General features: G+C 68.9%; 47 protein-coding genes, 1 pseudogene and 1 riboswitch (1 of these 49 running past the window's edge). Of the genes and pseudogenes, 30 read left to right on the forward strand and 18 right to left on the reverse strand.

Annotated elements, in window-relative coordinates; translation table 11 throughout:
* Positions 1-196 precede the first annotated feature (196 nt).
* The 10 genes from ACIBB8_RS23920 to ACIBB8_RS23965 all read left to right on the forward strand — a co-directional run bounded on the left by ACIBB8_RS23920 (position 197) and on the right by ACIBB8_RS23965 (position 10,107).
* Complete coding sequence (locus ACIBB8_RS23920) at positions 197-805, forward strand: CDP-alcohol phosphatidyltransferase family protein (RefSeq protein WP_398955244.1); 609 nt, start codon at positions 197-199, stop codon at positions 803-805.
* Between the two features lie 114 nt (positions 806-919).
* Positions 920-3,415: a sugar phosphate nucleotidyltransferase gene (locus ACIBB8_RS23925; protein WP_398955246.1), complete on the forward strand. Its 2,496-nt coding sequence runs from the start codon at positions 920-922 to the stop codon at positions 3,413-3,415.
* A 98-nt stretch (positions 3,416-3,513) separates the two neighbouring features.
* Positions 3,514-4,434, forward strand: a complete 921-nt coding sequence (locus tag ACIBB8_RS23930; RefSeq protein ID WP_398955247.1) for a DUF881 domain-containing protein — start codon at positions 3,514-3,516, stop codon at positions 4,432-4,434.
* Complete coding sequence (locus ACIBB8_RS23935; protein ID WP_023543062.1) at positions 4,431-4,763, forward strand: small basic family protein; 333 nt, start codon at positions 4,431-4,433, stop codon at positions 4,761-4,763. The genes ACIBB8_RS23930 and ACIBB8_RS23935 overlap by 4 nt, the downstream gene beginning before the upstream one ends.
* 5 nt (positions 4,764-4,768) lie before the next feature.
* On the forward strand, positions 4,769-5,557 hold the full coding sequence (locus ACIBB8_RS23940) for a DUF881 domain-containing protein (protein ID WP_398955249.1): 789 nt from the start codon (positions 4,769-4,771) through the stop codon (positions 5,555-5,557).
* Between the two features lie 190 nt (positions 5,558-5,747).
* Positions 5,748-6,521 (forward strand): FHA domain-containing protein, encoded by a 774-nt coding sequence (locus ACIBB8_RS23945; protein ID WP_398955251.1) that lies wholly within the window; start codon positions 5,748-5,750, stop codon positions 6,519-6,521.
* A gap of 17 nt (positions 6,522-6,538) precedes the next feature.
* Positions 6,539-7,282 (forward strand): MerR family transcriptional regulator, encoded by a 744-nt coding sequence (locus tag ACIBB8_RS23950; RefSeq protein ID WP_398955253.1) that lies wholly within the window; start codon positions 6,539-6,541, stop codon positions 7,280-7,282.
* A 53-nt stretch (positions 7,283-7,335) separates the two neighbouring features.
* Positions 7,336-7,809: a bifunctional nuclease family protein gene (locus ACIBB8_RS23955; RefSeq protein ID WP_037690563.1), complete on the forward strand. Its 474-nt coding sequence runs from the start codon at positions 7,336-7,338 to the stop codon at positions 7,807-7,809.
* A gap of 168 nt (positions 7,810-7,977) precedes the next feature.
* Positions 7,978-8,595, forward strand: a complete 618-nt coding sequence (locus ACIBB8_RS23960; RefSeq protein ID WP_398955255.1) for a MerR family transcriptional regulator — start codon at positions 7,978-7,980, stop codon at positions 8,593-8,595.
* Between the two features lie 57 nt (positions 8,596-8,652).
* Positions 8,653-10,107 carry a DNA polymerase IV gene (locus ACIBB8_RS23965; protein WP_398955256.1) on the forward strand — a complete coding sequence of 485 codons (1,455 nt, stop codon included), beginning with the start codon at positions 8,653-8,655 and terminating at the stop codon, positions 10,105-10,107.
* On the opposite strand, the gene ACIBB8_RS23970 is transcribed toward ACIBB8_RS23965, so the two are convergent.
* The gene (locus tag ACIBB8_RS23970; protein WP_366134138.1) at positions 10,032-10,412 is read right to left on the reverse strand and encodes a PRC-barrel domain-containing protein; all 381 of its coding nucleotides are present in this window, start codon (positions 10,410-10,412) and stop codon (positions 10,032-10,034) included. The two genes, ACIBB8_RS23965 and ACIBB8_RS23970, sit on opposite strands and share 76 nt — an antisense overlap.
* Before the next feature lie 101 nt (positions 10,413-10,513).
* Positions 10,514-10,611, forward strand: a riboswitch (glycine riboswitch).
* A 194-nt stretch (positions 10,612-10,805) separates the two neighbouring features.
* Here ACIBB8_RS23970 and gcvP point away from each other — a divergent pair.
* A complete protein-coding gene (gcvP, locus tag ACIBB8_RS23975) occupies positions 10,806-13,691 on the forward strand; it encodes an aminomethyl-transferring glycine dehydrogenase (RefSeq protein ID WP_398955258.1) in 2,886 nt (961 codons plus the stop codon).
* An 86-nt stretch (positions 13,692-13,777) separates the two neighbouring features.
* Here gcvP and ACIBB8_RS23980 read toward each other — a convergent pair whose 3' ends face one another.
* Positions 13,778-13,984 carry a DUF5999 family protein gene (locus tag ACIBB8_RS23980; protein ID WP_398955260.1) on the reverse strand — a complete coding sequence of 69 codons (207 nt, stop codon included), beginning with the start codon at positions 13,982-13,984 and terminating at the stop codon, positions 13,778-13,780.
* Between the two features lie 342 nt (positions 13,985-14,326).
* Positions 14,327-14,920 (reverse strand): hypothetical protein, encoded by a 594-nt coding sequence (locus ACIBB8_RS23985; RefSeq protein WP_398955262.1) that lies wholly within the window; start codon positions 14,918-14,920, stop codon positions 14,327-14,329.
* Between the two features lie 481 nt (positions 14,921-15,401).
* Here ACIBB8_RS23985 and ACIBB8_RS23990 point away from each other — a divergent pair, with 481 nt between their 5' ends.
* Both ACIBB8_RS23990 and ACIBB8_RS23995 read left to right on the forward strand, forming a co-directional pair.
* A complete protein-coding gene (locus ACIBB8_RS23990; protein WP_398955264.1) occupies positions 15,402-16,907 on the forward strand; it encodes a glutamate-cysteine ligase family protein in 1,506 nt (501 codons plus the stop codon).
* Positions 16,908-17,232: 325 nt separating this feature from the next.
* Positions 17,233-18,012, forward strand: coding sequence for a CPBP family intramembrane glutamic endopeptidase (locus ACIBB8_RS23995; protein ID WP_398955266.1), 780 nt, complete (start codon positions 17,233-17,235; stop codon positions 18,010-18,012).
* Between the two features lie 60 nt (positions 18,013-18,072).
* On the opposite strand, the gene ACIBB8_RS24000 is transcribed toward ACIBB8_RS23995, so the two are convergent.
* Both ACIBB8_RS24000 and ACIBB8_RS24005 read right to left on the reverse strand, forming a co-directional pair.
* On the reverse strand, positions 18,073-18,894 hold the full coding sequence (locus ACIBB8_RS24000) for a PhzF family phenazine biosynthesis protein (protein WP_398955268.1): 822 nt from the start codon (positions 18,892-18,894) through the stop codon (positions 18,073-18,075).
* A gap of 86 nt (positions 18,895-18,980) precedes the next feature.
* Positions 18,981-19,802 (reverse strand): class I SAM-dependent methyltransferase, encoded by an 822-nt coding sequence (locus ACIBB8_RS24005; RefSeq protein ID WP_398955270.1) that lies wholly within the window; start codon positions 19,800-19,802, stop codon positions 18,981-18,983.
* Positions 19,803-19,935: 133 nt separating this feature from the next.
* Here ACIBB8_RS24005 and ACIBB8_RS24010 point away from each other — a divergent pair, with 133 nt between their 5' ends.
* The gene (locus ACIBB8_RS24010; protein WP_398955272.1) at positions 19,936-20,571 is read left to right on the forward strand and encodes a PadR family transcriptional regulator; all 636 of its coding nucleotides are present in this window, start codon (positions 19,936-19,938) and stop codon (positions 20,569-20,571) included.
* Positions 20,572-20,639: 68 nt separating this feature from the next.
* Here ACIBB8_RS24010 and ACIBB8_RS24015 read toward each other — a convergent pair whose 3' ends face one another.
* On the reverse strand, positions 20,640-21,071 hold the full coding sequence (locus ACIBB8_RS24015) for an SRPBCC family protein (protein ID WP_398955274.1): 432 nt from the start codon (positions 21,069-21,071) through the stop codon (positions 20,640-20,642).
* 508 nt (positions 21,072-21,579) lie between these two features.
* Between ACIBB8_RS24015 and ACIBB8_RS24020 the strand changes: the two genes are divergently transcribed.
* Positions 21,580-22,131, forward strand: coding sequence for a Clp protease N-terminal domain-containing protein (locus ACIBB8_RS24020; protein WP_398955276.1), 552 nt, complete (start codon positions 21,580-21,582; stop codon positions 22,129-22,131).
* Positions 22,132-22,216: 85 nt separating this feature from the next.
* On the opposite strand, the gene ACIBB8_RS24025 is transcribed toward ACIBB8_RS24020, so the two are convergent.
* Positions 22,217-22,477, reverse strand: coding sequence for a hypothetical protein (locus ACIBB8_RS24025; RefSeq protein ID WP_398955279.1), 261 nt, complete (start codon positions 22,475-22,477; stop codon positions 22,217-22,219).
* A gap of 74 nt (positions 22,478-22,551) precedes the next feature.
* On the opposite strand from ACIBB8_RS24025, the gene ACIBB8_RS24030 reads away from it, so the two are divergent.
* Both ACIBB8_RS24030 and ACIBB8_RS24035 read left to right on the forward strand, forming a co-directional pair.
* Positions 22,552-23,562 carry an EamA family transporter gene (locus ACIBB8_RS24030; RefSeq protein ID WP_398955281.1) on the forward strand — a complete coding sequence of 337 codons (1,011 nt, stop codon included), beginning with the start codon at positions 22,552-22,554 and terminating at the stop codon, positions 23,560-23,562.
* Between the two features lie 158 nt (positions 23,563-23,720).
* Positions 23,721-24,677 (forward strand): DMT family transporter, encoded by a 957-nt coding sequence (locus tag ACIBB8_RS24035; RefSeq protein WP_398955283.1) that lies wholly within the window; start codon positions 23,721-23,723, stop codon positions 24,675-24,677.
* Between the two features lie 41 nt (positions 24,678-24,718).
* Here ACIBB8_RS24035 and ACIBB8_RS24040 read toward each other — a convergent pair whose 3' ends face one another.
* The gene (locus ACIBB8_RS24040; protein WP_398955285.1) at positions 24,719-25,414 is read right to left on the reverse strand and encodes a pyridoxamine 5'-phosphate oxidase family protein; all 696 of its coding nucleotides are present in this window, start codon (positions 25,412-25,414) and stop codon (positions 24,719-24,721) included.
* Between the two features lie 35 nt (positions 25,415-25,449).
* Between ACIBB8_RS24040 and ACIBB8_RS24045 the strand changes: the two genes are divergently transcribed.
* Complete coding sequence (locus ACIBB8_RS24045; RefSeq protein WP_398955287.1) at positions 25,450-26,781, forward strand: aminotransferase class I/II-fold pyridoxal phosphate-dependent enzyme; 1,332 nt, start codon at positions 25,450-25,452, stop codon at positions 26,779-26,781.
* 94 nt (positions 26,782-26,875) lie between these two features.
* On the opposite strand, the gene ACIBB8_RS24050 is transcribed toward ACIBB8_RS24045, so the two are convergent.
* Entirely contained in the window at positions 26,876-27,832 is a 957-nt protein-coding gene (locus ACIBB8_RS24050) for a DMT family transporter (RefSeq protein WP_398955289.1), read from the reverse strand.
* A gap of 74 nt (positions 27,833-27,906) precedes the next feature.
* Here ACIBB8_RS24050 and ACIBB8_RS24055 point away from each other — a divergent pair, with 74 nt between their 5' ends.
* A complete protein-coding gene (locus ACIBB8_RS24055) occupies positions 27,907-28,836 on the forward strand; it encodes a LysR family transcriptional regulator (RefSeq protein WP_398955291.1) in 930 nt (309 codons plus the stop codon).
* 24 nt (positions 28,837-28,860) lie between these two features.
* On the opposite strand, the gene ACIBB8_RS24060 is transcribed toward ACIBB8_RS24055, so the two are convergent.
* Positions 28,861-29,331 carry a pyridoxamine 5'-phosphate oxidase family protein gene (locus tag ACIBB8_RS24060; RefSeq protein WP_398955293.1) on the reverse strand — a complete coding sequence of 157 codons (471 nt, stop codon included), beginning with the start codon at positions 29,329-29,331 and terminating at the stop codon, positions 28,861-28,863.
* Positions 29,332-29,474: 143 nt separating this feature from the next.
* Between ACIBB8_RS24060 and ACIBB8_RS24065 the strand changes: the two genes are divergently transcribed.
* Positions 29,475-30,122, forward strand: a complete 648-nt coding sequence (locus ACIBB8_RS24065) for a cysteine hydrolase (RefSeq protein ID WP_398955295.1) — start codon at positions 29,475-29,477, stop codon at positions 30,120-30,122.
* Position 30,123: 1 nt separating this feature from the next.
* Here the strand turns inward: ACIBB8_RS24065 and ACIBB8_RS24070 are convergent, their stop codons facing one another.
* Positions 30,124-30,570: a Rieske (2Fe-2S) protein gene (locus ACIBB8_RS24070; protein ID WP_398955297.1), complete on the reverse strand. Its 447-nt coding sequence runs from the start codon at positions 30,568-30,570 to the stop codon at positions 30,124-30,126.
* A gap of 65 nt (positions 30,571-30,635) precedes the next feature.
* Complete coding sequence (locus tag ACIBB8_RS24075) at positions 30,636-32,792, reverse strand: prolyl oligopeptidase family serine peptidase (protein WP_398955299.1); 2,157 nt, start codon at positions 32,790-32,792, stop codon at positions 30,636-30,638.
* Between the two features lie 823 nt (positions 32,793-33,615).
* Here ACIBB8_RS24075 and ACIBB8_RS24080 point away from each other — a divergent pair.
* Both ACIBB8_RS24080 and ACIBB8_RS24085 read left to right on the forward strand, forming a co-directional pair.
* The gene (locus tag ACIBB8_RS24080) at positions 33,616-35,046 is read left to right on the forward strand and encodes an amino acid permease (RefSeq protein ID WP_398955301.1); all 1,431 of its coding nucleotides are present in this window, start codon (positions 33,616-33,618) and stop codon (positions 35,044-35,046) included.
* Between the two features lie 627 nt (positions 35,047-35,673).
* Positions 35,674-37,314: a cytochrome bc complex cytochrome b subunit gene (locus ACIBB8_RS24085; RefSeq protein WP_398955303.1), complete on the forward strand. Its 1,641-nt coding sequence runs from the start codon at positions 35,674-35,676 to the stop codon at positions 37,312-37,314.
* A 56-nt stretch (positions 37,315-37,370) separates the two neighbouring features.
* Here the strand turns inward: ACIBB8_RS24085 and ACIBB8_RS24090 are convergent, their stop codons facing one another.
* From ACIBB8_RS24090 to ACIBB8_RS24100, 3 genes are all read right to left on the reverse strand, one after another.
* Entirely contained in the window at positions 37,371-37,760 is a 390-nt protein-coding gene (locus ACIBB8_RS24090) for a cytochrome c oxidase subunit 4 (protein WP_398955305.1), read from the reverse strand.
* Positions 37,757-39,391: a cytochrome c oxidase subunit I gene (gene ctaD, locus ACIBB8_RS24095; RefSeq protein WP_398955415.1), complete on the reverse strand. Its 1,635-nt coding sequence runs from the start codon at positions 39,389-39,391 to the stop codon at positions 37,757-37,759. Before ctaD ends, ACIBB8_RS24090 begins: the two co-directional genes overlap by 4 nt.
* A gap of 484 nt (positions 39,392-39,875) precedes the next feature.
* Positions 39,876-44,561 (reverse strand): multicopper oxidase domain-containing protein, encoded by a 4,686-nt coding sequence (locus ACIBB8_RS24100; protein WP_398955307.1) that lies wholly within the window; start codon positions 44,559-44,561, stop codon positions 39,876-39,878.
* A gap of 451 nt (positions 44,562-45,012) precedes the next feature.
* Between ACIBB8_RS24100 and ACIBB8_RS24105 the strand changes: the two genes are divergently transcribed.
* Entirely contained in the window at positions 45,013-45,678 is a 666-nt protein-coding gene (locus ACIBB8_RS24105; protein WP_398955309.1) for a response regulator transcription factor, read from the forward strand.
* A complete protein-coding gene (locus tag ACIBB8_RS24110) occupies positions 45,668-46,759 on the forward strand; it encodes a sensor histidine kinase (RefSeq protein ID WP_398955311.1) in 1,092 nt (363 codons plus the stop codon). Before ACIBB8_RS24105 ends, ACIBB8_RS24110 begins: the two co-directional genes overlap by 11 nt.
* 609 nt (positions 46,760-47,368) lie before the next feature.
* Here ACIBB8_RS24110 and ACIBB8_RS24115 read toward each other — a convergent pair.
* Both ACIBB8_RS24115 and ACIBB8_RS24120 read right to left on the reverse strand, forming a co-directional pair.
* The gene (locus ACIBB8_RS24115) at positions 47,369-47,791 is read right to left on the reverse strand and encodes a hypothetical protein (protein ID WP_398955313.1); all 423 of its coding nucleotides are present in this window, start codon (positions 47,789-47,791) and stop codon (positions 47,369-47,371) included.
* A gap of 356 nt (positions 47,792-48,147) precedes the next feature.
* Positions 48,148-48,738 carry a TetR/AcrR family transcriptional regulator gene (locus tag ACIBB8_RS24120; protein ID WP_398955315.1) on the reverse strand — a complete coding sequence of 197 codons (591 nt, stop codon included), beginning with the start codon at positions 48,736-48,738 and terminating at the stop codon, positions 48,148-48,150.
* Between the two features lie 56 nt (positions 48,739-48,794).
* Here ACIBB8_RS24120 and ACIBB8_RS24125 point away from each other — a divergent pair.
* Both ACIBB8_RS24125 and ACIBB8_RS24130 read left to right on the forward strand, forming a co-directional pair.
* Positions 48,795-49,031: pseudogene (locus ACIBB8_RS24125) on the forward strand (chlorophyllase); the annotation flags it as partial.
* Positions 49,032-49,080: 49 nt separating this feature from the next.
* Entirely contained in the window at positions 49,081-50,025 is a 945-nt protein-coding gene (locus tag ACIBB8_RS24130; RefSeq protein WP_398955317.1) for an NAD-dependent epimerase/dehydratase family protein, read from the forward strand.
* Positions 50,026-50,272: 247 nt separating this feature from the next.
* On the opposite strand, the gene ACIBB8_RS24135 is transcribed toward ACIBB8_RS24130, so the two are convergent.
* Positions 50,273-51,790, reverse strand: a complete 1,518-nt coding sequence (locus tag ACIBB8_RS24135) for a GMC family oxidoreductase (RefSeq protein ID WP_398955319.1) — start codon at positions 51,788-51,790, stop codon at positions 50,273-50,275.
* A 411-nt stretch (positions 51,791-52,201) separates the two neighbouring features.
* Between ACIBB8_RS24135 and ACIBB8_RS24140 the strand changes: the two genes are divergently transcribed.
* From ACIBB8_RS24140 to ACIBB8_RS24155, 4 genes are all read left to right on the forward strand, one after another.
* Positions 52,202-52,774 carry a (2Fe-2S)-binding protein gene (locus tag ACIBB8_RS24140; protein WP_398955321.1) on the forward strand — a complete coding sequence of 191 codons (573 nt, stop codon included), beginning with the start codon at positions 52,202-52,204 and terminating at the stop codon, positions 52,772-52,774.
* The gene (locus ACIBB8_RS24145) at positions 52,738-53,733 is read left to right on the forward strand and encodes an FAD binding domain-containing protein (protein ID WP_398955323.1); all 996 of its coding nucleotides are present in this window, start codon (positions 52,738-52,740) and stop codon (positions 53,731-53,733) included. Before ACIBB8_RS24140 ends, ACIBB8_RS24145 begins: the two co-directional genes overlap by 37 nt.
* Positions 53,730-55,970: a xanthine dehydrogenase family protein molybdopterin-binding subunit gene (locus tag ACIBB8_RS24150; protein ID WP_398955325.1), complete on the forward strand. Its 2,241-nt coding sequence runs from the start codon at positions 53,730-53,732 to the stop codon at positions 55,968-55,970. The genes ACIBB8_RS24145 and ACIBB8_RS24150 overlap by 4 nt, the downstream gene beginning before the upstream one ends.
* Before the next feature lie 142 nt (positions 55,971-56,112).
* Positions 56,113-56,813 carry the 5' portion of a HipA family kinase gene (locus tag ACIBB8_RS24155; RefSeq protein ID WP_398955328.1) on the forward strand. It continues 199 nt past the right edge of the window, so the window shows 701 of its 900 coding nt (coding positions 1-701); its start codon is at positions 56,113-56,115; its stop codon lies beyond the right edge, outside the window.

A 56,813-nucleotide genomic window follows, 5' to 3' on the forward strand; every position in this document is an offset into this window, starting at 1 on the left:
AGCGCCGATGGTACTGCAGGGGGGACCCTGTGGGAGAGTAGGACGCCGCCGAACAATTATTCCGGGAAAGCCCCGCACCTCTGGTGCGGGGCTTTTCTGCGTTCACGGGCCCCTTTTGTCACCCCCGTGCAAGTGCTGGCGAAGGCTGCGGGTAGGGTCAGGGGGCATCATTGGCACGTTCACAGGAGGCCCCCGGGTGGAGGTCCAGGAGACTCGGGTTCAGACGGACCGGGTCCTCACCATCCCCAACATCCTCAGCATGGCGCGCCTAGTCGGGGTACCGCTCTTCCTGTGGCTGATTCTTCGCCCGGAGTTCGGTGGGCCCAAGAGCGATGGATGGGCGCTCCTCGTGCTGATGCTCAGCGGCATCAGCGACTACCTCGACGGAAAACTCGCCCGCCGATGGAACCAGATCAGCAGCCTCGGGCGGCTCCTGGACCCGGCCGCTGATCGCCTCTACATCCTTTCGACCCTCGTCGGACTGACCTGGCGGGAGATCCTTCCGCTCTGGCTCACGGCGGCACTCCTTGCCCGTGAACTGATGCTTCTCGTGATGGTCGGAATCCTGCGACGCCACGGCTATCCACCACCCCAGGTGAACTTCCTGGGGAAGGCGGCTACGTTCAACCTGATGTACGCCTTCCCCTTGTTGCTGCTCAGCGACGCAAGTGGTTGGCTTGGATCGCTGGCCGCCATTTTCGGATGGGCGTTCGCAGGATGGGGTACAACGCTCTATTGGTGGGCAGGAATCCTCTACGTGGTTCAGGTCCGCCGACTCGTCAAGGCGGATGCAGCAGCCGATTGAGCTCGTTTGATGCGGTGCCGCGCAGTGTGGCCGGTCCGCGGCTGAACTCTGAGATGTTGTTCTGACGGGCGAAGTCGGCCAAACCGTCGTCTCTTCAAGGAGGACGTTGCCGACATGAAGGCCGTCGTGATGGCTGGTGGTGAAGGCACACGCCTTCGCCCCATGACTTCCAGCATGCCCAAGCCGCTCCTGCCCGTCGCCAATCGGCCGATCATGGAGCATGTGCTGCGGCTGCTGAAACGGCATGGGCTCAATGAGACGGTCGTGACCGTCCAGTTTCTCGCTTCCCTCGTCAAGAACTACTTCGGCGACGGCGAAGAGCTCGGGATGGAGCTCAGCTATGCCAACGAGGAGAAACCTCTCGGGACAGCCGGCAGCGTAAAGAACGCCGAGGAAGCGCTCAAGGACGACACCTTCCTCGTTATTTCCGGCGACGCGCTCACGGACTTCGACCTGACCGACCTCATCGCCTTTCACAAGGAAAAGGGCGGGCTGGTCACGGTGTGTCTGACCCGAGTTCCGAATCCACTGGAATTCGGAATCACGATTGTCGACGAGGCGGGCCAGGTCGAGCGATTCCTGGAGAAACCCACCTGGGGCCAGGTCTTCTCGGACACCGTCAACACGGGCATCTATGTCATGGAACCCGAGGTCTTCGACTACGTCCAGGCCGACGTCTCGGTGGACTGGTCCGGTGATGTCTTCCCGCAGCTCATGAAGGAAGGCAAGCCCATCTACGGCTATGTCGCCGAGGGCTACTGGGAGGACGTGGGCACGCACGAGAGCTATGTGAAGGCTCAGGCCGACGTCCTGGAGCGCAAGGTCGACGTCGAGATCGACGGCTTCGAGATCTCGCCCGGTGTATGGGTTGCGGAAGGCGCCGACGTCCATCCTGACGCGGTGCTCCGCGGACCCGTCTACATCGGGGACTACGCGAAGATCGAGGCCGGTGTCGAGATCCGCGAGCACACCGTCGTCGGTTCGAACGTCGTCGTCAAGACCGGGGCGTTCCTGCACAGGGCCGTGATCCACGACAACGTCTACATCGGCCAGCACTGCAATCTGCGCGGCTGCGTGATCGGTAAGAACACCGACATCATGCGGGCTGCCCGCATCGAGGACGGTGCGGTCATCGGGGACGAGTGCCTGGTCGGTGAGGAATCGATCATTCAGGGCAATGTCCGGGTCTACCCGTTCAAGACCATCGAGGCCGGCGCCTTCGTCAACACTTCGGTGATCTGGGAGTCACGGGGGCAGGCACATCTCTTCGGTGCCCGGGGTGTCTCAGGAATCCTGAACGTGGAGATCACGCCGGAGCTCGCCGTCCGGCTCGCCGGTGCGTACGCCACCACCCTCAAGAAAGGTTCGACCGTCACCACCGCCCGTGACCACTCCCGGGGCGCCCGTGCGCTGAAGAGGGCCGTGATCTCGGCGTTGCAGGCCAGCGCCATCGACGTACGGGACCTGGAGAACGTGCCGCTTCCGGTCGCGCGTCAGCAGACCGCTAGGGGCAGCGCGGGCGGGATCATGATCCGTACCTCGCCCGGGGTGCCGGACTCGGTGGACATCATGTTCATCGACGAGCGGGGCGCAGACCTTTCCCAGGCGGGGCAGCGGAAGCTGGACCGGGTCTACGCCCGCCAGGAGTACCGCCGGGCCTTCCCGGGGGAGATCGGGGATCTGCACTTTCCGTCCAGCGTCTTCGACTCCTACACCGGGGCACTGCTGCGCAATGTGGACACCACCGGGATCTCCGCCGCCGGTCTCAAGGTGGTCGTCGACGCGTCCAACGGCAGTGCCGGGCTTGTTCTGCCGAGTCTGCTCGGGCGGCTCGGCGTGGACGCGCTGACCATCAATCCCGGGCTCGACGAATCGCGGCCCACGGAGTCCGCCGACGCCCGACGCTCCGGGCTCGTGCGGCTCGGGGAGATTGTCTCCTCGGCACGGGCCGCGTTCGGCGTGCGCTTCGACCCGGTCGGGGAGCGGCTCTCCCTGGTCGACGAGCGGGGCCGGATCGTTGAGGACGATCGGGCCCTTCTGGTCCTGCTCGACCTGGTGGCCGCCGAGCGGCGCAGCGGCCGGGTGGCCTTGCCGGTGACCACGACGAGGGTCGCCGAGCAGGTCGCCGCGTACCACGGAACACAGGTGGAATGGACGACGACGTCGCCAGACGACCTGACGCGCGTGGGACGCGAGGAAGGCACCATTTTCGGAGGAGACGGGCGGGGCGGTTTCGTCGTCCCCGAATTCAGCAGCGTCTTCGACGGTTCGGCAGCCTTCGTACGGCTTCTCGGGCTCGTCGCGCGGACCCAGCTCACGCTCAGCCAGATCGATGCCCGGATTCCCCTCGCGCACGTGTTGCGCCGCGATCTGGCCACTCCTTGGGCCGTCAAGGGACTGGTCATGCGTCGGGTGGTGGAAGCCGCTGGGGACCGTGACGTCGACACCACCGACGGGGTGCGGGTCGTCGAGGCGGACGGGCGCTGGGTGATGGTGCTTCCCGACCCGGCCGAAGCCGTCACCCATCTGTGGGCGGAAGGCCCCGACGACGCCTCGGCGCAGGCGCTGCTCGACGAATGGTCGACGATCGTGGACAGCGCAGGTCAGTGACCTGCCGCCGGCGTGCCGGGAGGTGTCGCGCAGACGCCTCCCGGCGCACGGGTGGGGCCATTCGGCGGTACTAGCTGCGGCGTGCGACGATGTGCGGCATGTCGCAGCAGCCCCCCGATCGGAGTACCCCCTCGCCGCCCGCGCGCCCTGACGCGTCCATGTCGCTGCTGACCAATGTGATGGACCACAGCCTGGACGACGGCTACGCCGAGGCCACGGCCAAGCGCAAGGCCGACGGGAGTGCGGCCATGCCCCGCACACTGAAGGCGAAACTGGGCCTCGCGGCGGGCCTTGTGCTGGCTGCTCTCGTCGTCACCCTGGGCGCCGCGGAGGCGCGTGTATCGGCGCCGGTCCTCGCCAAGGAGCGCGAGGAGCTCATCGAACGCATCGACATGGAGACGTCGGCGGCGGACAAGCTGGAGTCCCAGGTCGACAAAGCCCGCGACGACGTGGGCGAGCGGCAACGTAAAGCGTTGGAAAAGCATGGCGGGGACCAGGGCCAGCTCGTGGCGCTGCTCTCCGGGGCAACCGCCGTCAAGGGACCCGGTGTGAAACTTGTCGTCGACGATGCCAAGGGCACCGACCAGGGCGGCGGCGGACCGCGTGAGACCACTGGTTTCACCGACACGGGGCGGGTGCGCGACCGGGATATGCAACGAGTCGTCAACGGCCTCTGGCAGTCGGGTGCGGAGGCCATCGCCATCAACGGGCAGCGGCTGACGGCCCTGTCGGCGATCCGCGCCGCGGGCGACGCCATACTGGTCGACAACAAACCGCTCGTGCCGCCGTACACGGTGCTTGCGGTGGGGGACGGGAAGCGGCTCAGCACCGCTTTCGAGGACAGTGCCGACGGCCAGTACCTGAGGGCGCTGAAGGACACCTTCGACATCCGGACCACCATGTCCGTCCAGGACGAGGTGCGCCTCCCGGCTGCGCCCAGCCTCATCGTACGAACAGCAGAGCCGAAGGCCGCAGACACCGGTAGTGGTGCGGCAGACACAGGGAAGGGCACATCGTGATCGCCGTACTGGGCCTCGTCGTGGGAGTCGTGGTCGGACTGTTGGTCCGGCCCGAGGTGCCGGCGGTGGTCGAGCCCTATCTCCCGATCGCTGTCGTGGCTGCTCTCGATGCGGTCTTCGGTGGTCTACGGGCCATGCTCGACGGCATCTTCGTCGACAAGGTCTTCGTGGTGTCGTTCCTCTCGAACGTCGTCGTGGCCGCACTGATCGTGTTCCTGGGCGACAAGCTGGGTGTCGGAGCGCAGCTCTCCACCGGTGTGGTCGTCGTCTTCGGTATCCGCATCTTCTCCAACGCCGCGGCGATCCGCCGGCACGTCTTCCGGGCCTGAGGCCGATGAGCAACGAAGAGCTTCCCCGTGACCAGGAGCGCACCGGCGAGCAGCAGGCCGACATGCCCGAGCAGCTCACCGGGCGCCAGCGGTTGATTGCCGGGCTGTGGCCGCCCCGGGTCACTCGTGCGCAACTCGTCGTGGCGCTGTTGCTGTTCGTCCTGGGGCTGGGTCTGGCGATCCAGGTCCGGTCGAACAGTGACAACAGCGCACTGCGCGGCGCCCGCCAGGAGGATCTGGTCCGCATTCTCGATGAACTCGATGACCGTACGCAGCGTCTTGAGGATGAGAAGCAGCGTCTGGACGATCAGCGTACGGAGCTGGAGAACAGCTCGGACCAGGCCGAGGAGGCCCGTAAGCAGACCGTGGAGAAGGAACGGCAACTCGGTATCCTCGCGGGCACCGTGGCGGCACACGGGCCCGGGATCACGCTCACGATCAACGATCCGGGCAACGCGGTGCAGGCGGACATGCTGCTCGACGCCCTCCAGGAGCTGCGTGCGGCCGGAGCGGAGGCGATCGAGGTCAACGGGGTGAGGGTGGTGGCCAATACGTACTTCTCCGGCGACGGTGGCGCGGTCAAGGTCGACGACCGGTCCATCTCCGCGCCGTACGTCTTCAAAGTGATCGGCAAACCGCAGGATCTGGAGCCGGCGCTGAACATCCCCGGTGGTGTTGTGCAGACGCTGGAGAAGGAGCAGGCGACCGTGCACGTGGCACAGGCGAACGACATCGTCGTGGACGCCTTGCGACCTGCGGAGCAGCCTGACTACGCTCGGTCGTCAACCCGGTGAGGGCGCCGGACACGGGGCTCGGAGGACACGGGCAAGAGGTTGCGGGGGGTCGCCGCATCGTAATGGTGGCGCGTGGTGGAAACTGTCGAGTGGATACGGACGTTGTGAAGATGTCCGGGTCGGCAGGTGTGTTCATTCAGGGTTCGTCCTGCCCCACGGGCGGGTCTGTTTCGGTCAAGGGGAATCGCCCGTGAAGTTGTTTGCGAAGTTGTTCGGCAAGAGCGCCCGCGATGACGCGGCCCGCCATCGCGCACCGCGCCATGGCCAGGCCGAGGATCAGGGCACGGATCGCCCGCTCTTCCGTGACGAGGTGTCGGGTCCGGACGGTGACATTTCGGGTGGAACCGGCGCGTCGTCTGTTGACCCTGCCGGTCCGGGCCGCATAGGTTTCGGGGATCCAACAACCTCAAGTACGGGTGGAGGGTTTGGGCCCATGCCGGTCTGTACGAGGTGCGGCCATCGCAATGCCGAGGCCAGTCGTTTCTGTTCCAACTGTGGTGCGCCGCTTCGGGGAGGCGCGTCTGCGGAGCGTCTTTCGGAGACGACATCGACCATCTCCATCTCCGGTCTTGAGGCTTACGAGGCGGAGGCGACGGGCCAGACGTCCTTGCCCTCCCTCTCACCGGAGGCCCAGGCCGCCGTTGACGCTCTGCCGCTCGGCTCGGCGCTCCTGGTGGTGCGCCGCGGTCCGAACTCGGGCAGCCGCTTCCTGCTGGACAGCGAGCTGACCACGGCCGGCCGGCACCCCCAGAGCGACATCTTCCTCGATGACGTGACGGTCTCCCGCCGTCACGTGGAGTTCCGCCGGAGCCCCGACGGCAGCTTCACGGTCGAGGATGTCGGCAGCCTCAACGGCACGTACGTCAATCGTGAGCGCATCGACTCCGTCGCGCTGTCCAACGGCGACGAAGTGCAGATCGGGAAGTACCGGCTGGTCTTCTACGCAAGCCAGCGGGGCATCTGACCCGTCAGGGAAGGTCCATGCTGAGAACACCGACGGGCGGTGCCGGGCACGGCACCGCCACCGCCGACAACCGGGCCATGAGCATCGGCGCGGTGCTCCTGCAGCTGCGGGACGAATTTCCCGAAGTCACCATCTCCAAGATTCGCTTCTTGGAGGCCGAGGGGCTCGTCGAGCCGCAGCGGACCCCCTCCGGCTACCGCAAATTCCGCCCCGAGGACGTCGAGCGGCTGGCACAGGTGCTGCGGATGCAGCGGGACCACTATCTTCCGCTCAAGGTCATTCGCGAGCACCTGGACGCCTTGGCCCGCGGCGAGCAGGTGTCCCTGCCGGCCGCGGGCGCTCCACGGGACCTGAGCGACGGTTCCTGGGACGGCGAGTCCTGGCGGGCCACCGCGGCCCGGATCGGGCGTGCGGAGCTCCTGGCCGCCGCTGAGGTCACCGAGAGCGAGCTTGAGGAGTGGGAGTCGTACGGGCTCATCGCTCCGACGGCGGAGGGTGGCTACGACGCCGAGACGGTGACCGTTGCCAAACTTGTGGCGGATCTGGGTCGATTCGGTCTGGAACCGCGTCATCTGCGGGCGATGCGTGGGGCTGCGGAACGCGAGGCCGGCCTGATCGAGCAGGTGGTCGCACCTCTGCGCCGGCACCGGAATCCGCAGACCAGAGCCCATGCGGAGGCCAAGGCCAAGGAGCTCGCGGAACTCTCTGTGCGGCTTCATTCGGCCCTTGTGCAGACCGCTCTGCGGATCCGGCTCCACTGATCACGGGGGAGCCCGACTACCCAAACCTGCCGAGCACGTCCTAGGGTTGCTGTGTGAACGAGCTCGACGTTGTGGGTGTCCGGGTGGAAATGCCCTCCAACCAACCGATCGTGCTCCTGCGTGAAGTGGGAGGCGACCGGTACCTCCCCATTTGGATCGGTCCTGGTGAGGCGACCGCGATCGCCTTTGCCCAGCAGGGCATGGCTCCGGCCAGGCCGCTGACCCATGATCTCTTCAAGGATGTGCTCGAGGCCCTGGGCCAGGAGCTCACCGAGGTCCGCATCACGGACCTCAGGGAAGGGGTCTTCTACGCGGAGCTGGTCTTCGCCGGCGGGGTCGAGGTGAGCGCGCGGCCGTCCGACGCCATAGCGCTCGCGCTGCGCACCGGCACGCCGATCTATGGCAGTGACGGGGTACTCGACGACGCGGGCATCTCCATCCCCGACGAGCAGGAGGACGAGGTCGAGAAGTTCCGGGAGTTCCTCGACCAGATCTCGCCGGAGGACTTCGGTACCAACAGCCAGTGACCGTCCAGCAGGGTCCCCGTCAACACATTCGACAAGCCGTTCCCGGGAACGGGACACGGCAAACCACCCTCCGGGTGATTATCACTCGGCGTGCCGAGTGTGGCGATCGTTGACGCACCCCAAGCGACTGCCTACCTTCGAGATGGCAGGTCAAGGACGGAGGTCGGCGTGAGAAGCAGCGGCGACGGTACGGCAGCGGGTGGGCCGTACCGGCAGCACGGAAGTACAGCCGACCGCACCATCAGGCAACCGGCTCAACCGGCGGCGATGGCGGGGGACGGGGCGGCACCGGTCGGCGACATTGGCTATCGCGGGCCGACGGCGTGCGCGGCGGCAGGGATCACCTATCGGCAGCTCGACTACTGGGCACGCACCGGGCTCGTCGAGCCGAGCGTGCGGCCTGCCTACGGATCGGGCACACAGCGCCTCTACAGCTTCAGGGACGTCGTCCTGCTGAAGATCGTGAAGCGCTTTCTCGACACGGGCGTCGCCCTGCAGAACATCCGCACCACGGTCCAGCATCTGCGGGCCCGGGGGTTCCAGGATCTTGAGCGGATGACGCTCATGAGCGACGGCGCGACCGTCTACGAGTGCTCCTCGCCCGACGAGGTCGTGGATCTGCTCCAGGGGGGCCAGGGGGTCTTCGGCATCGCCGTCGGCGTGGTCTGGCGGGATGTCGACGCCGCACTGTCGCAGCTGCACGGCGAGCGGGTGGACACCGGCGAGACGCTGATCGGCAACAACCCCGCCGACGAGCTCGCACGGCGGCGCAACCGCGCCGTCTGACGGGCCGCGGATCAGGGGCGCGGCGATTGTCAGTGCCGTAAGGCAGCATCGGTTGATGTGAGAGCCGCGCCCACCATCCTGCACCTGGACATGGATGCCTTCTACGCCTCGGCCGAGCAGGCGGCGAAACCGAGCCTGCGCGGCAAACCCGTCGTGGTCGGCGGGCTGGGACCCCGCGGGGTCGTCGCCACCGCTTCCTACGAGGCGCGGCGCTTCGGGGTGCACTCGGCGATGCCGACCGCGCAGGCCCGGCGGCTGGCGCCCAATGCCGCCTATCTGGTGCCCCGCTTCACCCTGTACCGGACGGTGAGCGACCAGGTGATGGGGTTGCTGGGGCAGCTGTCACCACTGGTGGAGCCGCTCAGCCTGGACGAGGCGTTCGTCGATCTGGAGGCCGGTGGGGCAGCCGACGACACCGCCTCGGCGCGGGCCATCGGTGAGCAGCTGCGTGACGCCATCAGAGCCGTCACCGGACTCACCGGCTCGGTCGGCCTCGCGGGCTCCAAGATGCTGGCCAAGATCGCCTCGGAGGAGGCGAAACCGAACGGGCTGCTGGTCATTGAGCCGGGGACCGAACGGGAACTGCTCGCCCCGATGTCCGTGCGGATCCTCCCCGGCGTGGGCCCTGCCACCGGGGACCATCTGCGGCGGGCCGGGATGACCACGGTCGACGACCTGGCCACAGCCGGCGAGGCGGAGCTCGTACGGCTGCTGGGGAAGGCGCACGGCGTCGCGTTGCATCGCATGGCCCTCGGGTACGACGACCGCCCCGTCGTGGCCGAGCGGGACGCCAAGTCGGTGTCGGTCGAGGACACCTTCGACATGGATCTGCACGACCGGATCCGGATCAGGACGGAGGTCGAGCGCCTGGCGGACCGTTGTGTCCAGCGGCTGCGGGCCGCGGAGCGCTCGGGCCGCACCGTGGTGCTGAAGGTGCGCAGGTATGACTTTTCGACGCTCACGCGGTCGGAGACCCTCCGGGGGCCGACGGACGACCCCACAGTGGTCAGAGAGGCCGCTGCGCGGCTTCTGGAGGCTGTGGACACCACCGGAGGGGTGCGGCTGCTCGGGGTGGGCGTCACGGGGCTCGCCGACTACACGCAGGAGGATCTCTTCGCCCAGGCAGCCGGTGAGCGGGCCGCGCCTGAGGTACCGGCCCGTGAGGAACAGGGCGCGGGCGGCCGCGGGGACGAGCCGGCGGACGGGGCGCAGGAGCAGGAGACCGCCGAACAGCTCGCGGCCCGGCGCTGGCCCGCAGGGCACGACGTATGCCATGACACCTTCGGCCACGGCTGGGTGCAGGGCAGTGGGGTGGGCCGGGTGACCGTGCGGTTCGAGGAACCCGGGTCGCCGCCCGGCCGGGTGCGGACGTTCCGTGTCGACGATCCGGAGCTGCAGCCTGCCGATCCGCTCCCGCTGGTGAGTGATCCGGCGGACTACTCGTCCTGGCCGGCCAGCCTGCCGAAGTCCCGGTCCGGGCCCGGCTCGTCGGGCGGCGAGTCCAGACCGTAGTGCCGGTAGAGCTGAAGCTCCTGTTCCGGCGAGAGATGGCGGCCCACGCCGAAGTCGGGTGCGTCCTTGATCAGCGCACGGTCGAAGGGGATCCGGAGCACGTCGTCGACGAATTCGCTGGGCTCAAGCGGAACGAAGGCGTCTCTGCTGAACAGTCCGGTACGCACGGCCGCCCACTCGGGTATGCCGGTCGCGTCGTCGAGATACACCTCGTCCACAGTTCCGATCTTGGTGCCCTTGCGGTCGAATGCCTTGCGGCCGATCAGGCTGCGCGGATCGATGTCGGTCTGCACGGTCCCTCCCATTGGTCGCGGCTACTCCACAGGCACTACGAAAGTGCAGATTCGGGGTATTGGCCACTTGAGAATTCCGTCGCGAGCCCCGCTGGTAGGCTGGTGATGGCTGCTGACCCCGTGCGGGAGAGCCTTCCGGAGCGCATCCGGCAGGCGCCGAAGGAGCAAATCCTCCCCGGAATCTCTCAGGCCCCCGTACCGCACGGACGAGGTCACTCTGGAAAGCAGGGCGGGTTTCGTGGCGGCAGCAGCCGGGACGGATCCCTCCCTCACCGACGGTGAAAGCTGGTATGCCTCAGGGCGCACCGGTGAAGCTCTCAGGTTGAGATGACAGAGGGGGAGGCCGTCCGGGCACCCGCGCCGTGGTGCCCCTCGCAGGTCGTGACAGACCAGGAGGCCTCCACCATGACCCCCCGTCGCACTCCGCTTTCCCAGCTGGAGCAGGGCATCCCCTTCGAGCAGCGCCACATCGGCCCCGATGCCGAGGCGCAGGCGAAGATGCTCGCCCAGGTCGGTTACGGCTCGCTCGACGACCTCACCGCGGCCGCAGTGCCCGATGTGATCAAGAGTGCGGAGGCGCTGCAGCTGCCGTCGGCCCGTACCGAGGCCGAGGTCCTCGCCGAGCTCCGCACCCTTGCCGACCGCAACCAGGTGCTCGCCCCGATGATCGGGCTCGGCTACTACGGCACGTTCACCCCGCCGGTGATCCTCCGCAACGTCATGGAGAATCCCGCCTGGTACACGGCCTACACGCCGTACCAGCCGGAGATCTCGCAGGGCCGCCTGGAGGCGCTCCTCAACTTCCAGACGATGGTCGCCGAGCTGACCGGGCTGCCCACCTCCGGCGCCTCGCTGCTCGACGAGGGCACCGCCGCCGCCGAGGCTATGGCGCTCGCCCGACGCGTAGGCAAGGTCAAGGACGGAGTCTTCCTGGTCGACTCCGACACCCTGCCCCAGACCATCGCCGTGATCGAGACCCGCGCCGAGCCGACCGGTGTCGAGGTCGTCGTCGCCGATCTCGCCGAGGGCATCCCCGCAGAGATCGCCGGGCGCGGTGTCTTCGGCGTGCTGCTCCAGTACCCAGGTGCCTCCGGCACCCTCCGTGACATCAAGCCCGTCATCGAGCAGGCCCACGAGCTCGGTGCGATCGTCACCGTCGCCGCCGACCTGCTCGCCCTGACCCTGCTGACCTCGCCCGGTGACCTCGGCGCGGACATCGCCGTCGGCACCACGCAGCGCTTCGGTGTACCGATGGGCTTCGGTGGACCGCACGCCGGCTTCATGGCCGTACGCGAGAAGTTCGCCCGCAGCCTGCCCGGCCGCCTGGTCGGCGTCTCCGTCGACGCGGACGGCAACAAGGCCTACCGCCTTGCCCTGCAGACCCGCGAGCAGCACATCCGTCGCGAGAAGGCCACCAGCAACATCTGCACCGCGCAGGTACTGCTCGCCGTGATGGCTGGGATGTACGCGGTCTACCACGGCCCCGACGGCCTGCGGACGATCGCGCAGCGCACCCACCGCTACGCCACGATCCTGGCCGAGGGCCTGCGCGCTGCCGGGGTCGACGTCGAGACCGGCGCCTACTTCGACACGCTCACCGTGCGTGTCCCCGGCAAGGCGGCGGATGTCGTGGCCGACGCCCGTGACCGCGGGGTCAACCTGCGTCTCGTCGACGCCGACCGGGTCTCCCTCGCCTGCGACGAGACCACCACACGTGCGCAGCTCGCCGCCGTCTGGACCGCCTTCGGCGCCGACGCCGACATCGAGGCGCTGGACGCCGCTGCCGCCGACGCGCTGCCCGAGTCCCTGCTGCGCACCGATGAGATCCTCACCCATCCGGTCTTCCACCAGCACCGCTCCGAGACCGCGATGCTGCGCTATCTGCGCAAGCTCGCCGACCGTGACTACGCGCTGGACCGCGGCATGATCCCGCTCGGCTCCTGCACCATGAAGCTGAACGCGACCACCGAGATGGAGTCGATCACCTGGCCCGAGTTCGGCGCGCTGCACCCGTTCGCGCCGGCCGAGCAGGCGGAGGGCTACCTCACGCTGATCCGTGAGCTGGAGGAGCGCCTCGCCGAGGTCACCGGCTACGACGCGGTCTCGATCCAGCCGAACGCGGGCTCGCAGGGCGAGTTCGCGGGCCTGCTCGCCGTGCGCGCGTACCACCGGGCCAACGGCGACGAGCAGCGGACCGTCTGCCTCATTCCGTCCTCCGCGCACGGCACCAACGCCGCGAGCGCCGTGATGGCGGGCATGAAGGTCGTCGTGGTGAAGACCGCCGACGACGGTGAGGTCGACGTCGAGGACCTCCGCGCCAAGATCGAGAAGCACCGCGACGAGCTCGCCGTGCTCATGATCACGTACCCGTCGACGCACGGTGTGTTCGAGGAGCACGTCGCCGACATCTGCGCCGAGGTGCACGATGCGGGCGGTCAGGTGTACGTCGACGGCGCCAACCTCAACGCGCTGGTCGGTCTTGCCAAGCCCGGTCGGTTCGGCGGCGACGTCTCGCACCTGAACCTGCACAAGACCTTCTGTATCCCGCACGGCGGCGGTGGCCCCGGTGTCGGCCCGGTCGGTGTGCGCGCCCATCTGGCCCCGTACCTGCCGAACCACCCGCTGCAGCCCGGCGCCGGCCCCGAGACCGGTGTCGGACCGATCTCGGCCGCGCCGTGGGGCTCGGCCGGTATTCTTCCGATCTCCTGGGCGTACGTACGCCTGATGGGCGGGGAGGGCCTCAAGCACGCGACGCAGGTCGCCGTACTCGCGGCCAACTACATCGCCAAGCGTCTGGAACCGCACTACCCGATCCTGTACACCGGCCCGGCCGGTCTGGTCGCGCACGAGTGCATCGTGGATCTGCGGCCGATCTCCAAGGCGACCGGGGTCAGCGTCGACGACATCGCCAAGCGTCTGATCGACTACGGCTTCCACTCGCCGACCATGTCGTTCCCGGTGGCGGGCACGCTGATGATCGAGCCGACCGAGAGCGAGAACCTCGCCGAGCTCGATCGGTTCTGCGACACGATGATCGCCATCCGCGGCGAGGTCGAGAAGGTGGACTCCGGCGAATGGAGTGCGGACGACAACCCGCTGACCAACGCCCCGCACACCGCCGCCATGCTCGGCGGGGAGTGGACGCACGCGTACAGCCGCGAGACGGCCGTCTTCCCGGCCGGAGTCTCGGCCGCCGACAAGTACTGGCCGCCGGTGCGCCGGATCGACGGTGCGTTCGGTGACCGCAACCTCGTCTGCTCCTGCCCGCCGCTGGACGAGTACGACAACTGACCCACCCGTTCGGGTGTGACCCGGACATGCGTCGGGGCCGGTTCGGAGATCTTCTCCGGGCCGGCCCCATTTCTTACCGGCCGCGCTCAGGCGGCCTTCATCACCCGGCCGACGTCCAGCGGCCGGTGCGGAGCGATGATCTGCCCGTCCGGGAGCAGCTCACCGGTGTCCTCGAAGAGCAGGACGCCGTTGCACAGCAGGCTCCAGCCCTGTTCCGGGTGGTGTGCCATCAGGCGTGCGGCTTCCCGGTCGGCGGAGTCGGCTGTCGGGCAAGGTGGCTTGTGCTGGCACATGGCTGGGTTCTTTCGCTGCGTCGTAGTGGGTGTCCTGCGGCTTGATGAGGTGTTCATGGCCGCCCCCCCCGTATCTGTCGGTCCGGTTCCAGTGTTGCCCCACGGGCGCCAATCCGCAGGGATTTCGCGGCAGCAGTGCTCCTACTCTCATGACGCATCACCCAGGCGGACGGTTCAACACAACTGCACTGTCCCTTCGGGTGGTTCGGGGTGGCCGGACCGGACTAGTCCGGATGGGACCGGGGGCGCCCCGCTGTCCCGCGCTGCGTGTCCCGCAGTACTGTGCCCCGCCGCCGGAAACGGCGGCGGGGCACAGTACTGCGTGCCGGAGGCGGGACGGGGTCAGGCGGGTGAACCGAGCAGGGGGCCGGGGCCGGGGGTGACGCGCAGGGTCATCACGGGGAGCAGATCGGCGACCTGGTGCGGGCGGTGTGCTGCGATACCCGGTGGGGCGGGAGCCAGCGGCACCAGAAGATCGGTGGGGGCGAGGGTGCCACCCGACGGGTCGGCCTCGATGTCCTCGTGCAGCCACAGCGTCAGCATGTAGAGCTCCGGGATCGACAGCAGGCGGGGCTGGTAGCGGGGTGTCACCGTCTCCGTCTGGCGCAGGGCGAGCTCGGTCGATGCGATGTAAGGGCCCTCGAAGAAGTGCGAGAAGGCCCAGCCGTCCGGAGTGAGCATGGTGTCGGCCGCTGCGACGGCCCGCTCCGAGCTGCGGATCAGGAAGCGCCACGCGGCCAGCCGGGTGCGTGGCGCGAGCCCGCTCGGGCCGATCCGGTCCAGCACATGGAGGGGGAGCGGAAGTTCGGGGCTCAGAGGTCCCTGGACGGACCGGAGAGCCGGGGTGCGGGCCTCGAGGACTGCGGTGGGTGAACCGAGTGCCGCGAGAACGCTGCGCAGGGCGGGCGCGGGAGCCGGGGGAACATGCAGCGGCATAGTGGGTCGCCTCTCACTTCGGAGACACGGTGATGCGTGGGCGGGTGCAGACGGCGCTGTCGGCGTGCGGGGCCAGAGGAGGCCGGTGACTGGGCCGGTGCGTCAACTCTCTGCCTCGTCCGCGGAGTTTATACGACACGTGTTCACGCGGTGTTTCCACTAGCCGCCGCAGGTATTGCCAGCAAGGCAGTATCGAGACTTTATTATGCGGAGAATCTGTTGATTCGAGGTGAGCCGCGCAGCCACAGCCTGGTGTTTTTCAGCAGTCGCGGTAGGCCGAATCGCGTCGGCGTTTTCACCACCATCGGCCGGCGGAAACTGCGCCGTGCTGTATGCCGTCGGAATGTGCCCGGAAGGTCGCCATCAGATTACGGGGTCCGCGCTGCCCAGGGGGGCGTTATGGATCACCTCCCCTGGGCATTATCGATCGTGACGCGAGCGGCCTGGGCCGTGGGCTGCCCACTTGCGGAGGGACGCTTCGATGGGGGAGAAGGTCGTGGCGGGCGCCTTTGATCTGTCCGATCGGCAGAAGTACCGGAGGAAACTCCACCTGTGCCTGGAGGGGCTGGGGGGGCTCCTGGCGGAGCAGAGGTTCGACCGCCCCCGCAACCTCATGGGCATGGAGATCGAGCTCAATCTGGCAGGTTCGGACGGCCTGCCCCGGATGATGAATGCGGAGGTGCTCGAGCGGATCGCGAGCCGTGATTTCCAGACCGAACTCGGGATGTTCAATCTGGAAGTGAACATAGTTCCGCATCACCTTGCCGGGCGTGTTTTCGATCAGCTGGCCGAGGAGCTCAGGACCGGTCTCGGATATGCGCACCGGAAGGCGGGCGAGGTCGCTGCCGGGATCATGATGATCGGAATACTGCCGACCCTCGGCAGCGCGGACCTGGTCGCGGCGAACCTCTCGGACGTGGACCGCTACACGCTGCTCAACGATCAGATAGTGGCGGCGCGCGGCGAGGATTTTGCCCTCGATATCGAAGGCGTGGAGCGATTGGTCTGCAGCGCCACCTCGATCACACCCGAAGCGGCCTGTACATCGGTCCAGCTGCATCTGCAGGTCACCCCGGCGCGTTTCGCGGACGTCTGGAACGCCGCCCAGGTCGTTGCCGCCGTTCAGGTCGCCCTTGGCGCCAACTCGCCCTTTCTGTTCGGCAGGGAGCTGTGGCGGGAGTCGCGGCCGCCGCTCTTCCAGCAGGCCACCGATACCAGGCCGCCCGAACTGCAGAACCAGGGGGTGCGCCCGAGGACCTGGTTCGGCGAGCGATGGATCAGCTCGGCGTACGAGCTCTTTGAGGAGAACCTGCGCTACTTCCCGCCGCTGCTCCCGATCTGTGACGGGGAGGACCCGCTGCGCGTGCTCGACGAGGGTGGCGTGCCGGGTCTCCAGGAGCTCGTGCTGCACAACGGTACGATCTACCGCTGGAACCGGCCGGTGTACGGCCTGGCCGACGGCGTTCCCCATCTCCGTGTCGAGAACCGTGTCCTGCCCGCCGGGCCGACCGTCACCGACGTGATCGCCAACGCCGCGCTCTACTACGGCCTGGTGCGGGCGCTTGCCGAGGAGTCCCGTCCGGTGTGGACCAGGCTGCCGTTCGCCGCGGCGGCCGAGAACTTCGACACCGCCTGCCGCCGAGGCGTCGACGCCGAGCTGGTCTGGCCCCGGCCGGGGCGGTCGGGCGGGCTGGCACGGGTGGCGGCCGTCAAGCTCGTACAGGACGAACTGCTGCCGCTCGCCGCGGCAGGGCTCGACGCCTGGAACATCGAGCCTGCAGACCGCGACCGCTATCTCGGGGTCATCGAGGAGCGCTGCAAACGGCGGGTGAACGGGGCGTCCTGGCAGGTGGACACGTACCACCGGGGGTTGGACGCCGGGCTCGGCCGGGACGCGGCGCTCGCGGCCACCACCCGCCGGTACGCCGAGTTGATGCACTCCGGCGATCCGGTGCACAGCTGGCCGGTGGGTCTCCCCGTGTCGTAGCCCGATGGGCGTGTCCCGGCGTGCCCCGTGTCTGCCGCCCCCGGCCGGTGCCCGCCCGGGCACGGCTATTCGGTGCGGCGGAGAACCGTCCCCGCTGCCATCCGTCGCGTAGTCGTCGGGCAAGCTGTGACGTCACATGTCGGTGGTGCCGCCCCTTGAGGATGAACAAGGAATAAGGGGACCACATCATCGTCAGTGGTGGTCGTCCCCCGGTCAGTCGCGCATGATCTTCGTACCTGCATTCGAGACCGCAGCGGGACGCGGGGGAGTGGGATGAGATGCGAATGCACAACTGAAGGCGGGTGTACAGGTGACGGAGGGGTGCGTGGCTGATTCTTGTCCCCCAGAGGCCGTGTCACGGCGGATCCTGCGGTCCGAAACGGTGCTGGTGCTGGCTCTCTCGCTGGGTGCCAGCGGAGTGTCCGCTCTGATCAGTTTTGTCGGATCACTGACAAAACCAGGGAGTTTGAAGCATCAGGCCGCGACGCTCAACAGTTCATACGCCCCAGGACGACCATGGCTGGATCTCGCCTGGCAGCTCTTCGGCATCGCCACGGCCCTGGTCCCCGTGGCGCTGGTGGCGCATCTGCTGATAAGGGAGGGCGTGGGCCTGCGGGCCATCGGCTTCGACCGGACCAGACCAGGGTCGGACCTGGGGCGCGGCACGGTGATCGCGGCGGGCATCGGCAGCGCCGGGCTGGCCTTCTATCTGGTGGCGCGGGCCGCCGGTTTCAACCTCACGGTGGTTCCGGAGTCGCTGCCCGACGTGTGGTGGAAGTTCCCGGTACTGATCCTCTCAGCACTCCAGAACGCCGTGCTGGAGGAAGTGATCGTCGTCGGGTATCTGCTGCGCAGACTCGGGCAGTTGGGGTGGACGCCGATGGCCGCCTTGGTGGCGAGTTCGGTGCTGCGCGGCTCGTACCACCTGTATCAGGGGATCGGCGGGTTCATCGGCAACATGGTGATGGGCGTCGTCTTCGTGCTGCTGTATCGGCGTTGGGGGCGTGTCGGGCCCCTGGTCGCGGCGCATGCGCTGCTCGACATCGGAGCGTTCGTCGGATACGCGCTGCTGGCCGGCAAGGTGGGGTGGCTGCCCACGCCGTGAGCGGACGGCGCGCAAGCAGGGGGCGTACCGATCATTGCGTACGCCCCCTCGTCTTGTCGGTCAGAACGTGGTCAGCAGTTCTCCGTCGACGACTGTCACGGCGCTGCCCGTCAGCAGTGTGCGGTCGCCTCGCAGCGATGTTCGGACCAGACCGGAACGGGCGGAGGCCTGCAGACCGGTCAGCTCGTCACGGCCGAACCGGGCCGACCAGAAGGGGGCCAGCGCGGTGTGGGCGCTGCCGGTGACCGGGTCCTCGTCGATACCGACCTGGGGGAAGAAGCCGCGGGAGACGTAGTCGTAGCCACGGGTCGGGTCCTCGGCGGCGGCCGTGGCGATGATGCCGCGCCGTGAGCAGGCGGCCAGCCCGGCGAAGTCCGGGGCCAGTCCGCGTACGGACTTCTCGTCGGCCAGTTCGACGAGGAGGTCGCCGATGTGGGCGCCGGTGTCGTGGACGGACAGCGGTTCCGCGCCCAGGGCGGCGGCCAGTCCGGCCGGGGTGGAGGCCGGTGTGAGCGGGGCTGTGGGGAAGTCGAGTGTGAGCGAGCCGTCCGGGTGGGCGGTGGAGGTGAGGATCCCGCAGCGGGCGGCGAAGCGCACCGTTCCGCCGGCCGTTCCGGTCGTGCGCAGCACGTGGGCCGTGGCGAGGGTGGCGTGCCCGCACATGTCCACTTCGGTGGCCGGGGTGAACCAGCGCAGCGCCCAGTCCGCCTCTCCGCCCGGCGGCAGGGGGTGCGCGAAGGCGGTCTCGGAGAGATTCATCTCCAGAGCGACCTGCTGGAGCCGGTCGGCTTCGGGGAAAGTGCCGGAGTCCAGGAGCAGGACGGCTGCGGGGTTGCCGGTGAAGGGGCGGTCGGTGAACGTGTCGACGATTCGGATCCTCATGGGATGACCGTAGAGGTTCTGGAGAGCGGCGGACCAAGGCCAATTTCAGGCCGTCGGCCCGGGATTCCGAGAGCCTCCCCGGGGCGCTACGGCCGCCGCCCCCACGCGGAGACGAGCGGAGCGGTGGCCAGATCGAGGCGTCCGGTGGCGACGTTCTTCAGGTGCCGGTCGATCTCCTCGTCGGTGGCGAGACCCGACGTCACAAGCCGGTCGCGGATCTGGCGCACGGTGGCGGCCTCAAGGACGGTGCACGCCGGTGAGGTGATCGGGAAGTACGCATCGGCCTGCACATCGTCCAGACCCGCCTCGCGCAGCAGCCGGGGCAGGGTCCGGCCGTAGGCGAGGTCTGCACCACGGGCCGCCATGAGTTCGCGGAAGCCTGATCGAAGGCGATTGGCGAGGCGCTGTTCGGGGCCCGACTCGTCCGGGCACAGCAGCGGCTGCAACCCGGGGTCGGCGTCCTCAAGGAGGAGTGCGCCACCCGGCCGCAGTGCCTGAATCATGCGGCGCAGCGCCTCGGCGCGGTCGGTGACGTGCACCAGGACCAGCCGGGCATGGACCAGGTCGAAGCCGCCGGGAGGCGGGGGATCAGCGGCGACATCGTGGCGCAGTACCTCGACGACGTCGTCCGCGGCACCCTGCGCCCACGACACATCGATGTCCGTCGCGACCACCGCGCCGGTCGGACCGACTCGCGCAGCCAGGCCGGCCGGAACGGAGGGGCCGCCGGCTCCGACCTCCCAGCAGCGCATGCCCGCGGTGATACCGAGCCGGTCGACATGCCGGAAGGTCACCGGGTCGAAGAGTTCGGCGAGGGCGCCGAAGCGGATGCCCGCCTCGTTCTGCCGGTTGTCGAGCAGGTAGCCGTGGTCCGGGCCGTGCTCGTGGTCCGGGCCGGGTGCAGTCATGTCCCATCGCCCTTCGTCCTGTGCGTCTCGGGGCAAGTATGCAAGGAAAGGCCTTCCGAAGCGATTGTCGTGTGAGCGGTTCCGATATATCGTTGACGCATCGCGACAGATCAACGATGGAAGGAGCGTAGCGATGCGTCCACATGGACACGAGCATGAGCACGGGCATGGGCGCTGCGGGCCCGGTCATCACGGTCGGGGTGACTTCGAGGGCCGCCGTGCCGCATTCGGGCAGTTCGGACCCCCGTTCGGCGGTGGCCCGTTTGGCGGTGGCCCGTTCGGTGGCGGCCCCTTCGGCGGGGGGCGCGGTCGCGGTGGCGGCCGGGGGAGGGCGCGGCGCGGTGACGTACGCGCTTCGATCCTGGCGCTGCTGAAGGACCGGCCGATGCATGGGTACGAGATGATCCAGGAGATCGGCGAGCGCAGCGGCGGGGCCTGGCGGCCCAGCCCCGGCTCGGTCTACCCGACCCTCCAGTTGCTGGAGGACGAGGGGCTGATCGTCAGCGCGAGCGAGGGCGGCAAGAAGCTGTTCACGCTCACCGACGCCGGCCGCACCGAGGCGGAATCCGGGCCCGACGCGCCCTGGGAAGAGGCCGGGCGCGGGATCGACTGGGAGAGCGTCAATGAGATCCGGCAGGCCGGCTTCGGTTTGATGGAGGCGTTTGGTCAGGTCTGGAAGACCGGCTCGGCCGATCAGCGCCAGAAGGCGCTGTCGCTGATCAACGACGCCCGGAAGAAGCTCTATCTGATCCTTGCCGACGAGCAATGACCCGAGGAGTGGTCCCGACGAAGGGCCCTGTGGCTGAGCCGCGGGGCCCTTCGTTCGTCCGGTGATGGTCAGGCGGCTACCAGGCCGCCCAGTTTGCGCAGCGACTCCACGAGTGCCGCGGTCGCCGAGTCCTTGAGCTTGCCCGCCATCAGGGAGACCGCGGCTCCGGTGAACTCTCCGTCGATCCGGACCGTGGTGGCGTCGCCGTCGGGTGTCAGGGAGTAGCGCATCGCCAGATCGACGCCCATCGGCCCCTTGCCCTTGGTGGTCAGCAGCCGGGCGGTCTCCAGCTCCGCCACGGTCCAGGTCACCTCGGCGGGGAAGCCCATGAGCTTCAGGTTCTCTTCGTAGGTGGCTGCGAGTTCGAGTGTGGCCGGGCCACCCTTGGGGAAGCTGGTGTGGGTGGCGTTCCACTGGCCGTACGCGGTGAAGTCCGTCAGTTGGGCCCAGACCTTCTCGGCCGGCGCTTCGATACGTGCTTCGGCACTGACTTCGGCCATGCGACCACCCCTTCTCGTCGGGTTAAGGTGTCGCGGAACGTAGCCGCATTGGCGAAAAAATTCAATACTGGTGAACTGTCAGATCTGCTGGATGTGGCCCCTGCGCCGGATCGACGCCGCGTCGAACCGGTCGGAGGTGCGGGGTGCGGGCCGTCGTCGTGGCAGTGGAACGCCTCCCGGAGCAGGTCGTCGGGCAGGGTGTCACGGGGAGCGTGGACCGGACATGCTCCCGTCCGTCGAGTGCCGGCAGGGCGACTGATCGCTCGCTTCCGTTGTCCCTTTCCGGTCGCCGTACGCGTGGTGTGGGGAACGTGTACGGGGCGGCTCGCGGGTACTCGCGGAGCGCAGGGCAAGGCGGCGCGCGCCGTTACCGGCAATCGGATCCGCGAATGGCGAGATCTCATCCGTAAGGAGGAGGAACCGCTCTGGTGTCCCCAACCTCGGCGGGATGTGTAAATGGGCCCTTCCGGGGATGCTCAGGCGCCCAGGGGCTGATGGGGTGAGGGGTGTGCAAAACCGGACGCCGCGGATCCCTCAGCAGCCCGCACCGAACCGTGCTGAACTCGGAGCCAGACTCACCGTGGAGCTGGCCTCGGTGGTGACGGGTGCCCGCAGGCGCGCCCTGCGTGACGGTGACCGGCAGATCGACACGGCTCATCTGCTGCATTCCCTCATCGAGTCGGATCCAGAGGTCCGCACCGCCTTCGAGGGCGGACCACAGCTCGCGAAGGTGCTCGGCTACCTCGTGCAGCGCTCCATCGGTTACGGGCTTCGCTGGCAGGGCACCGTGGAGGACTCCGGCGCGGTTCCGGTCGTCACTCAGGTGGTGGCCGAGGCAGGGGACGCCGGGGTGGAAGGCTGGTCGCCCTCGGCCCTGTCGGCGATGGCCGGCGCCAGGGAGCGCGCGGAGCTTCGTGGGGACGTGCGGGCCCGCGGGCTCGATCTGCTCGCGACACTGGCCGCCGACCCGGAATGCAGGGCTGTCGAGGTGCTGGAGCGGGCCGGTGTCGATGCGGTACGGCTCGCCGGCCGGATCGTCGATGCGCCGGGCGGGGACTGACGGCTTCTCGTCACGCGGGCGCCTCGGCGTGACGGTTTCCGTCAGGACGTTGCCGGCCCGCCATGGTGGTGGTGCGGCCGCTCCGTCAAAGCTGTGATGGCCGGTCGTTTACTTGCGGTGGCTCCGTCAGGGATGTGAGAGCGGGCCGCAGCAGGGTGGCGATGTGGTCGGCCGGGGTGTCGCGGAGGGCATCGAGCCCGACAAGCTGATGGCCGATGGTGACGCTCACCAGGGTGGTGACGAGGAGCGCGGCGCGCAGTTCGGCGTCCTCGACCCCGGGCAGGGCGGCGCTGACGCGGCGCCCGGATCGGAGAGCACGTGCGGTAGTGCGACAGGCAGGGGCCACGGCGGTATCGGAGTGTTACGCGCGACAGTGGTCACCGGGGTGACGCTCATGACGGCAGCTGTCATGATGTGCCGATGCACGCGTCTCAGGGGAGAAGCGCCGGCCTGGGACTAGCCCTGGCCTCGGCGTTCGCATTCGGTGGTTCCGGGGTGGCGGCCAAGCCGCTGATCGAGGCAGGGCTCGACCCGCTCCATGTGGTGTGGCTACGGGTGGCGGGCGCCGCCCTCGTCATGCTTCCCGTGGCGTGGCGTCACCGGGATCTCGTACGCAGCCGCCCCGTGCTGCTTCTGGGCTTCGGGCTGCTCGCCGTTGCGGGCGTCCAGGCCTGCTATTTCGCCGCGATCTCCCGTATACCCGTCGGTGTCGCGCTGCTGGTCGAATATCTGGCGCCCGCGCTCGTCCTCGGCTGGGTCCGCTTCGTGCAGCGCCGTCCCGTCACCCGCGCCGCCGCGGTCGGCGTCGTTCTCGCGGTCGGCGGTCTCGCCTGCGTGGTCGAGGTGTGGTCCGGGCTGAGCTTCGATGCCGTCGGGCTGCTGCTTGCCCTTGGTGCCGCCTGCTGTCAGGTCGGCTACTTCGTCCTCTCCGACCCGGGAAGCGGGGACAAGGCGGCGGGCGCGGAGCCTCCGCATCCGGTCGGCGTCATCGCGTACGGACTGTTGATCGGTGCAGCGGTCCTCACGGTGGTGGCACGGCCCTGGGGGATGGACTGGTCGGTCCTCGGCGGCAGCACCGGCATGAACGGCGCGGAGGTTCCCGCCTGGTTGCTGCTCGGCTGGATCGTGCTGCTCGCCACCGTGATCGCCTATGTCACCGGCGTGATCTCGGTGCGGCTGCTGTCTCCTGCGGTGGCGGGTGTCGTCGCCTGTCTGGAGGCGGTCATCGCTACCGTGCTCGCCTGGGTGCTGCTCGGGGAACATCTCGCAGCGCCGCAGCTCATCGGCGGTGCCATGGTGCTGATCGGTGCGTTCATCGCTCAGTCGTCGACGCCCAAGGCGCCCTCCGGCCCCGTCGCGTCGGGGGTGGGCGGGGGAGGCGGCCGGGATGTCGTCGAGGGCGAGTTGTCCGTCCGTCGTGCCGCCACGTAATGTGCCGATCATGCCTCTCGCTGTGCTTCCGCCGCCTGCCGCCTGACGCGGGCCGCCACTCCTGACGAAGACCGGGCTCGGGAAGTCCCCGAGCGGATCGTCGCTGTCCGCGTGCCGAGCTGAGCGACCACCATCTGTCTTCCTCAGGAGAAGTGCACGTGCCGAATCCTGCCTCCCGTCTGCCCGTTGGGCGGAGCCTGTTCTATCTGATCGTCGCCGGGGTGGCCTGGGGGACCGCGGGGGCTGCCGCCTCGCTGATCTTCCGGGTCAGCGATCTCGGCCCTCTCGCCCTTTCGTTCTGGCGCTGCGTCGGCGGTCTCGTGCTGCTGCTCGCCGCGCTCGCGCTGCGGCCACGGCGCGCAGCCGTTTCCGCCGAGCCGCGGCGGCGCCGTCTGCTGCGCATCCTCGGGACCGGCGTCGGCCTCACCCTGTTCCAGAGCGCCTACTTCGCGGCCGTCGAAGCGACGGGTCTCGCCGTCGGGACCGTCGTCACCCTCGGCGCCGGGCCCGTACTCATCGCCGTCGGCGCGCGGCTGACCATGGGGGAGCGGCTCGGCGGCGGGGGGCTCGCCGCGGTGCTGGGCGCGCTCGCCGGGCTCGCCGTGCTGGTGCTCGGCGGTGAAGGCGCTGCGGTGCGTCCTGCCGGGGTCGCACTGGCGCTGCTCTCCGCCTCCGGATACGCCGCCATCACCCTGCTGACCCGGTGGCTCGGCCGCGACGGCGGTGGCTCGGACCCGCTCGCCACCAGTGCGTGGGCCTTCGGGATCGGTGCGCTCGGGCTGCTGCCGATGGCGGCTGCGGAAGGACTTGTGCCGCACACCGCGGACGCCGCCCGGGTGGTGTGGCTGCTGGTGTACGTGGCGGCCGTCCCGACCGCGCTCGCCTACGCCCTCTACTTCGCGGGCGCTGCGGTGGTGCGGGCCGCCACGGTGTCCGTGATCATGCTGCTCGAACCGGTGAGTGCCGCGGTCATCGCCGTCGTCGTGCTCCGGGAGCAGCTCACCGCGGCCACGGTGGCCGGCACGCTGCTGCTCCTCACGGCGGTGGCGGGGCTCGCCGTCGCCGAGACGCGCAGTGCGGCGAGCGCACGCCGCCGGGCGGCCGTGCCCGCCTAGGAGGGCAGGGGCGGCCACCGGTGGTGGCCGCCCCAGGGGCATCAGAGAACGGTCAGATAGTCGGGCACTGCGATGGCCGGATCGAGGTCGTCCGACGGCTGCGGCGCGCGGTAGCCGCGGGCCAGCGGAACGACGCCCGCCCAGTGCGGCAGCGCGAGATCGTCCGGATCGTCGTTCGGGCCTCCGGTGCGCACCTTTGCGGACACCTCGTCGAGGTCCAGCCGGATCACGGCCGTCGCGGCGAGCTCCTTGGCGTTCGCCGGGCGGGAGTCCGCGGTCCGGCCCGGGACGACATGGTCGACGATCGCGTCGAGTGCGGTACGCCGCTCCTCCGGGTCGGTCACCGTGCGGGCGATGCCGTGGACCACAACGGAGCGGTAGTTGATCGAGTGGTGGAAGGCGGAGCGGGCCAGCACCAGCCCGTCGACATGCGTCACGGTGAGGCAGACGTGCAGGCCGGGGTCCGTCTCGCCGGCCTGCCGAAGCGGCCGCGAGCCGGTCGAGCCGTGTACGTACAGCCGCTCGCCGATCCGGCCGAAGAGCGTGGGCAGCACGACCGGTGCGCCGTCGCGGACGAAGCCGAGATGGCAGAGGTAGGCCTCGTCGAGTATCGAGTGGACCAGCTCCCGGTCGTACGACGCCCGCTCCCGGGAGCGGGTCGGGACGGTCCGCTCGGTCGGTTCGTACGGGGCTGCCGCCTTCGGGCCCGTGGTCTGCGGCGGTGCGGTGTCCGGCATGGGCAACTCCGTTGTACTAGTGCATAATCGTGTTTGTGCTAGAAGAGTATCGGATCGTGGGGCGGCGTGCATCGGAGATTGCCGCGAGTGTCGAGCGAGCGGTCGGGTCGGGCGAGCTCGCGCCCGGGCAAGTGCTGCCGCCCATGCGCGAGTTGGCCGCCCAATTGGAGGTCAATCCGAATACGGTCGCGGCCGCCTACCGCACCCTTCGCGAGCGCGGGGTGATCGAGACGGCCGGTCGCCGGGGGAGTCGGGTGCGTCCGCGCCCCGCCAGTACGGCACGTGGCTCGCTCCGGGTAGAGGCGCCGCCCGGGGTGCGCGATCTGGGGGAGGGGAACCCTGATCCGGTGTTGCTGCCACCACTGGACGAGGCGTTCGCGGCGGCCACGCGGGCGTATGCGGAGCGGCCGGGGATGTACGGAGAAGCGCCGGTGGACCCGGAGTTCGCCGCACTGGCACGCGCCGCCCTCGACGCCGACGGGGTGCCGACCGGGCCCGTGGCCGTCACCTCCGGATCCTTGGACGCGATCGAGCGGTTGCTGGTCGCTCATCTCAAGCCCGGTGACGCGGTCGCCGTCGAGGACCCCGGCTGGGGCTCCCTGCTCGATCTCGTGCCGGCGCTGGGTCTGCGTCCCGTGCCGATTCCCGTGGACGACGAGGGACCACTGCCCGACGCCGTCGAAGGGGCGCTGAGCGCCGGTGCCCGTGCACTCGTGGTGACGGACCGCGCGCAGAACCCGACAGGTGCCGCTGTCGGGGCGGCGCGCGCCGAGGAGTTGCGCCGCGTTCTTGCCGGTCACCGCGGAGTGCTGCTGATCGAGGACGATCACGGGCATGCCATCGTCGATCTGCCGCTGCATCCGCTGGCGGGTGTCACGGACCGGTGGGCGCTCGTGCGGTCGGTCGCCAAGGCGTACGGGCCCGATCTGCGGGTTGCCGTGCTGACCGGGGACGCGGTCACGGTCGACCGGGTCCTGGGGCGGCAGGGGCTGGGGCCCGGCTGGGTCAGCAGGCTCCTGCAGCGGGCGGTGGCGCACCTGCTGACCTCGGGCGCCGTCGACATCGACGCGGTCGCCCGGTCGTACGGGGAACGGCGGGACGCGCTCGTCCGGGCGCTGAAGGAGCGCGGTGTCGAGGCGCACGGCCGCAGCGGTATGAATGTATGGGTGCCGGTGAGCGACGAGACGGGGACCGTCACCCGGCTGCTGGGCGCGGGCTGGGCGGTGGCGCCGGGGGCGCGGTTCAGGCTTGCCGCGCCGCAGGGGGTCCGGCTCACCGTGTCACCGCTCACCGCGGCCGACATCGAGCCGCTGGCGGATGCGGTGGCGGCCGCGGCGGGACCGCTCCGCCCGATGAATTACGGCTGAGTAGATGAATTACGGCTGAGCCGGGTGGTGTGCGGTGGGACGGGGTGAGCAGTTCGGGCCCGGACGCGGTGGTCCGACGGGACGGGACGAGCGGTCAGGACTTGGGCTTACGGGCTCTGCTCTGGGTCAGAGCGGCGCCCGTCAGGACGATCACGGCGCCGACCGGGGTGTTCCAGGTCAGCTGTTCGCCGAGCAGGGCGACCCCGGCCGCGGTGGCGATGACCGGAATGAAGTACGTGACCATCTGTGCGGTCGTCGGTCCGACCTCCTCGACCAGGCCGTACTGCATCAGTACCGCAAGGCCCGTACCGAGCGCCCCCAGCGCGACGACGGCGAGCGTCGGCAGCAGGGGGAAGCCCTCCGGGGCTGACGTGAACAGAGGGGTGACCAGGGCGATCTGTACGGTGCCGAGGAAGAGCTGACTGCCGGTCAGGGCGAGGGTGGACGACCCGCTGCCCGCCAGGGTCCTGCGGACGTAGATCCAGCCGACCGGGTAGCTGAGGGAGGCGAGGAGCGCCATCGACGTGCCGCTGAAGTCCAGCCCGGAGAAACCCTGCCAGGCGCCCAGTACCGTCAGCACACCGAGGAAGCCGAGGCCGAGTCCCGCCACGCGGCGACGGGTCGGCCGGTCCTCGGAGAGTGCGACGAGGGACAGCGCCATGCCCCACAGCGGCGAGGTGGCGTTGCAGATGCCGGCCAGTGTCGACGGGATGGTCTGTTCGGAGTAGGCGAAGAGTGAGAACGGCAGCGCGTTGAGGAAGAACGCGGCGACGGCGAGGTGGCCCCAGGTGCGGGCGGCGCGCGGCAGCCGCTCACGGCGCACCACCATGGCGACGGCCAGCACCGCCGTCCCCGACAGCAGTCGGCCGAGCGTCACCTGGAACGGGGCGTACGCCTCGGTGCCGACCTTGATCAGGAGAAAGCTGAATCCCCAGATGAGCGACAGCGCCGCGAAGCGGATCCGCCAGTCCAGTGCGGGGCGGCGTGCGGAGGAGGGAGCGGGAGCACCGGTCGCCCGGGTGGGGGCGGCGGTCGCGGTGGGGGCGGTCATGAGGACAACGATGACGAATTCAACCGCGTAGGACAAGTGAGACTTTATGTAAGGCTTCGCGTAGCATTGCTTACATGTTGAACCTCGAGCGTCTGCGCACCCTGGACGCCCTCGCCCGCTTCGGTTCGGTGAGCGGCGCGGCCGAGGGCCTGCATGTCACCACGTCGGCAGTCTCCCAGCAGCTGGCCAAACTGGAGCGCGAAGTGGGCCAGCAGCTCCTGGCCAAGAACGGCCGCGGGGTCCGGCTCACCGACGCGGGGCAGCTGCTCGCCGACCATGCCGCGAGGATCCTGTCCCAGGTCGAGCTCGCGCAGTCCGACATCGAGGCCCAGCGCGGAGAGGTGGTGGGCGAGATCCGGCTCGGCGCGTTTCCCACCGCAGCGCGCGGACTGTTCCCGGCGGCGCTTACCACGCTGCGCGCGGACCACCCCGAACTGAAGGTGCGCACCGCCGAGTTGGAGCCGGAAGCCGGCATCCGTGCCGTGTTGCGGGGCGATATCGACCTGGCGGTGGTGCTCGACTGGAGCAACAAGAGGCTGCCGGTGCCCGGCGGTCTGGCGATGGCCGAACTGCTCGACGACGCACCGGACATCGCGATGCCGGCCGGTCACCCGCTCGCGGACCGGACGGAAGTGGATCTGGAGGACTTCGCCGACGACGACTGGATCTCCTGGCCGGAGGGCGAGTTCTGTCACGACTGGCTGATGTTCACTCTGCGCTCCAAGGGAATCGAGCCGCGCATCGCTCATCTCGCGGGCGAACACCACACCCAGCTCGCGCTGATCGCCGCCGGGGTGGGCGTCTGCGTGGCGCCCCGGCTGGGGCGGGGGGCTGTGCCGGACGGCGTGCGGCTCCTGCCCGTGCGGCAGAAGATGAGACGGCACGTCCACGCCGTGTGGCGGGCGGACGCGGACCGCCGCCCGTCGATCAGGGCGGCGGTTGCGGCCCTGCGTGCGGCGGGCCGGGATTTCGACGCTCCGTTGAACGGGGACGGTGCGGCCTGACCTCATGGCGGCGGGGCGGTGGAATCAGGCCGGGTTTGCCAGTTTCCGGAAGTCCCAGGAGGTGATCGCCTCCGGGGTGAGCCGCAGCCACGCGTGCCGCCCGTCGTGCGGCATCGCGTCCGTCCCGAAGTACTTCGCCGCGAACAGCCGCTCCGGGAAGTCCAGTTCCGCACATGCCTCGCCGGTACGAGGGGCCTCGCCGACGAAGGCTGCCTCGCCCGAGAGCTCGACGCCACGCAGTTCTCCGTACTCCACCCCGTCGTCGACGACCACCGCGATCCTCGGGTCCTTGCGCAGCTGTGACCAGCGCAGGGACCGGGTGATCGAGTACAGCCAGAGCGAGGTGCCGTCCCAGGTGAACCAGAGTGCGCCGATGTGCGGGCGGCCGTCGGCGGAGACGGTGGCGACCCGACAGGTGCGCTGCTCCGCGAGGTATGTGTCGCGTTCGGCGTCCGTCATCATGATCCGACGGCCCCGTCGCTGAATGGCGGCCATGGGGCACCCCTTCCAATGAGCTGACTACGTGTCAGAAATCATGGTTCCTCTTCCCTCCTGGCGCAATGGCCGTTAGCCTCGCGCGCCCGGCCGTCAGCGGAATGACCGCCTGCAGACACCAGGAGCCACCGAGAGGGGCAGCCGTGCCGTCCAGGGAACAGCTCGCCGAGCAGCTCGATCCGGCCACCACCGTGCTTCTGACGGTCGAGTGCCAGCAGGGCGTCGTGGGCCCTGACAGTGCGCTGCCCGAACTCGCCGAGGAGGCAAGCGGATCCGGCGCCCTCCGCCATGTCGCCCGGCTGGTCGCAGCCGCCCACGAGGCCGGTGTCCAGGTGTTGCACGCGGTCGCTGAACGGCGCCCCGACGGGCGCGGTGCCAACCACAACGCCCGCCTCTTCCGGGCCGCCGGGCGCCTGCCCGTGCAGCAGCACTCCGGCACTACAGCGGTCCGGATCGCCGCGCCCATCGAGGTGGCCGACGAGGACATCGTCGTTCGCAGGCTGCACGGCCTCTCGCCCATCGCCGGCACCGATGTGGACGCGCTGCTGCGCAATCTCGGCTGCCGCACCCTCGTCGTCACCGGCGTCTCGGCCAATGTCGCCATCCCCAACGCCGTCTTCGACGCGGTGAACCTCGGATATACGGCGGTCGTGCCGTCCGACGCCATCGCGGGGGTGCCCGCCGACTACACCCCCGCGATGATCCGTCACACGCTCGCTCTCGTCGCCACCGTCACCACCACGCAGGACGTGCTGGGCTGCTGGCGGAGCCCCCAAAGGGCCGGATCCTGACCTACGAGGCGAGTGTGATCGAGTCGCCCTCGACCTTGATCGAAGCGGCGGGCAGCGGTTCGGTGGCCGGGCCCGCCGACACACTGCCCGTCGCGGCATCGAACTTGCTGCCGTGACAAGGGCAGTTGATCGTGCCGCCCGAGACGCTCGACACCGCGCACCCCTGATGAGTGCACTTCGAAGAGAACGCCTTGAACTCCCCGGCCTTCGGCTGCGTGACGACGACACCCTTGTCGGCGAAGACCTTTCCGCCGCCCTCGGGGATGTCGGCAGTCTTCGCCAGGACGCCCGCAGCACCCCCGGCACCGGCCTGTTCGACCGCAGCCGAGCCGCCCGAGTCCTTCGAGCCGCCGCACGCGGTGAGTACGGCGGCCACTCCGACGGCACCGGCTGCTGCGACGACGGTGCGACGCCCGGGACGGACCTCGTGCTCCTGCGATGCGCTCATGCCGGCATTCCCTTCCACGTTGTTCATGGCTCCGACCAGGGATACGCGCGGCCGAGGTCCCGTGTTCAACGGCTGAGGGATTTTTTCAGGAAGTCCCGCTCCAGGAGCAACAGATGGGCGGCCGTCTCCTCCTGGGTGACCAGGTGGGTCGACCCGGAGAGCGGCAGAACCGTGTGCGGTCGTCCCGCCGCCAGCAGCGCGGCGGAGAACCGCAGCATGTGGGCGACGGTCACATTGTCGTCGGCGAGTCCGTGGACCAGCATGAGCGGCCGCGTCAGCCGGTGCGCCTCGGTCAGCAGCGAATTGCGTTCATACGTCTCCGGGTCCACCTCCGGATGGCCGAGAAACCGCTCCTCCCAGTGGGTGTCGTACAGCCGCCGGTCGGTCGGTGCGGCGCCCGCGACCGCCGCGTGGAACACGTCCGGGTGACGCAATACGGCCGCGGCCGCGAGATAGCCGCTGAACGACCAGCCGCGCATCGCCACCCTCCCCGGGTCCAGTTGGGGATACCGCGCGACCGCCGCGTGCAACGCGTCCATCTGATCCCGCAGGACAGCCGTCAGCCGGTCGCCCCGCACGGATTTCTCCCACGCCTCGCCGCGCCCCGGAGTGCCACGCCCGTCTGTGACCAGCACCGCGAACCCCTGCTCGGCGAACCACTGGGCGACTGCGGTCCACCAGCCGCGCGCCTGCAGGACCAACTGCATGCCGTGGCCCGCGTACGGGCTGAGCAGGACGGGCAGCCGGTCGTCGCCGGGGCGGTGCCAGGACGGCAGGTACAGGTGACTGCGCAGTTCCCGCTCTCCCAGGCTCAGAGCAAGGGGCCGCGGGGTGACCACGGGAGTCTCGGCGAGGACTCCGATCCGCCCCGCCGGCGCACCGTCGCGCAGTACCGGCACCGTCTGCCCGTCCGGGGTCCTGCTGTCCAGTACGAGCGTGGGGCCGCCTGCCGCGGCTGTGTGCACACCCGGCGTCCCACTGATGCGTACGGGACCGTCGCCGGTCGACCCCGCCGCGTACGACCAGACATGGATGTCCGTCGGCTCCTCGCTCGCGGTGAAGAACACTCGGTCACCGACGGCGCCGACGACCTCGCGGACCTCCAGTCCCGGCGGTGTCGTACGGCCGTCGATGTCCAGCCCCTGGGTGTCGCCGCCGGGCTGCGCGGGGACGACGAGCGCCCCGGAGGCGAGGCGCAGCGGCGTACCCGGCCGAAGCGCGACCCACGCGGGATCGTGGGCGCGGTGCAGAGTCCGGGTCTCTCCCGTGGCCGGATCCACCGCCAGGACGTACACCGAGCGCTGATCACGCGTCTGTACGGAAACCAGCGGACCGTGCCGGTCCCACGCGGCCGTGGCGACATACTCGAACGCCGGGTCCGTCCAGGCCCCCTGCGGGTGGTCCTCGCCCGCGGCCGTGGGCAGCCGCACCGCGACCCGTTCGCCCGACACCCGCACCAGGTGCAGCGACACCTCCGCGTTCGCCGTGCCCGCCGCCGGGTACGCCACCGCGCGTGGCGGACGCTCCGGATTCGCCGGATCGCTGATGTACCTGCGCCGGACCATGGAGGTGTCCACGCGTGCCACCAGCAGCGCATCGCTGTCGGGGGACCACCAGTAGCCGCGTGGGCGCCCGAGCGACTCGGCCGACACATGGTCGGAGAGCCCGTACGTCACGTGCCCCGTCCGCTCCTCCGGTACGGCCACCGGCCGGTCGTCGGTCCCGTCGCTCCGCACGGTCCGCAGTGCGCCCCCGGAGACGTACGCGATCAAGGTGCCATCGGGTGAGGGCCGAGGATCGACCACGGGTCCGACGGTGGCGACCCGGCGCGGGAGGCCTCCGTCCGTCCGTACCACCCAGAGCTCGCCCTGGAGGGCGAAGGCGACGAGCCGGACTTCGACGTCCGTCGCGTACGACACCACTCCGGTCGACATCTCCCTGGCCCGCTCCCGGCGTGCCAGCTCCTCTTCCGGTACCTCGCCGGGGTCCGCGTCTTTGCGCCGCAGGGCGGGCGGGTCGGCGAGTATCCGCTCACCTCCCTCCTCATGCAGCCACAGGCGGCTCACCGGGTCGGTGCCGCCCGGCGTCCTGACGAAAAGAACCCGCCCGCCGTCGGGCGACACGGTGAACTGCCGGGGCACCCCGAGCGAGAAACGCCTGGTGCGGGCGGATTGGAGCGGCAGTCCCCCGGCCTGGACTGAGGCGGCTTCGGCCGTGGTCATCTCGGTGTTCCTCTCGGTCGTGATCTGCTGCGGTGACAGCATTGAGGCAGGTACCGGCTGTCGCGCAACGCATTTAACGCATGGCTGCTGCACCCTGGTTGCCTGCACGCCTCCGGCCACCGGATGAGCTCACTGCCGATGCCGGGCGAGGGCGGACCCGTCCCCCGGCAGCTGTTCACCGCCGGCCTTCTCGCCGCTCGGCCGCGACCGACGGCGAGAAGGACGAGACCGCGCCAGGACCTCGCCCATCGCCTGCTGATGCCCCGCGGCACGTCCTGGCTTCTGCCGCGGCGGCGGAGTTCGGACATCGCCGTGGATGGCGAAGCCCGGCCGCCGGATGGCCTGGGAAAGCGCTCACCGAAGTCACAGCGACCCGCTACCTCATGCCGCTGGGTGAGGAGGCGATCGTGGTGCGGCCTGGGCGAGTGGCTTGATCCGCCCCAACAGTGGACTGCAGGTTCGCTCCCGTCCTCACCCGACCTGGCACCGTCCCGGTCGCCCGGGTCGGCCGGCTTCGCGCCGCCCCCTGGCCCTTCGGACGGGTGACCGCCGGCCGCTGAAGCTTGCGAACCTGCGGAGAAAGATGCGCGGTCACACGGGCCTATTCCGCCCGATTTTCGGTCGCGGCCAGCGTCTCAGCGAACATTTACCGGCGATTTGGTGCGCGGTGTCCGATATCCGACCATGGAATGGATCCCCCGGCGGTTTCCGCAGCAGGCGTGCGCCCGCACGCTGGGCTGCCGCTGCACGCGGGCCGGGGGCCGTGGCGAGGCCCCGTGGGGCAGGCGACGGTACCCAGCACGAGGAAAGGCGCACCATCCCCATGCACGACACCGGAACCGTCCCGCAGTCGGCTCCGGCCCCGAGCAGCCCCGCTCCGGCCCCTACCCAAGGCCCCGCCTCCGCCCAGAACGGGCAGCTCCCGTCGCCGGAGCGCGAAGGGGGCAGCCGGCACGCCCGGCGGTTCGGGCTTCCGGTCGCCACCGCGCTGGTCATGGGCAACATCATCGGCGGCGGCATCTTCCTGCTCCCCGTGTCCGTCGCACCGTACGGCACCATCAGCCTCGTCGCCTTCGGTGTGCTGACCATCGGTGCCATTGCGCTCGCGCTCGTCTTCGGGCGGCTCGCGCAGCGCGACCCGCGCACCGGCGGGCCGTACGTCTACGTGCGCGAGGCCTTCGGTGATTTCGCAGGCTTCCTGGCCGCCTGGTCGTATTGGATCACCTCCTGGGTGAGCAACGCGGCGCTCGCCGTCACCGCCGTGGGCTACCTGGACGTGCTGCTGCCCCTGCATGATTCGCCGTGGCTGATGATGACCGCCGCGCTCGTCGTGCAGTGGCTGCCGGCTCTCGCCAACCTTGCCGGGACCCGTTACGTCGGCGCGGTGCAACTCGTCTCCACCGTGCTGAAGTTCGTGCCCTTGCTGCTGGTCGCGATCGGCGGGCTGTTCTTCTTCGACCCGGACAACCTCGGTCCCTTCCAGGCCACCGAAGGCGGCGCCCTCGGCGCGGTCTCGGCGTCCGCCGCGATTCTGCTCTTCAGCTACCTCGGCGTCGAGTCGGCGGCGGTCAGCGCGGGCGAGGTGCGCAACCCGCGGCGCAACGTCGGGCGGGCGACTGTCCTCGGAACGCTCGGCGCGGCGTTGGTGTACCTGCTGGGCACCCTCGCCGTCTTCGGTACCGTCGCGCACGACAAGCTGCTCACCTCCAGCGCCCCCTTCACCGACGCCGTCAACGCCATGTTCGGCGGCACGTGGGGCGGCGCGGCGGTCGCCTGCGCGGCGCTGGTGTCGATCGTGGGCGCGCTCAACGGCTGGACACTGCTCAGCGCCCAGACCGCGTACGCCGCCGCCCGCGACGGGCTGTTCCCGGCACGCTTCGCGGTGAAGCGGCGGGGTGTGTCGTCCTTCGGCGTGATCGCCACGGTCGTCCTCGCCTCGCTGCTGACCGTCTACAACTACATGGCCGGGACGGCCCGGGTGTTCGACATTCTGGTGCTGGTCACGACCTTCACCGCGACCGTTCCGTACCTCCTGGCGACGGCGGCCCAGCTGTACTTCCTCGTCTCGGGACAGCACGACCGGGTCCGCCCGGCTCGCCTCGCCCGCGACGCCGTGCTCGCGCTGGCCGCCTTCGGCTTCTCCATGTGGCTCCTGGCGGGCTCCGGCTACGCCGCCGTCTACCAGGGCGTGCTGTTCCTCTTCGCCGGTGTCCTGGTCTACGCATGGATGTCGGCCCGCAGGGCGCGCGCCTGACGCCTCGGCGGGGACCGGTCAGCCGACAGGCCAGGTGTGGACGGGCGCGTCCGCGGGTGCTGGCCGGAGGCGTCACGGCCGACTTCCTTACGCATCGCGTGCGGTGCGGTGCGCCATAGGTCCGCGGGCACCACGCCGGCCGGGGGAAGTCGCCGACGTTCAAGGCTCCCGCCAACCGCCCGTGGAGATTGCCGGTCGGGCGAACGGAGCCATGGCGTCGAGGGCGACGGGGCGACCGGCATTGCCCCTTTGGCGGCGGGTACCCGCACAGCGCTTGCGCAGTGGGTCCGGCGCACCAGCGCGGTCCTAGGGCGTGTTTCGAAAGTAGCGTCGTCCGCCCGTAGGGCGGGCCTGGCGGCGTCTGGTGCGTGCGATCGCAAGGCGGAGGGTCGCCCCGATACTGGGCGTATCGGGGTGAGCCCGACAACGCAGTGAGCGTGCGTGCCAGACGCCGCCAGGCAGGCGGTACTTTCGAAACACGCCCTAGGTACGTCAGGGCCAGGTCGGCCGATCAGGTGCCGACACCGCGATTCTGCGTAATCCCTTCGAGCAATGCGTTACCCGTAAAGGGCGAACCGGAACAATAAGGGACGGGTGGCGGAAGGGAGATCGACGGGAGAGTGGCGCATGCCCCTGCGGAAACCTAAGGTGCAGCTGAAGGCCCGGGCCGGGAAGGCCACGGTCAGTGGATACGGTGCGATGGATGCGCGCCTGCCCGTCAGCGAGCTGGCCGGGCAGTTGCTGCGCAAGGCTTTTCCCGACCACTGGTCTTTTCTCCTCGGCGAGATCGCCCTCTACTCGTTCGTGGTCCTGGTGCTCACCGGCGTGTACCTCACCCTGTTCTTCGACCCGAGCATGATGGAGAGCGTCTACACCGGTTCCTATGCGCCCCTGCAGGGCGTGAGGATGACGCAGGCCTACACCACCATCCTCAACATCAGCTTCGACGTGCGCGGAGGCCTGCTGATCCGTCAGATCCACCACTGGGCGGCACTGGTGTTCGTCGCCGCGATCGCCGTCCACATGCTGCGGATCTTCTTCACCGGCGCCTTCCGTAAGCCGCGCGAGGTCAACTGGATCGTGGGCGTGACACTGTTCGTACTCGCGCTCCTCGAAGGTTTCGCGGGCTACTCGCTGCCCGACGATCTGCTGTCCGGTACGGGCCTGAGGACGGCGGCCACCATTGTGGGGTCGATCCCTGTCGTCGGAACGTACGTGGAGCTGTTCGTCTTCGGAGGAACGTTCCCGGGCAATGACGTGATCCCTCGTCTGTACGCCGTGCACATCCTGCTCGTGCCCGGCCTGATCGTGGCGCTGATCACCGCTCATCTCATGCTGGTGGTCTACCTCAAACACACCCACTGGGCGGGGCAGGGGAAGACCAACAAGAACGCCGTCGGCTCACCGGCGTTCCCGCACTTCACCGCGAAGACCACGGGTTTCTTCCTCATGGTGTTCGGCGTACTGGCCCTGCTGGGCGGGCTCGCCCAGATCAACCCCGTATGGAACTACGGCCCCTACCGTGCCGACCAGGTTTCCGGTAACGCACAGCCGGACTGGTATGTCGGGTTCCTGGAGGGCGCGCTCCGGCTGATGCCGCCATGGGAGACCAACATCGCGGGGCACACCATCATGTGGAATGTGTTCATTCCGGCGCTCCTGCTGCCGGGCGTGGTCTTCACGGTGCTGTTCCTCTATCCCTTCTTCGAGAAGTGGGTGACGGGCGACCGCAGGGAACACCATCTGTGCGACCGGCCGCGCAACCGGCCGACCCGTACCGGGCTCGGCGTGGCGGCCATCATCTTCTACGCCGTTCTCCTGGTCGCCGGCGGCAACGATGTCGTCGCCTTCTCGTTCAGGGTTTCGGTCCAGGTCATGACCTGGATCCTCAGGGTCGCGCTGATCGCTGCCCCGCTCCTGGCGTTCGCGCTGACCAAACGCCTCTGCCTCGCCCTTCAGATGCGGGACCGCCGTCGGCTGACCGAGGGCGAGGAGACCGGCCAGGTGACCCAATCGATTGATGGCGACCTCTCGGAGAGCCACCGCACCCTGAGCCCGGCAGCCCGCTATCGCATCCTGATGCGTGATGTCCCGACGCCCCTGGAGCTTCCCGCGGAGGGTCCGATCTCGCGTCGGCGACGGCTTCGGACCGTATTGAGCGGGTGGTATTACAGGGACCTCGTGGAACTGCCCGCCACGGACGAGCATCGGTCCCGGATCGCCGCGAGGACCGCGTCGCCGGAGCCGGTTCGCGAGCCCGAGGACTGAGAGCCTGTCGGGTGACCTCCGATCGGAGGTCACCCGACAGGCTCTGGGAGCCGCCCTCAGCCCCGCACACGCGCGTACTGGAAGACCATTCCGAACACCCCCGCCAGGACCAGGCCCAACCCGATCAGGAAGAGCCACAGACCGAACACCACACCGAGAGCGAGCAGGGCCGTCCCCGCGGCTGTCAGCGACGGCCCGATGCTGTGCGGAGGAAAGAAGTCCACCGGGCCGGACCGTTCATGGATCTGCCCGTCCCTGCGGTCCTCGGGGCGCAGTCCCTTCCTCCGGTAGTTGGTGGCGAAGAAGAACGTGACCAGCAACGCCATGAGGAACGAGACGGTGAGAGCCGCCGTGCCTGTCGGATCGTGGGACCACACGGCGTAGAGAACATCGGTCACGAGAAAGAACCCCGCGACTCCGGCGAAGAGAATGGCCTCGGTCTTCATTCGCCCGACTCCTCCTCAGCGCTCGAAAGGGAGTGGGACCCGCCTCGGCCGAGGTCCGGCTTCTCCTTCAGGGGGTGGTGCAGGTCGAAGGCCGGCGAGTCGGAACGTACGCGGGGCAAAGCCCGGAAATTGTGCCTCGGGGGTGGACAGGAGGTCGCCCACTCCAGGGAACGGCCGAACCCCCACGGGTCGTCCACTTCGACCTTCGGTGCGTAACGGCTGGTGTGCCACACGTTGTACAGGAACGGCAGTGTCGACAGGCCGAGCACAAAGGAGCCGATGGACGAAATTGTATTGAGCAAGGTGAAGCCGTCCGCTGCGAGATAGTCGGCGTAGCGGCGGGGCATCCCGGCCTCCCCCAGCCAGTGCTGGACCAGGAAGGTCAGCTGAAAGCCTACGAACAAGGTCCAGAAATGAATACGTCCGATGCGTTCATCCAGCATGCGTCCGGTCAACTTGGGCCACCAGAAGTAGAAACCGCCGAACATCGCGAAGACCACTGTGCCGAAGAGCACGTAATGGAGGTGGGCGACGATGAAGTATGAGTCGGTGAGGTGGAAATCCAGCGGGGGCGAGGCGATCAGCACCCCGCTGAGGCCGCCGAGGAGAAATGTCACGAGAAAGCCGATCGCCCAGAGCATGGGTGTCTCGAACGTGATACTGCCGTGCCACATGGTGCCGATCCAGTTGAAGAACTTGACACCGGTGGGCACGGCGATGATGAACGACATGGCGGAGAAGAACGGCAGGAGAACGGCTCCCGTGGCGAACATGTGATGGGCCCAGACAACCGCCGAGAGCATGGTGATGCTGATCGTGGCCATCACCATTCCGAAATACCCGAACATCGGCTTCCGGCTGAACGCTGGAATGATCTCGCTCACCACTCCGAAGAAGGGCAACGCGACAATGTAGACCTCGGGATGGCCGAAAAACCAGAACAGGTGCTGCCACAGCAGTGCCCCGCCGTTGGCGGAGTCGAAAACATGCGCCCCGAACTTCCGGTCGGCTTCGAGGACGAGCAGCGTGGCAGCGAGCACCGGAAACGCGAGCAGCGCGAGGATCGAGGTGAACAGAACGTTCCAGGTGAAGATCGGCATCCGGAACATGGTCATACCGGGGGCGCGCAGACAGACGATCGTAGTGATGAAATTGACCGATGCCAGGGTCGTACTGATTCCCGACAGCACCAGGCCCATGATCCAGAGGTCTCCGCCGGCGCCGGGCGAGAAGACGGCACTGTTCAGCGGAGCGTAAGCGAACCAGCCGAAGTGTGCCGCGCCGCCGGGCACCATGAATCCGGACACCACGATGATTCCGCCGAAGAGAAAGAGCCAGTAGGTGAGCGCGTTCAAGCGAGGGAAGGCGACGTCGGGCGCGCCGATCTGCAGCGGCATGATGGCGTTCGCGAAGCCGCCGAACATCGGCGTGGCGAACAGCAGCATCATGACGGTGCCGTGGATCGTGAACAGTTGGTTGTACTGTTCCGCGCCGACAATCTGAAGTCCTGGCCGGGCCAGCTCCGCTCGCATAAGCATGGCCAACACTCCACCGAGCAGGAAGAACCCGAACGCGGTGACCATGTAGAGATTGCCGATGACCTTGTGGTCCGTGGTAGTCAGCCAGCCCATGAGCCTCACACCGGCATTGATGCGCCTGTTGCCCACCGGCTCGGCCGACGCGGCTTCCTGCAGCTCCTGCGCCATCGGTCCTCCGTCCCTCCCGGTTGACTCGATGGTGGAGCCTGCCACCATCGACGGCCCATACGACTGGCGGTGACACCTCGAATTCACCAGTTCACCGGTGCTCCGATCGGGTGTCCCATGGGCCCGACGGGTCCCGGATGCCCGGCGGTCATGAGTCAGACCGTCGTCACTTGGTGCGAGCGCCGGGCCGACCGGGTGACGGCCCGTCCGTTCGGGAGGGAATGCGCGACTGTGCTCTGGCAGCGGACCAGCGGATCCGGCCACGCAGCCGGTCCATGAACCGGGCGGCACCGAGGAGAGACGGGGGACTGGCCCGTACCGCAATCGCTGCACAGGAGGGCGGGCCGGGGGCCCGCCCTCCTGTCGTACGTGGTCACTCAGCCGCGATCGAGGTTCAGCCTTCCTGACATCACGGTGCTGGGGTCACCTGGAGCGGCTCCGACACCGACTTCACCGACATGCTCGGGAACTCGCCGCCGTATCCGACCCTGTTGAGTGCGACAACCCGGTAGAGGTACTGCGTGGACACCGATGCCGTCAGGTCGACGAAGGCGCGGGTCCCGTGGGTGTTCGGCTGGTCCAGCGGCGAGTCGACTGTGCCGACGTCGGCCCACGTGGTGCCGCCGTCACTCGTCCGCTGGACGATGAAGGAGGTCTCGTTGATCGAGTTGTCCTGCCACTCCAGCCGGATCCGGGTGCTCTCGCCCGTGCCCACGACGGTTGACGAGAGCCCGCTCGCCTTCGACGGCGGCAGCGCCAGCGACTGGGGACGCATCATGTCCATCTCCTCGTGGCTGAGGATGTGACAGTGGATGACGTACTCCCAGCCGAAGTTCACCAGCTTGTTGGTGATGGCTGCCGTCGGGTTGCCCTGCGGATCGATGTTGTTGAACATCGACGTGTTGCCAAGTGGCATCGTCGGATCCAGCAGCCGGACGGAGTTCGGCACCTCGAACGGCACCGTCGGCACGACCGGCCGCAGCGCGACGATCGTGTCCTCCAGCGGGCTCATCCGTACGGTGTCCTTCCACCCCAGCTCGTTGGCGTCGGGCTTGATGACGATGTTGTCCCAGGTCACCCGGTTGAGGACTTGGACGTCGTACAGGTGGAAGTGCATCGGGTGTGTGTCCACCCCGTTGTGGGTGAACCGCCAGATCTGCGTCCCGTCCTTGTTGGTGCTGATAGGCGTCATTTTCATGTCTGCCCTGGGCAGGTCGGTGCCGTCAATCAGCTCGGTCTGTGGGTTGATGTACGGGTACAACGTCGCGTTCTGCGCCCCCGGCGTCGGTGGCTGCGCCTCGACACCGAGGTTGGTTTGCATCCGACCGAAGTCGTCGAACGTCGTCGCGTTCATCTCGTCGTGGATGGCCTTCGGCTGCAGCGGCATCGTCATCTTGGTGTTCGGCGCCTTGAGCGTGTTGAAGCCGAACGCCGACGTGTCGTTCACGCGGACCAAGCCGTCACAGGTGTTCACGGACGTGTTCTTGACGTTGCAATTGCTGCTGGTGGCGAAGCTCGTGCCGTACGCCGAGTTGTAGGCCGCCTGCCCGACGATCACGGGGTTCTGCCCGGACTCGAAGACGCCCGAGCCGTCTGCATGGTGCTTGAAGGCGGCCTGCAGCTTTGCCAGGCTGAACGCCGGAGCCGGCGTCGTGTCCGCGATGGTCACCTGCATCACGGTGCGCGTGTTGGGCCCGTACCCCGGAAGGATCTTCGGTGCGCCGCCGGCCGAGCTGAGATCGGGTGCATCCGTGTAGTAGTCGTACGACGAGACACGTGCCGGGTAGGCCGCGGGTGCGTCGTTGTACAGGATGAGCGTCTTGCCGGCGAACTTTGAGAAGTCCACCAGCACGTCGGCCCGCTCGGCCGGCGCGACAGTCAGCGAGTGCTTGTCCACGTTGCCGACGTCGAAGCGCGTCGGGTCGGTGATCCAGGTAGTCGGCTGCTGGCCGTCGATGACAGCCGGCGCCGGCAGGAAGCCACCCTCGTTGGCGATCTGGATCCAGTCCGGCCCGACGGCGTCGTTGTTCGCGTCCGTCGGGGTGGGCGACACGTTCGGGTCGGTCTGCGCGGCCGCCAGCTCGTTCTTGTTCAGCGCCACCTCGGTCGTGCCGTCGCCCTGCGTCGGGTCGGCCTTGTACCACTGGAAATTGAAGAACCGGTCGCTCGCGGCGTTGACCAGCCGCATCCGGTAGGTCTTCGGCTGAAGCGTCACCTTCGGGTAGGCGACCCCGTTGACGATGGGGGTGTCGTTGAACTGTTCCATGCCCATCGAGATGTTCGGCGTGCCGGGGATCTGCTCCGGCTCGCAGAACGGGGCGGTCCGGTACTGCCAGGTCGACTCGTCGTCCAGCTTGCACTTCGGGTCGTAGTACGGGTTGGCGATCGGCCCGTACTTGGTGTCATGGGCCGGCGGCCAGAACCACGGCCCGTACATCCAGCGCCCGTACGAGCTCATGCCCGACGGGTCGCCCGGGTTCTGCGCAGGCATGTAGACGTGGTGGTACCAGAAGCTGCCCTTGGTGCCCCAGCGCTTCGTGTCCCAGGTGGGGTCCTGACCGTAGGAGATGATCGTGCCGTTGGCGTCCTTCTGGTCCTTGAGCTGGGAGTCGTCCGGCACGAACGTGCGGTCCTGGACGAGCAGCGGGATGGTGTCACCCGCGTCGGGGATCGTGCCGCTGTTGACCAGCGCCTTCTCCGTGTCGTCGGTGATGGTGTAGCCCGCGGCCTCGCCGGCGTACACGTTCAGCCGGGTGATGCCGTAGGAGTGGTCGTGGTAGAACATCAGCCGGGCGCTCTGCTGGTTGGTGTAGTAGAACGTCGAGCAGCCGTCGTCCTTCACGGCGCAGAGTGTCGCCCCGCTGCCATCCACCATGTCCGGCACGTTTTGCACGCTGACACCCTGCGGCCAGTCCGTGGTCTCGCCGGCCGGGGTGATCCACTGGTGCGGGGTGCCGTCGCTGATCCACGGCGTGATGCCGCCGTGCAGGTGCAACGTGGCCCGGTTGTCCGTGAAGCAGCCGGCCTTGTCGTTCGTGCACATCGGATTGCGCACCTCGTCCATGACGGTGCCGTCATTCTTCGGTGCGGGCATCGTCATCGGACCCATGCCGGCGCCCATGCCGGTGCTGTCGACCGGCAGGAACAGGTCACCGTCGGCGCCCTTCGGGAGCAGGTTCCGGAATACGATCCGCGCCGGCCGGTCCTTGGTCGCGGCGATGAAGGGGCCCATCCACTGCGGTGAGGTCACACCCGTGTACGGCAGCGGCTGCCTGGTGCCGTCCATCAGCTCGTTGTAGAGCGGGACCTTCCGTCCGGGCACCGCGTCCGTCGACAGCTGGACGTAACCTCGCACCAGGGTGGGCGGCAGGTCCGAGGAGAACCGGGTGAGGTACTGCACAAGACCGATGACGTACTCGTCGGCCGGCTTGCCCTTGGTGGTGACAGACTCCGGCACACCCACAGGGATGAACTTCTCCGACGGCTTCGTCGATGGTTCATGCAACTGTGCGACGTCAGGACACCCCGTGCCGTCCGCCCCGGGGTCGCAGGTGACCGGCAGCTTGTCCTGGAACTTCTTCATCCCGACCGAGAGATAGCCGGCCCCCGGGTCGGTGACCTTGATTCCACTGATCGCGCCGGTGTCCGTCACGGCCTTTGCCGCTGCCCCGGTGCCTCCCTTGCCCGTCGGGTCGGTGAGGGTGACGTCGGGCGTTCCGGTGTAGCCGGAGCCGATCCTGTCTACGGTGAGCGCCACCAGTTTCAGACTGCTGGAGACATTTGCCGGCGTCGCGCCGCCGATCGGGTCGGCCAACGTCCCGTTGCGGATCACGATGCCGGGTGCGCTGCTGTAGCCGCTGCCGGGGTCGTCGACGGTCACCTTCGTGACGCTGCCGTCGGCAGCGAGATCGCCCGGGTCGACGTGCCCCTTGGCCACTGTGCCGTTCAGGTCGTCAGGAAGGTCGAAGTCCACCGTCGGCATGGTGTAGCCCGACCCGCCGTCCGTGATCGTCACGGCGCCCACCCCACCGAAGGCCGTTGCGGCAGCACCGTTGCCGCCGCCACCGGTGATGTCCACCGTGAAACCGCCGTAGCCGCCGCCGCCCGCGCCAGCCGTGAGACCGACCACGGCCCCGGACGACTTGACGGTGGCCTTCGCGGTCGCTGCCGTGGTGCCACCGTCGATGGTGACCGACGTCGCGCCGGCAACGTAGTCGTGCCCTGGGGCGGTCACTTCGATGTCGGCGATGCCGCCGGTCTGCGGGTCCACCGTGGCCGTCGCCTCGGCGCCGGTCCCGGCGCTGGCCGGGGCCACCTGTGCCCCGAAGGAGTACTGCCGGTCCTGGGTCGGGTAGAGCGGGTAGTCGGCCGAACCCACCGTCACCGTGCCACCCTCGGTCGGAGGCACATTGGTCGGCGGGGATGTGGTGCTGTCGACGCCGGCCGGGTACATGAAGGTGTCGGTGTGGGAGCTGAGACCGGTGTCGACCGGGATGCCCTGACCGTAGAAACCGATGACGTCGCCGGTCTGCACGGCGACGTCGGGGACGTCGTACGTCGTGACCTCTCCGGTTGCCGCGGTCGGCTTGGGCACCGTCTTCAGCCCGCTGTCGGCCACTACGGTGTACTTGTCCGGTGTGTCTGTCGGCCGCAGGACGTAGGCATGGAAGAGGCCGCCCTCGGATGCCGAGGGGCTCCCTCCTGGCTTGACCTGGTTCCAGGTCTGGAAGCCCTTGAGGGTGCCGTCGGGCAGCGGAGAGCCGCCCAGGACGACGAGCACCGGCCCGAGTTTGCCTTGCGGTGTCGCGTAGTCGGTCGCGTGTGCCCGCTCGACCAACGGGTTTCCCACAGACATCGCGGTGGACTTGATGGTCACTTTGGCCTTCGACAGGGTCAGCGGGCTGTTGGCCCAGTTTGCCCACGGGCCGAAGTAGTGTGGGACCTTCGTCTCGTCCGTCGGGCTGCTCGGCCCGCTGGTGGCGGCCGCCTGCGCCTGCTCGACCGGCGACGGCGGCAGACCCATCAAGATCGCCACCATTGCCCCGGCGCCGATCAGCGCGACGGAGCGCCGTCTCCGCTTCCCCAACGGTCTCATTGCCTGTTTCCTGAACACGTCTTCCCTCTCCCCTTGGTGACCCGCCGCCACTTGAGCGCTCGGGTCCGGCCCCCTGGCCCCCTGGAGGAGGCGAGAACGAAGCCACGAGCACTGCCACCGGCCGGTGGCGCGCGCGGCAAGTCTGCGGCCGGCCGCTGAGGGCAGGGCCGAAGATGACGCGCCTCTCATCCAGATGTCATGACGCGGCGTCGCGAGGCCGGACGGCGCGGGACGTCGGCACACCGGACGCGTCATCGCCCGGCGTGCAAGACTGCTCACACAACGTCATCGCGGTCGCCGTCGACGGGTGTCGAACCGGCTCAATCCCGACATCGTTGCGAGATCGACTGTGGAACGCCGGGTGCGGCCCTTATAAGATCCGAGGACAGCCGCAGATGACAGCCCAGGGGGCGCTGTCGAGTGCGCGGCGGGGGAGGAGGTGGTAGCCACCATGGCTCGGCTGTTGGTCGTCGAGGACGAGGCGCGGCTACGTGCCTACCTGAAGCGCACGCTGGAAGCGGACGGTCACGTCGTCGACAGCGCGGGGTCCGGTCCGGACGCCGTACGCCGTTTACGAGAAGGCGAGTTCGACCTGGTCGTGCTCGATCTCATGCTGCCGGGGTTCGACGGTTTCGAGGTGATGCAGCGCGCCTTCGACCGACGACCCGACCAGCGGGTTCTCGTCCTGTCCGCCGTGATGGACGTCGCCACCCGGGTCCGTTGCCTGCAGATCGGGGCCGTCGACTTCCTCGGCAAGCCCTTCGCGACCGCGGAACTGGTGGAGCGTATCCGCACCAGGCTCCGTGCGTCCTCCACCAGCGTTTCCCAGCGGTGGCTTCACATCGGGGAGGTCACCCTCGATCTCGAGCGGCAGGCGCTCAGTGTCGACGGGAGAGAGGTGCCCCTGTCGCACCGCGAGTTCATGCTGCTGGGCCACCTCATGCGGCGAGCGGGGGAGGTGTGCAGCCGGCCTGAGCTCCTCGCGAGCGTCTGGGGCTACGCCGACGACCTTGGCAGCAACGTGGTCGACGCGACGGTCCGCCGGATCCGCAGCAAGGTTCCTCGGCCGGTCATCGAGACGGTGCGCAATGTCGGATACGCGTTCAATGCCGGCTGAGCGCCGACGTCTCGTCTTCGTCGGCTGGGTGCTGTTCGCCGCGTGCAGCCAGTTGCTGCTGCTCATCGCGCCCGCCCTCGAGACCGTGGTGTTCCACCTGGTGTGGATCAGCATGTCCATCGTCTACGGCGTCCAGAGCTGGTCGGTTCGTCGCACGGCCGTCGTGCTGACCGTGGTCACCCTGGTCACCGGTACTGCGCTGAGCCGGTTCATAGCGAAGGGCCACGCCGAGTGGGACGAACTGGCCGAGGTCCCGCTGATGGCGCTGGTGTTCCTCGCCATGGTCTGGCACGTACGCCGGCGGGCCGCTGCCCTCGCGGAGACGCAGAGCCTTGTCGAGCGCGAGCGTCGCGCGCAGGAGGTCAAGGAGCTGTTCGTCCGCAACTGCTCGCACGAGATGCGTACGCCGATCACGGTGGCCCGCTGCTACGCGGAGATGGTCCGGAACGAGCTGCCGACCCCGGAGAGCAAGGACGACCTCGACGTGGTGGTGGACGAGCTGGACAAGCTCGGCAGCCTCGCCGGCCGTCTCCTCGTCCTGGCCGACGCCTACGAGCCCACCACGTTCGAGTGGGGCCCCGTCGACCTCGGCTCTCTCCTGCAGCGGACGGTCCAGCGCTGGCGGCCCGCCTCGGACCGTGACTGGCTCCTGGACGCGCCCGCCGTCCTGGTCGAGGGTGACGAGTCCCGGCTCGAGGCTGCCCTCGACGCCCTGGTGGAGAACGCCGTGAAGTTCACCGTGGACGGGGACGCCATCGCGCTGCGCTGTCGCGCGACCCGCAGCGGTGCCGTGGTCGACGTGAAGGACACGGGCATCGGCTTCGCCCGGTCGGGGGCCGACGACGGGAGTGGCCAACCCCAGTCGTCGGGTCGCCCAGGCACCGGGCTCGGCCTGGCGATCGTGCGTGCCGTCGTCGAGGGGCATGGCGGTAGCCTCGCCGTGGTGTCCGAGCCGCCGAGCGGCTCGTTGCTCCGGATAGCGCTGCCGCTGCACCCACCGGCGGCCGAGCCAAGGCCGGCACCGGCCGGCCCGTCAGGGCAGCCACGCCTGCGAGCGGCTCAGATCGAGGATTCCGCCTGAACTCGGCTTGGTGAACCCCTGCGCCGAACTCGTCGTGGACGCCCTCGACATGGCCCACGGACGGGCCCGTCTGGAGCCCGGCTGCGTCATACACAGTGATCGCGGAAGCGGGTACACGTCGAACCAATTACGCGATCAAATACGGAAGTTGGGGATGCGGTAGAGCTGCGGACGCACCGGATCATGATTCGACAACGCCGCCGCGGAAAGCTTCTGGGCCCTGCTCAAGGAGGAGATCGGCACCCGCACCTGGCCCAACCGGGGGCGGGCCAGGTTTGACGGACTCCTCGGGGGTCAGGCTGACCGGAAGGCCAGTCGAAACTCCCCAGATTCTCCCCAGGACTGATCGGACGCGATACCTCAGGTTGCGCGACGCCCACCTGGTCCGTGGATTTCCAGGGGGTCAGGCCGTATAGCCTGGGGAAATGCTTACAGAGGTCATCGCGACGCGCTACGTCACGCCGCTGCGTGAGGGCGGTTCGCTCCCGGGCATCGTCGAAGCCGACGATCTCGGTACGTATGTCATGTAAGCTACGAGGTCGCGCCGGTCACCTGGGCTTTTGGTGTGCGTGACACCCCTGACCTGCGAGAACTCTTTGTCAGACCCTTTCAGTGGCTTTCGGCTTTGTGCCGCTGGAACTCCCCCACGGGCTCTCCAGGAGCTGGAAGAACTCCCCAGGAACTCCCCACCGCGCGGCGCTGGGCCCAGGCGCGGGCGGTGGCGCAGAAGTCCGGGCGCACACTGGTGACGGTGCCGGTGTGCCAGTCCTGTCCGCCGTCCCAGCGCCCGCAGAAGTCGGCGACGCGGTGGGCCAGGACGTCGCGGCGTTCGGTGATGGCCAGTGAGCCAGCACGGCGAACGACCTCGTCCGGCTGGTGGGCCGTGGGCCGGGAGAGCGGGGCCGGCACCGTGCCGAGGACGAGATGCGCGCCGTCACCGCCTTCGGTCGCCTGCTTGCGCAGCCCCTTGATGTAGCGGCTGGTCGAGAATTGGCCGCAGCGGTGGACTTCGCGGGCGAGGTACCAGCACACCTCGGCGGCCGGAGGTCCGTCCGCCTCGTCGACGGCGAGCGCGACAGGGACGGGGCAGTGGTGCCAGGCGCGGCGGCGCGCAGGATGCCGACCCGGTCGAGGACGCTGGGCGCGATCAGGAGACCCTTCTGTAAGAGCGCGGGTCCAGCCCCGTTGCCGCGGGCGCGGACAGGGCGGCGGTTCGACGAATTCGACGGCCACGTGATGCCCGCGGCGAGCGTGCGGGTCCAGGGCGCGTCCACCGCCTCGCGCGCCCGCGCCGCCGGCGCGGCGGCGCGCCCACGCCTGGGCATCAGGCGGGCAAGCCGTCGAAAAGGGCCGTTCATACGGGTTCCCGTCATGCGCGGGCGTCACGGTCAGCGTGGTTGGCGCAGTCCTGCGAGGAGGAGTGCGATCAGCTGGCGTGCGTCGTAGCGGGGGTCGCTTTCGGTGCCGATGCAGAGGTTTCCGATGCCGCGCATGAGGTGGTAGGCGTCGAGGCCGGGGTGGATCTCGCCGGCGGCGGCTGCGGCGTCGAGGAGCTGGGTGCACACCGGCAGGAGGCGGTCGAGGAAGTAGGCGTGCAGCGTCTCGAAGCCGGTGCTGTCGGTCTGCATCGCGGCGGCCAGGCCGTGCTTGGTGACCAGGAAGTCGACGAAGAGGTCGACCCAGCGTTCGAGGGCGGCGAAGGGTGTCGGGCCTGCCGCCAGCAGGGCCGGGCCGGTTTCGGCGCAGGTGTCGACCTGGTGGCGGTAGACGGCGATGACGAGGTCGGCCCGGTTGGGGAAGTGGCGGTAGAAGGTGGCCAGTGCGACGCCGGCTTTGGCGGCGATCTCGCGTACCGGCGCGTCCACTCCCGAGGTGACGAAGACCGCGGCGGCGGCGTCCAGCAGGGTCTGCTGATTGCGCCGGGCGTTTTTGCGCTTGGAGGTGGCCGAACTTCCCTGGCGCTGGCTGCTCTCGTTCACCACGGCACTCCTTTCAAGACCGGTCTTGCAAAGCGGAACCATGTTCCGTATCGCGCAGCCCGGGCGACAAGAGCCTGCTCACGCTGTTCGGAGCCGAGCACTCGCTCGGCGGCATCCCCGGCCACCAGGTTGCCGAGACGACCGACGAGAGCCCCGCGCGCGTCGCCCTGATCCAGCAGCTCACCACGGCCTTCTTGCACCGCACCCTCCACGGCGACGACGCCGCCTGGAAGGCGGCGGCCACCGCGCTGGAGGCCGCCCCCGAGTCGCTCGGGAACCTGCGGAGCAAGTGAAGAACCTCCCCACCGCCGACGATCGCGACTGCACCAGAAAGGACATGTGATGATCCTCGTCACCGGAGGACTCGGCTTCATCGGATCGCACACCGTGCGCGCACTGCTCGACCTGGGCGCAGACTGCGTCGTGGTCCAGCGCCGCGCCCGCGAACTCCCGCCCGTACTTGCCGGAGCACAAGTGAAGGTCGAGCAGGCGGATATCACCGACCGCGATGCCCTGCTCGCCGTCGGCCGCCGCCACGACATCACGGGCATCGTGCACCTGGCCGGGTCCTACCCTTGGCCGCCCGTCCCGGAAGCGCCGGTCGAGGCGACCCGGCAGGCGCTCGTCGGGCTGCTGAACATCGCACAGGCGGCACAGGATTGGGGCGTGCGGCGCCTGGGCATCGCCAGCACGATCGGGGTCTACCTCGGCGCCGAGAACGACGGACCGCTGTGCGAGGACGCTCCGCTGCCGATGACCGCGCCCGTCTCGATCCCCACCTTCAAGAAGGTCGGCGAAATGCTGGGCGGATTCCTCGCCGACACCACGGGCATCGACATCGTCAACTGCCGTATCTCCGGCACCTGGGGCCCGCTCGGTCACCCCGATCCCTTCTTCGCCGCGCCCGCCCTCATCCATGCGGCCGCCCACGGCACGGCCCCGGACCTCACCCACCTCGTACACCCGGCCTTCGCCGAGGACGGGCTCGACCTGACCTACGTGAAGGACACCGGGCGGGCGATCGCCCTCCTCCAGCTCGCGGACAAGCTGAACCACCGCACGTACAACGTCGGCTCCGGCCGGGCCACGACCAACGCCCAGATCATCGAGGCGATTCTGAAGACGGTCCCCGACGCCCAGGTCGACCTTCCCACCGGAGGCACCGCACCACATCTGGTCCTCGACATCAGCCGCCTGAAGGAAGACACCGGCTACCAGGCTGAGTACGACACCGAACGAGCCGTCGGTGACTACCTCGCGTGGCTCCGCGCGGGCAACAACAGCTGAGCCAAACCCGCCCTGGCATGGGGGACCCGTCCATGCCTGCCCGGACAGTGGTGGGGGCGCCCCCGTGCGCCCCCACCGCCGTACTGCGAGACGCCACCCTGCCCCAGGCAACGCGTATCCGGACGGGACCGCGGCCCAGCGGCGGCCTGAGCAGGGGCACCGTCGATGTGGTCGCATGACGCTGAAGCCCGAATGGGGACGTTGCTTCACACTGCAGCCCCCTTCGGGTGTCGGTACGGTCGGATCGTCAAGCGCCGCCCGTAATGAGCTCCGCCGCGCGTTCGGCGATGGCGAGGACTGTGGCGTTGGGGTTTGCGGCAGGAAGCGAGGGCATCACCGACGCGTCGATGATCCTCAGCCCGTCGACGCCATGGACGCGGAGCTGCGGGTCGACGACGCCATCGTCGCTGGTGCCGATCCGGCAGGTGCAGGCGGTGTGGTAGTAGGAGTTGGTTGCGCGGCGAAGGAAGTCCCGCTCCTGGTCCGGTTCGTGCGCTGGTGGGCCGGGAAGCACTTCCTGGTCTCGCAGGGCGGCGAACGCCCGTGTCTCGCCGAGCCGGTATGCGAGGTGCAGCCCGGCCAGCATGGAGTCCATGTCAGCGGGATCAGCGAGCAGCCCGGGATCGATCAGCGGAGCGGCGGCGACGTCGTCGGACGTGAGTGTGACGGATCCCCGGCTGCGCGGATACAGCGCGGCAAACCCGATCGAGTACCCGCTCGGTGGCTTCTGCACGGTCGGCGGACCGTAGGGGAGGTCGAGGAAGAGCAGTTGCAGGTCCGGGTGGTCCAGGTCGGGCTCGGTGTGGACCACCGCGGTGATGTCGGAGTGGTCGTTCACTCCGTCCGGCAGCGGCTTGGCCGCTGTGTACACCACCGCGGCAAGCGGATGATCCTGAAGGTTCTTCCCGACGGCCGGGAGGTCGGCCCTGGTCTCGATACTGAGGGTGCGCAGCTCGTCGGCGGGTCCGATGCCGGAGAGCATGAGCAACTGCGGTGACCCGATGGCCCCCGCGCACAGCAGCGTCTCATGGGACGCTTCCGCCCGTCGTGGCTCACCGTTGAGGGTGTAGTCGACGCCTGTGCACCGCCCGTTGGCGAACACCAGCCGGTGCACCAGCGCCCCGGTCCTGACGGTGAGGTTGGGCCGGTCGAGTACCGGACGAAGGTACGCGTCGGCGGCGGACTGGCGCGTTCCGTCGACAACGTTCATGTCCCAGTAGGCCGCGCCTTCCTGCCGCTCGCCGTTGATGTCGTCCGTGGTGGGATAACCGAGCTCGGTGAGTGCGTCGAGCCCGGCGCGCGCGACCGGGTGGATGGTGGTTGGCGGGCCGACGTGCATCGGCCCGCCGACCCCGCGGTAGCGGGTGTCGCGATCGCGGGTGTCTTCGCTGCGACGGAAGCAGGGCAGCAGCGACTCGTAGTTCCACCCGGTCGCGCCTGCAGCCTCCCAGACGTCGTAGCTGTCGCGATGCCCACGCAGGTGAGCCATCGCATTGATGCTGCTGGACCCGCCGAGCACTTTGCCTCGCGGGTAGGCCCGCACGCCGCCGCCGAGGCCCGGCTCGGCCACGGTCGTGAACCCCCAGTCGACCTCGCTGCCGATCAGCGTCGGCCAGGCCGGCGGGATGGCCATGCGGTCCGGGCCGGTCGCCGGCCCTGCCTCGAGCAGCAACACTCTCACCCGGGGATCCTCCGACAGCCGGGCCGCGAGCACGCAGCCCGCGGTGCCACCGCCCACGACGACATAGTCGCATCTGCTGTTCATGACGTCCTCCAAAAGCGGCGCCCCGGCAAGGCCGCCCTGTCCGGCCCCGATCCGGTCTCGGCCTGCGCCATGCCCTGGCGGGCCCGGGACCGGGCCTCGACGAACCGCGCGGCGCCTCGTCTTTCCCCGCAGGTACGCCACCCCTTGAAGATGAGGGGTCGGGCAGTCATGAAAGCGTGCCGACCAGGAGCGCAAGGCGGGTGTGCAGATGACCCGGACCCGGGGTGTCAAAGATCTGCCCCACCGGAAAGTGACTCCAGGCCAGAGTAGGCGGCAGTGCCCGGCGCAGCGAGCTCAGCGCCCGGTCGGAAGGTGACCTGTAGTTGACCGGATCAACTGCGCTCTCACAGCTTCAGGTGGCAGGCCATTCGGGCGAGAGGGACGATGGGCGGGAGGGGAGGAGGTCCGAAGGTGTCTGCCCCGCACGTTCCCTCAAGGGTGGCTGAGGCGGCGGTTCTCCGAGAGCGCGGCCCCGGCCCCGTCCCCGTGACGTTGGTGGTCAACGGCGTCGAGCGCACTGTGGACATCGAGCCACGGGTGAGCCTCCTGGACGCGTTGCGTGAGCGGCTGCACCTGACGGGCGCGAAGAAGGGCTGTGACCAGGGAACCTGCGGGGCGTGCACCGTGTGGGTCGACGGCCGCCGAATTCTGGCGTGTCTCACCTTGGCCATCGCCTGCGAGGGACACGAGGTCATCACGATCGAGGGCCTCGCCGAGGGTGACGAGTTGGATGCGATGCAGAGCGCCTTCATCGAGCAGGACGCGTTCCAGTGCGGCTACTGCACCCCGGGCCAGATCATGTCCGCGGTGGCACTGCTCAGAGAGGGGCATGCGCGCGACGACGCGGAGATCAGGGAGTGGATGAGTGGCAACCTGTGCCGCTGCGCCGCATACCCCCACATTCGTGCCGCCATCAGCACGGTGCGTGACCGATCCCAGGAGACCGTATGCGGCCCATCAGCTACTCGCGAGCCGGTGCCGTAGCCGAGGCGGTGGCGACGGTCGCCTCCGATCCCACCAGCGACTTCCTGGCCGGAGGGACGACGGAGGTCGACCTGCTGCGACAGAACGTGCTGCTGCCCAGGCGGCTGGTGGACATCAATGGCCTGCCGCTGACGCAGATCGAGGAGCGGCCGGACGGCGGCGTGTACATCGGGGCGCTGGCCCGGATGAGCGAGGTGGCCGAGGCGCCTGCTGTACGCGAGCGCTTCCCGCTCATCGCACAGGCCCTGGAGCTGGGGGCCTCCGCCCAGTTGCGGCACATGGCCAGCATGGGCGGCAACATGATGCAGCGGGTGCGCTGTGGGTACTTCCGGGACGGGATCTCACCGTGCAACAAGCGGGACCCGGGGAGCGGCTGCAGTGCGCTCGACGGATTCAACCGCGGGCACGCGGTGCTGGGGACAAGCGATCACTGCATCGCCACTCACCCGTCGGACGTGGCTGTGCCGCTGGTGGCGCTGGACGCCCGGATTCACACCGAGGGCCCGCACGGTCGGCGCGTCTATGCGATCGACGACTTCTTTCTCTTGCCGGGGACGACCCCGCACCTGGAGCACCCGATTGAACACGGCGAACTGATCGTGGGCATCGAGGTGCCGGGAAATCGCGCCGCCGCTCACTCCCTGTACCTGAAGGTGCGCGACCGTGAATCGTACGAGTTCGCTCTGGCCTCGGTGGCGGCGGCACTGACGGTGACCGTCGGGGTGATCCGCGAGGTGCGGCTGGCGCTGGGCGGCGTGGCCACCAAACCCTGGCGGGCCTGCCGGGCCGAGGATGTGCTGCGCGGAGCACGCGCCGACCCGGACACCTTCGCCCGCGCCGCGCGTGATGAGCTCGCCGCCGCCCGGCCCCAGTTGCTTAACGCGTTCAAAGTCGAGCTGGCCCAGCGGACCATGATCCGCGCTCTGGAGACCCTCACCAGCACGGAGAAACGGTCATGACGAGCGCACTTGCGATCGGAGCACCCGCGGTCCGGGTCGATGGCCGCCACAAGGTTACTGGCGCGGCGCGTTACTCGGCGGATGTGCACCTGGAGGGGCTGGCGTACGCGGTTTTGGTGGGGGCCAGGGTGCCGAGCGGACGCATCACACGCATCGACACCACCGAGGCACAGGAGAGCTGGGGCGTACACGCGATCCTGACCCACCAGAACCTGCCGAAGATCGCGGCCCAGCCCCCGCTGCTCCCTGTGCTCGCGGTCGTACCCACTCCCGGGCAGAGTTTCTTCCCCCTGCAGGACGAGGTGATCCACTACTTCGGCCAGCCGGTCGCCCTCGTGGTCGCCGACACCCTGGAGCGCGCCCAGCACGCCGCCGCGCTCATCCGCATCGACTACGAGCAGTCGCCGCCGGTGACGACGCTCGAGCAGGGCCGCGACCACGCCTACGAGCCTGAGGCGATCTTCGGCGGGTTCATCCCCGGCCGGGACGAGCGAGGCGATGTGAACGCCGGCCTGGTTCAGGCCGATGTACGCGTCGATGCCACATACACCTACGCGGCCAACAACCACAACCCGATCGAGCCGTCAGCCACCACCGCAGCATGGGACGGGGACCGGCTCACCCTCTACGACGCCACCCAGAGCGTCGCCTCCGTCCAGGTCACCGTCGCCGCACTGCTCGGCCTGACCCCCTCCAAGGTGCGCGTCATCTCCCACTTCGTGGGCGGCAGCTTCGGCTGCAAGGCATCGACCTGGGCGCACCCGGTCCTGGCAGCCCTCGCAGCACGCCAGGTGAGGCGCCCGGTCGAACTCTGCCTCACCCGGGAGCAGATGTTCACATCTGTCGGCCATCGTGAGGAGCAGGAACAGCGCATCACGCTGGGAGCGACCGGCGAAGGGCGCCTGACCGCGCTACGCCACCACAAACTCTCGCCCACCTCGCCCTTCGACGATTGGGCCGAACCCTCACTCGGAGTGGCCTCCCGCATCTACGCGTGCCCCAACTACGAAGGCGTGTACCGGCTGTTCCGGGCCAGCACCATGACGCCCACCTTCATGCGGGCTCCCGGCGAGGCCACGGGTATGTTCGCCCTTGAGAGCACCATGGACGACCTCGCCCACCAGCTGGGCATCGACCCCGTCGAACTGCGGCTGCGCAACTACGCCGACATCGACCCCACCACCGGCAATCCCTGGTCCAGCAGCGGCCTGAAGGAGTGCTACCAGCGCGGTGCAGAACGCTTCGGCTGGCAGCGCCGCAACCCCGAACCACGCTCCCACCGCGACGGCCGCTGGCTCGTCGGCTACGGCATGGCCACGGCCGGTTACCTCGTCTTTGAGCCCGTCAACCCCCAGCGCGCCAGAGCCCGGCTGTACGCGGACGGCACCGCGGTCGTCCAGGCCGCCACCCCCGACTTCGGCACCGGAGTCGCCACGGTGATGACTCAGGTTGTCGCCGACGCCCTCGGCATCTCACCGGAACGGTGCCGCTTCGAAGGAGGCGACACCACGCTGCCCACCATCGCCCTAGCAGCCGCCTCCGCCGGCGCCGGCATGATCAGTGCCGCTGTCCACACCGCCGCCACCAACCTGCGCGACCAGCTCGTCGCCCGGGCGATCGCGGACCCCCGGTCCCCGCTGCACGGAGCCGCTCCCAGCACCGTCGTCGTCGACGACGGCCGAATGGCGCTACGCGGCCGGCCCGAGACCGGAGAGAGCTACGGGGAGCTGCTGGATCGCAAGTTCCTGCCTGACGTGGAAGCCGTCGGCGTGTGGAGCCCTGCTCCAGAGGCCGCCGAATACGGGATGATGACCTTCGGCGCCCAGTTCGCCGAGGTCGCAGTCGACCCCGACCTCGGCCTGGTCCGGGTCCGGCACATGGTCGGCGCCTTCGCCCCCGGCCGGGTGCTCAATCCCCTGACCACCCGCAGCCAGCTCATGGGCGGCATGCTGTGGGGATTGGGACAGGCCCTGTTGGAAGCGAACTACATGGACCCGCGCCGCGGCCGCTGGGTTGCATCCAGCCTGGGCGACTACCTGGTTCCGGTCAATGCCGACGCTCCTGAGGTCGACATCGAACTCATCGAGGTGGAGGACAAGGTCGTCAATCCACTCGGCGTCAAGGGCGTCGGCGAGATCGGCCAGGTCGGCGCAGCCGCGGCCATCGCCAACGCGGTCCACCACGCCACCGGACGCCGCATCCGCAAATTGCCCATCACGATAGAAGACCTGCTGTGAAGCTGATCGGGAGCGGGGGAGTGGGCCGCAGGCCGGAACTCCCCAGGTTCTCCCCAGGGCTGATGGGCGGTCCTCGCGGGACGGGTGGAGATTCGGCCCGCCCCTTGGATTGTGAAGCTCGACCGCCGGATAGCCTGGGGAAATGCTTACAGAGGTCATCGCGACGCGCTACGTCACGCCCCTGCGTGAGGGCGGCTCGCTCCCGGGCATCGTCGAGGCCGACGATCTCGGTACGTATGTCATGAAGTTCACCGGCGCAGGGCAGGGCCGGAAGACCCTCGTCGCGGAGGTCATCTGCGGGCAACTTGGCCGGCGGCTGGGACTGCGGGTCCCGGAACTCGTCACCATCCAGCTCGACCCGGTCATCGGGCTCGCGGAGCCGGACCAAGAGGTGCAGGAACTGCTCAAGGCGAGCGGCGGGCTGAATCTCGGAATGGACTATCTGCCCGGTTCGATCGGGTTCGATCCACTCGCCTACCAGGTGGACCCGGCAGAGGCCGGGAAGGTTGTGTGGTTCGATGCGTTGATCAATAATGTCGACCGGTCGTGGCGGAACCCCAACATGCTGGTCTGGCACGGGGACGCCTGGCTCATCGATCACGGTGCCACGATGATCTGGCACCACAACTGGCCGGGTGCGCAGGCCTCCGCGGCCAAACCGTACAACGCCTCCGACCATGTGCTCGCGCCCTTCGGCCCGGACATCGCCGCCGCGGCCGCCGAGCTCGCCCCGCTCGTCACCGAGCAACTGCTGACCGAGGTGACCGCTGAGGTGCCCGACGAGTGGCTGGTCGACGAGCCCGGTTTCGACACGACGGACGCGCTGCGCCGCGCCTACGTGGA

It is taken from the genome of Streptomyces sp. NPDC051286 (assembly GCF_044455345.1).
Lineage (GTDB): Bacteria > Actinomycetota > Actinomycetes > Streptomycetales > Streptomycetaceae > Streptomyces.

Bases quoted from the DNA above. Each gene is read 5' to 3' on its own strand.
- ACIBB8_RS23925 (WP_398955246.1), top strand. From the start codon at position 920: ATGAAGGCCGTCGTGATGGCTGGTGGTGAAGGCACACGCCTTCGCCCC.
- ACIBB8_RS23930 (WP_398955247.1), top strand. From the start codon at position 3,514: ATGTCGCAGCAGCCCCCCGATCGGAGTACCCCCTCGCCGCCCGCGCGC.
- ACIBB8_RS23940 (WP_398955249.1), top strand. From the start codon at position 4,769: ATGAGCAACGAAGAGCTTCCCCGTGACCAGGAGCGCACCGGCGAGCAG.
- ACIBB8_RS23950 (WP_398955253.1), top strand. From the start codon at position 6,539: ATGCTGAGAACACCGACGGGCGGTGCCGGGCACGGCACCGCCACCGCC.
- ACIBB8_RS23970 (WP_366134138.1), bottom strand. From the start codon at position 10,412: ATGGGAGGGACCGTGCAGACCGACATCGATCCGCGCAGCCTGATCGGC.
- gcvP (WP_398955258.1), top strand. From the start codon at position 10,806: ATGACCCCCCGTCGCACTCCGCTTTCCCAGCTGGAGCAGGGCATCCCC.
- ACIBB8_RS23980 (WP_398955260.1), bottom strand. From the start codon at position 13,984: ATGTGCCAGCACAAGCCACCTTGCCCGACAGCCGACTCCGCCGACCGG.
- ACIBB8_RS23985 (WP_398955262.1), bottom strand. From the start codon at position 14,920: ATGCCGCTGCATGTTCCCCCGGCTCCCGCGCCCGCCCTGCGCAGCGTT.
- ACIBB8_RS23990 (WP_398955264.1), top strand. From the start codon at position 15,402: ATGGGGGAGAAGGTCGTGGCGGGCGCCTTTGATCTGTCCGATCGGCAG.
- ACIBB8_RS24000 (WP_398955268.1), bottom strand. From the start codon at position 18,894: ATGAGGATCCGAATCGTCGACACGTTCACCGACCGCCCCTTCACCGGC.
- ACIBB8_RS24005 (WP_398955270.1), bottom strand. From the start codon at position 19,802: ATGACTGCACCCGGCCCGGACCACGAGCACGGCCCGGACCACGGCTAC.
- ACIBB8_RS24010 (WP_398955272.1), top strand. From the start codon at position 19,936: ATGCGTCCACATGGACACGAGCATGAGCACGGGCATGGGCGCTGCGGG.
- ACIBB8_RS24015 (WP_398955274.1), bottom strand. From the start codon at position 21,071: ATGGCCGAAGTCAGTGCCGAAGCACGTATCGAAGCGCCGGCCGAGAAG.
- ACIBB8_RS24030 (WP_398955281.1), top strand. From the start codon at position 22,552: ATGCACGCGTCTCAGGGGAGAAGCGCCGGCCTGGGACTAGCCCTGGCC.
- ACIBB8_RS24040 (WP_398955285.1), bottom strand. From the start codon at position 25,414: ATGCCGGACACCGCACCGCCGCAGACCACGGGCCCGAAGGCGGCAGCC.
- ACIBB8_RS24050 (WP_398955289.1), bottom strand. From the start codon at position 27,832: ATGACCGCCCCCACCGCGACCGCCGCCCCCACCCGGGCGACCGGTGCT.
- ACIBB8_RS24055 (WP_398955291.1), top strand. From the start codon at position 27,907: ATGTTGAACCTCGAGCGTCTGCGCACCCTGGACGCCCTCGCCCGCTTC.
- ACIBB8_RS24060 (WP_398955293.1), bottom strand. From the start codon at position 29,331: ATGGCCGCCATTCAGCGACGGGGCCGTCGGATCATGATGACGGACGCC.
- ACIBB8_RS24070 (WP_398955297.1), bottom strand. From the start codon at position 30,570: ATGAGCGCATCGCAGGAGCACGAGGTCCGTCCCGGGCGTCGCACCGTC.
- ACIBB8_RS24075 (WP_398955299.1), bottom strand. From the start codon at position 32,792: ATGACCACGGCCGAAGCCGCCTCAGTCCAGGCCGGGGGACTGCCGCTC.
- ACIBB8_RS24080 (WP_398955301.1), top strand. From the start codon at position 33,616: ATGCACGACACCGGAACCGTCCCGCAGTCGGCTCCGGCCCCGAGCAGC.
- ACIBB8_RS24085 (WP_398955303.1), top strand. From the start codon at position 35,674: ATGCCCCTGCGGAAACCTAAGGTGCAGCTGAAGGCCCGGGCCGGGAAG.
- ACIBB8_RS24090 (WP_398955305.1), bottom strand. From the start codon at position 37,760: ATGAAGACCGAGGCCATTCTCTTCGCCGGAGTCGCGGGGTTCTTTCTC.
- ctaD (WP_398955415.1), bottom strand. From the start codon at position 39,391: ATGGGCTGGCTGACTACCACGGACCACAAGGTCATCGGCAATCTCTAC.
- ACIBB8_RS24100 (WP_398955307.1), bottom strand. From the start codon at position 44,561: ATGAGACCGTTGGGGAAGCGGAGACGGCGCTCCGTCGCGCTGATCGGC.
- ACIBB8_RS24105 (WP_398955309.1), top strand. From the start codon at position 45,013: ATGGCTCGGCTGTTGGTCGTCGAGGACGAGGCGCGGCTACGTGCCTAC.
- ACIBB8_RS24110 (WP_398955311.1), top strand. From the start codon at position 45,668: ATGCCGGCTGAGCGCCGACGTCTCGTCTTCGTCGGCTGGGTGCTGTTC.
- ACIBB8_RS24130 (WP_398955317.1), top strand. From the start codon at position 49,081: ATGATCCTCGTCACCGGAGGACTCGGCTTCATCGGATCGCACACCGTG.
- ACIBB8_RS24135 (WP_398955319.1), bottom strand. From the start codon at position 51,790: ATGAACAGCAGATGCGACTATGTCGTCGTGGGCGGTGGCACCGCGGGC.
- ACIBB8_RS24145 (WP_398955323.1), top strand. From the start codon at position 52,738: ATGCGGCCCATCAGCTACTCGCGAGCCGGTGCCGTAGCCGAGGCGGTG.
- ACIBB8_RS24150 (WP_398955325.1), top strand. From the start codon at position 53,730: ATGACGAGCGCACTTGCGATCGGAGCACCCGCGGTCCGGGTCGATGGC.